Consider the following 57,671-nt stretch of genomic DNA (forward strand, 5'->3'; position numbering starts at 1 on the left):
TAAGTCAGCAATATCGTATCGACGATGACCACCAGCCGTCCGAGAAGATCGTATGAGAGCCGTTGAGTTCCCATCGATGCAACGTGCAAGACCGTCACACCTAGTAGAGTAGCTGCTTCTTGGGGAGTTAAACTAGACATTCCTGTATTATATCATAAAAAATGTCTAGTTATGTCAATGATTGTCTAGATATTTACGGACTGTTAGTTAACCCCAACTGAATTTAAATAGGGGGGTGACACCCCTCACCCCCAAAATGCTATACTGTGTTACGTAGATGCACCCTGATAATCGAGAGAGCCAATCGTAGGCTCTTTTTTTTTCTCTTCTTCAAGATTAATTGGTCAACTCGGCAACGTAAATAGGGGTGAGACCCCTCAACTAAACGGTCATCCATCCAATTAAGTAGGCTGGTGGAAATAAACCCAACACGATTAATTTCTGCAAATAGACCTTAAACCCTGACGAATGACGTAGCTTGCTTCTCGCGATAGCGAGTATGACGAAAGACGAATGACGATCAGAGCCGTTAACTATAATTGTCCCAACCTACTTACCATGACTTTACCTGAATCCAGCCGATTGCAATTGACCCCAGATTTGAACATCTGTCGCATCCTAAATGGCTTATGGCAAATATCTGGCGCTCATGGACGCATTGATCCCAAAAAAGCCATCCCCAGTATGTTTGATTATCTAGATGCTGGCTTTACCACCTGGGATCTCGCCGATCATTACGGACCGGCTGAAGATTTTATTGGCGAATTTAGGCGTCAACTGGTGGCGACTCGCGGTGAGGAGGCGTTAGCAAACATCCAAGCCTTTACCAAATGGGTACCCCGCCCGGGTCGGATGACTCGACAATGGGTAGAGAAAAATATCGATCGCTCTCGCCAACGGATGGGAATGGATTGCCTGGACTTGCTGCAATTCCACTGGTGGGACTACCGCGATCGCAACTATCTGGACGCCCTCAAGCAGATGGCACAACTGCAAAGGTCAGGGAAAATTAAGCACCTGGCGTTAACCAACTTTGATACCGAACACCTAAAAATTATCATCGACGCCGATATCAATATCCTCTCCAATCAAGTCCAGTATTCCCTGATTGACCGCCGTCCTCAAGTCAACATGGCACCATTTTGTCAAGACCATGACATTAAACTTTTCACCTATGGCACAGTCTGCGGTGGCTTGTTATCAGAAAAGTACTTAGGACAACCTGAACCGGGTGGGGCAGAACTGTCTACGGCTAGCTTGAGAAAATACAAGAACATGATCAATGGGTGGGGCGGATGGAGTTTATTTCAAGAATTGCTCACCGTACTCCAGGACATAGCCACTCGCCATAACGTGAGTATCCCCAACGTAGCCGTGCGGTATATCCTCGATCAGCCAGCCGTAGCTGGTGTGATTGTTGGGGCGAGGTTAGGCATATCGGAACATATAGACGATAATGCCAGAGTATTTACCATGACTCTCGATGCTAAGGATAAGGAGAAGATTGAAGCCGTATTAGTCAAGTCTTATGATTTGTATCAAATCATCGGCGATTGTGGCGACGAATATCGACGATAAGCCAGAAAAGACAGTCCTGAATCCCTGATCCGGGGGGAGTATATTCTAAACTCAAGAATAACCAGAAAAACAGCAGACCGATGGAACACTCTCCCGTTGACGCCCAACCTGATGCTCAATCGGTGTCATCGGCGTCTTCTCATTGGACGCCATTTGATCGCACGATGATGCAACGGTGCATCGAACTAGCCCGCCGTGCTCTCGGACGAACTAGCCCTAATCCTTTAGTGGGTGCTGTCATTGTCCGGGATGGAGCGATGGTGGGAGAGGGATTTCATCCAGGCGCAGGTCAACCCCACGCAGAAATTTTTGCTCTCCGTCAAGCGGGTGACAAGTCTCAGGGAGCGACTATTTATGTCAACCTAGAGCCTTGTAATCACTATGGACGAACACCCCCCTGCACAGAAGCCTTAATTGCCGCAGGAGTCGCTAAGGTTGTCGTCGGTATGGTTGATCCCAATCCTCTCGTGGCAGGTGGTGGGATTGAGCGGCTCAAAAAGGCTGGGATTGAGGTTGTCGTGGGTGTGGAAACGGAGGCTTGTCGCCAGCTTAATGAAGCCTTTATTCATCGCATCCTGCATAAGCGTCCTTGGGGAATGTTGAAATATGCCATGACACTAGACGGCAAAATTGCCACCGCCAGTGGTCACAGTGCTTGGGTGACGGGTCAAGAGGCGCGGCGGTATGTACATCAACTGCGGACGGCTTGTGATGCTGTTATTGTAGGCGGTAATACTGTGCGTCTGGATAACCCTCATCTCACCAGTCACGATACCGATACCCACAATCCGTTGCGAGTGGTGATGAGTCGCACCCTAGACTTGCCCATCGATGCCCGTTTATGGGAAACCGCTGATGCTCCCACGTTAGTTTTGACCGAGATCGGAGCCAATCCGGATTTACAGCACCAGCTAGTGAACAAGGGAGTAGAAGTGATTGAAATGACGCCTCTGACACCCGCCAAGGCAATGGCGTATCTGTACGACCGACAGCTTTCGACGGTGTTATGGGAATGTGGTGGCACTTTGGCAGCCAGAGCGATCGCGGATGGCACAGTCCAAAAAGTACTGGCATTTATTGCTCCGAAAATTGTCGGTGGTATAACAGCGCCCTCACCTGTTGGGGATTTAGGACTAGCAAGGATGACAGACGCCCTGACGCTTGAACAAGTCAGTTGGCGTCAGCTTGGATCAGATTATGTTGTGGAAGGTTATGTGTCATGAATTTATAAATGATGAATTATGAATTATGAATAACCGAAAAAGAGGTTTAAGTGTTACAGATTGTAAGAACGGGTTTCACGATTATCGTTTCTTGCCACCCAAATGCCGCTAAACCCGCCCTGACTCAGTGCTGGCTTGGAGAGAAGCGAGTATAACAAATGACAAATGACGAATGACGAATGACTAAAAAATGCTTGAAGTGACCATTTTCAGCGTGTTAGTCGGCAATCTGGGTTGGCAATCAGTGGTTGTCAGTACATGGCTGCGCTGGCGACAGATGATCGGGAGTCATCATTATCAGGAGGAGGAAGAGGAGATTGTGATGGGTTTTGAGGCAAAAGAAGACTCAGCGTTATTACAGCAGCGACAAGCTAACGGCACGATTGACCGTATGAGCCATCCAGAACAACCTTCAGTAGACCCGCAACTGGTTGGCTGGGAATTCAAAATTGTGCGATCGCACCGAGACTTATTTCATAAACCGGCTGTATTTCAACAATTGTGTGAAGAAGAAGCACTGGCGGGTTGGATCTTATTAGAAAAACTTGATGATCGACGAGTCCGATTTAAGCGATTGATTGCGTTACGGAATATCATTGATCCCCAGCAGCTACCCTTTGATCCCTACCGTTGCTATTATGGGTCATCATGGACTGCCCGAAGCTGGTTGGGTCTAGTCGCCGTACTGATCGCGATCGCAGTTCCTGCCTATCTGAGTTATAGCCTCGTTTCAAACCTGCTACACGACTCTCCAGAGGCTTCACCCCCGTCTCCTTATCGAGATATACCTGCCCAGGATTTCCCACCTGCACCGTGACGTGATTATCGTTAATCCTACTCTAACCCTTTAGCTTTAACTTAATAAAAATAAAGTGGATAAGCTGTCATGCATTTAAATTGGGTATTAGTAGCGAGCAAGATGCTCGCACTACAAGGCTTTCGCCGTTATTGATATTAAGGTTTAAATGCCGAACAGCTTACCGCGATCGCGGGAATGGTACTGGCTGTTCCTTTTGATCCAGTTCAGTAAATAGATGTTAATTTTATTGTCAAATAGCCTCAAATCGGTGCATGAATCTACAATTTGAGTGGGATGACCAAAAAGCGAGCCGGAATTTCCAAAAACACGGTATCAGTTTTGAAGAAGCTCAAGCCGTCTTCAATGATCCACTAGCTTACATTTTTGAGGATGAATGGCACTCTGTTGGTGAACGATGAGAAATTATCATTGGACACCAAAATAATCGACTTTTGTTGGTTTGCTTTACTGAGAGAAGGCGAAACATTATCCGTATTATCAGCGCACGTCTAGCGACTAAAAAGGAACGTAAGGATTATGAACAATTCACAGGCTTCTGAATTTCCTAACAATATAGATGACGAAATGCTTCCAGAATATGACTTTGACTATAGCAAAGCTAGCCCGAATCGTTTTGTTACTCAAACTGATGACTCTCCTGTAACAGTTACCTTGGCTCCAGATGTGGCTAAGGTTTTTAAGACATCGGAAGCCGTTAATCATGCCCTGAGAGCCTTACTTTCTGCAATGTCTGAGGTGACAAAATAATTGTTTTCAGATATTCTCCGAAATCCGTAACATCCTAAGGAACAAAGATATCTCGTAATCTGAGAAATACATTTGAACAGAGGGCGACCCGATCCGATTGAGTGGACTAGAGTTGTTCATTTATGGAAGCGGGTCGCCCTTTGCTTAATGGAGAATGAGACGTTCCGGCTTCACGTTTCTACCCGATTGTGCGAATTGCCCAAACCAGTGAAGCCTTATAATACAGGATAAAATACTGATTACTGGAGAGCCGTGGGTTAGGTTGGATAAGTCTCCACCAGTATTGACTTGGACTTTAGCAAAATAGTCTGGATTTTTTAAGGGAGTAAATATACCTGTAAATTCTATTATTTGACTAATATCAACTATGCCTTCAACGCCATCATCGAATCGTAGGTGGAGTTGATATCCTGCTAAAGGTTGAACATCGACAATAGTCTTAGAAGACCGTAGCACCAATGGCACCTTCCTGAACGAAAAACCAATCAATACCACTGTTCCCCTCCAGGATGGCGATACGATCCGCATCGGACTCTTTAGCCTACTACTATACGCCAAGAGACCTTGGAATTAGTGGATCGAGGCAATTATATCCGCCTCGACGCCCATCGCTTAGTCCGTCAGGTTAAAGATAAACAGGGGCAAACCAAAATATAATCCAACCTGGGACAACCTGAGACTTAACTGGGGTATCCTTTGTGTACATACCGTTGTTTATCTCGCGATCGCGCTTTGGTTACAGAAGCGTAAGGATATTCTTTGATACTCTCCCTGAGAGGGGTTTGGAGACCAAACCCCTACGTTGATCATTAATGTGATGCACCTCAATGAATTACACCTTGCCTTCAATTAAATATGAAGGGGTGGCTTCGTCACCTTCAACCCGGCTTCTTCTTGCACATATTCCTCAATGTCAATCGTGATCGGTTCAACCTGCCAGATATCTTGACAATACTCTCGGATTGTGCGGTCTGAGGAAAACTTCCCAGTGCGAGCTGTATTCAAAATGGACATGCGAATCCAATTCTCTTGGTCGCGATAGGCATGACTGACGCGATCTTGGCAATCGATGTACGATTGATAGTCGGCAAACAACAGGTACTCATCTTTGTAGAGGAGTGAATCCACAATTGGCTTAAACAAGTCCGGATGTTCAGGACAGAATTCACCCGAAGCAATGCGATCAATCACTTCTTTTAATTGAGCATTACTATGGTAGTAATCCATCGGATTGTAGCCCCGGGATTTCAAGTCATAAACCTCTTGTGCGGTTAAACCAAACAAGAAGAAGTTATCCGCTCCCACAGCTTCCCGAATCTCAATATTTGCTCCATCCAGAGTGCCAATCGTTAGCGATCCATTCAGGGCAAACTTCATATTGCCTGTGCCGGAAGCTTCCTTACCTGCCATGGAAATTTGCTCGGAAAGATTAGCCGCCGGGTAAATCTTCTGACCCAAGGAGACAGAAAATCCTTCCATAAACACCACTTTAATCCGACCAGCCACATCGGGGTCGTTGTTGACCACTTTAGCAACCGCATTAATCAACCGGATCACCAACTTCGCCATATAATAGCCCGGAGCTGCCTTGCCTGCAAAAATGAAGGTTCGGGGCAGAATTTCGATGCCTGGATTGCGCTTGATCCGGTTATAGAGGGTAATGATATACAAAACATCGAGTAACTGACGCTTGTATTCATGTAATCGCTTCACCTGGACATCAAACAAGGAATTGGGATCGACTTCTACGTCATTAAACAGTAGAATATAGTCCACCAACTCTTGCTTGTGCTGCTGCTTAATCGTGGCAAACCGTTGGCGAAATTCTGGATCATCGGCAAAGGCTTCCAGTTTTTGCAAGTCTTGCAGGTGAGTCACCCAACTATCACCAATTTTTTCCGTAATCAAGTTGGAAAGTTGGGGATTACTCAGCAATAGCCAGCGACGCGGGGTAATGCCATTGGTTTTGTTATTGAATCGTTCTGGGAACATTTCATAGAAGTCGTGTAGCACTCGTTCCTTGAGTAATTCTGTATGGAGTGCGGCTACACCGTTAATGCTATGGCTACCGACACAAGCGAGGTGTGCCATGCGGACAAATTTTTCCCCACCTTCCTCAATTAGGGACATGCGTTGCAACCGCTCCCCATCTCCAGGATATTTCACTTTGACCTGTTCCAGGAAGCGGTGGTTAATTTCGTAGATAATTTCCAGATGTCGCGGTAGTAAACGCTCGAATAAGCGGACGTGCCAACGCTCTAGGGCTTCGGATAGCAGGGTATGGTTGGTATAGCCGAAGGTGTGCTTGGTGATGTACCAGGCTCGGTTCCATCCCAATTTATATTTATCGATCAACAGCCGCATTAATTCAGCAATCCCAATTGAGGGATGGGTGTCATTGAGTTGGATAGCGACTTTTTCGTGGAACTGGTCAAAGTTCCGGTGTGTGCGGCGGTAGGTGTTGATGATGTCTTGGAGTGAACAGCTGACGAAGAAATACTGCTGTTCTAGGCGTAGTTGTTGACCTTGAGAGGTATTATCGTTAGGATACAGGACTTTGGAAATATTTTCAGAGAAAATTTTGTCTGTCACCGCGCCCGAATAGTCTCCACTGTCAAATACTTGGAAGTTGAACTCTTCGGAGGCTCCGGCTCGCCACAGACGTAGACTATTGACGGTGTTGTTATGGTATCCCGGTACGGGTGTATCGTAGGGGGTTCCTAAGACTTTGCGATCGGGAATCCAACGCACTCGATACTGACCCTTCTCATCATGATACCCTTCGGTATGTCCGCCCAACTTGACCGTAACGGTTAACTCGGGACGGCGGATTTCCCAGGGGTTGCCGAAACGCAGCCATTTATCCGGATGTTCGACTTGAGCGCCTTCTTCAATACGCTGATCGAAGATGCCAAATTCATAGCGAATTCCATAGCCAACGGCGGGAATTTCTAAGGTGGCGAGGGAATCCAAAAAACAGGCAGCTAAACGTCCTAACCCGCCATTTCCCAGTCCGGGTTCAGGTTCGAGTGCAATTAAGTCATCCAGCTTTAATCCGGATTCTTCTAGGGCTTGACAAACTCGGTCGTACATATTCAAGTTGAGCAAGTTATTGCTTAACTGACGACCCATTAAAAACTCTGCCGAGAGATAATAAACAGTCTTGACCTCTTTTTGCAGGTAGGTTGTCGCGGTATTAATCCACCGATGCAGCAAGCGATCGCGTACCGTATAAGCCAGAGCCATGTAGTAATCGTAGGGGGTGGCTAAGAACTCGTTCTTGCCCTGGATATAGTACAAGTTATCGGCAAAGGCACGTTTTAGCGTCTCCACCGTCATCCCGGTGCGATCGTCTTCTACTTTAATTTCCGGGAGGCAGACATTCGACTGGATGGGTTGATCGCTATTGGGTTCAAAAACTTGGTTATTCATAGACTGGTTGTTACTGATGACACGATTTAATATCGTTCCCCCTGCTACTCTAGTCTCTAAAATTGGCGATGCCAAGGTATCAGACGTTGGGGTTTGCTTTCGCTCTATCCGTCAGCTTAACCGCACCAGACCGCGATCCGGAACGTCTGTGTAAAAATCTGTTATGCCTTGGCGCGAAGTCGTTGATGCAGTCTTTTCCACTTCAGGTGCGATCGCTCGCCTAAACGCCTTGCTATAAACTCTCCTGACGAAAAATGATCTAACCCCCTTTTTGGCTGGGGTCTTTTTTCCTTCTACGCCTTCTTCTACCCCTTCTGCCCTAGAGCATTACTGAATTACTGTTCTCCCCGTTTTCTGTCTTGGGATAGATGAAGGATCACCCTTTGGAGACTTTTACTAGCGCCGCTGCCTACCCAACTTCTATTATGAAATCAGGAGATAGGCAATTATGGGAGTCAAAACTTGTCTTTGTTGTGGTCATCCCCTCTTACGCCACGTAAGACGGCAAGGTATTTATTGGTTTTGCACAGTTTGCCATCAGGAGATGATTCCCCTGAAGCCAAGCCAGTCACCTATTCGTATCGATACTCTCAAGCTTATGCCAAACAGTCAGATTTTGCGATCGCGTCCCCTAGAAACCGTTCAATCTTAGCCTATCTTATGCCTTATAAGCTGTTCGGCATTTAAACCTTAATATCAATAATGGCGCAATCCTTGCCGTAGTGCGTTAAGCGAAGCCATGCCGTAGGCTTTGCATCTTGCTCGCTACTAATACCCAATTTAAATGCATGACAGCTTATTCTGAGTTTTCACAGTATATGGCATCTCTGTAGGGGCGGGTTTCACTACTATCTTTTCGGTTGTACCCAGATGTAACTAAACCCGCCCAGACGTTGCATGCAACGTCTCTACCCAGGTTTCTTAACGGACTAATCAACGGCTCACCTTTTTCTTTTTGGTTAGCCATAATCCTGTCGCGAATGCCATCAGTCCAGCTAAACTTCTAGGTTCGGGTACGGACACTGGATCACTTGGACTATCGTCACCAATACTATCATCTGGGTTATCAGGAATCTCGTCATCTGGAGTATTGTCGATTGGATCATCGGCAATATCATCATCACTCGGTAAGTTTTCATCAATGTCATCCCCTGGATCGTTTACAACAGGAGGCGTAGGTACTGGATTGTCTACAACAGGAGGCGTTGGAGGCTGCCAACGGGTTAGAATATCGTCGATCCAATTCGTGTAAGATGACGCACGGGTATCAAAGGAAAACTCGCCGAAGGAAGAATTGAGGGCATCGTCAATATCAGAGGAAATACCATCAAGGTAATAAACTCGTAACATAAAGGAAGTCACTCCTGCGATCGCGCCATCGATGAATGTGGGACTTCCGGAATCCCCTGATGCTGCACTTACTTCATTTAGCCCTAACCCTAAGTCAGCATAATCATCGCCAAACCAATAGCCAAATGCATCATTCGCTGCCAGTCCGTTATCAAAGTCGTAAGCTAATAAGGAGTCACTGAAGTTATCGGATAATAGTTGATTAAACAAATCTCCGGAAGCGTCATAACGATTCTGACCGGAACGCTTTAACCCATCCCAAAATACATCACCAACGTTACCATTTCCAGACCCACCATAACCTACTTTTTTGCCAATTTTACCCACTTCGTTCTTATTTCGATAAATATCATAGCGATCGACTGTATCTGGGGCAATATCGGTTAGCTCTAAAATGGCAATATCATAGCCATTCTCTAAACCCCCCGTCCAATCATCATGAACAAAAATATTAGCGATTGATAGGTTAACATCACCTGTGGTCAACTCAAATGTAGCTGTTCCATTCGAGATATTTAAATTCCCAAAATCATCAGTAAGACAATGAGCAGCCGTGAGAATATGAGCGCCCGTTCCTAATAGCCCACCTGTACAAGAACTTCCCCAAAAACCACCTAGAGAAAGTTGAGCGACGCCATCATAGCCAGTTCCGGGAGATACAAGATAATCATCGGGATTGCCCGTTGTCGTATAGAGGGGCTGGACTTGTGTCTGAATTAAGTTGGTGTTGAAACTAGCGGCTTGAGCAGGTTCGGTGATAATTACGGGAGTGAGTAAACTTACTGCAGAGAGAAGAGTTATAGACTTTAAGTTAGACAAGGTGAAAGTCATGGTTACAGGAGAATGAAGGAGTCACGATTAAACGGTTCACTGTCATCTGTCTCTGAGGGATTGACCCTTATGCACTTTTTTCAGAGTTGTAACGTTTATTCATAACCGGGATGAAATTTTTACCAACGTGCATAAGTTCCCACTGCTGAGAGATATATACTAGAAAAGTATGGTTTGGGTTCAAATTGGTGATGACTCAAAGCTGGAAATATTGGTGGTGGACATTCGCCGGAATTGTTGGAATTGGCGGCGTTTTTGCGTTCTGGGATACGGCTGCTGTCGCTCAGATTACACCGGATACTACCCTGGGAACTGAAAATTCCGTGGTTACGCCAAATGTGGATATCCAAGGACTTCCGGCGGATTTAATTGAAGGCGGGGCGACACGCGGCGCGGCGTTGTTTCACAGTTTCTCAGAGTTTAATGTTGGCGAGGGATTGCGGGTTTATTTCGCGAATCCGGTGGGAATTGAAACGATTTTCAGTCGGGTGACGGGGAGTGATGTCTCGAATATTTTGGGCACGTTGGGGGTAGATGGGGGTGCGAGTTTATTTTTGTTGAATCCCAATGGGATTATTTTTGGAGAAAATGCGCGGTTAGATATCGCGGGTTCGTTTGTGGCGTCTACGGCGAATTCTGTGGTGTTTGAAAATGGGGTGGAGTTTAGCGCCACGAATCCTGAAGCACCACCGTTATTAACGATTAATCTAACGCCGGGATTGCAGTATGGGTCAAATTCAAACGGAAGGATTGCCAATGCTGGGAATTTAGGCGTGGGTGTCGGTGAAACCCTGAGTTTGTATGGCAATACTGTCACCAATACCGGGATACTGACAGCACCCGGAGGAACGGTACAGGTATTAGGCGATCGCGTGGGATTGTTCGAGAATGCTCAAATTGATGTCTCCAGCGATATGGGAGGCGGTACGGTATTGATTGGCATAGCTGAAGAAGCGAATAACCTATACATTCCATCAGTTACTCATGCTAATCGAACCTTTGTCAGTCCTGATACCATTATCAATGCCAATGGAATTGGCAATAGTGATGGCGGTAACGTATTAGTTTGGTCAGATGAAGTTACTCGTTTTTATGGCACGATTAGCGCCCGTGGGGGTGAAATATCTGGCAACGGTGGATTTGTGGAAGTTTCGGGGAAAGACGTTTTAGAGTTTGATGGATTAGTCGATACGACTGCCGCGAATGGAACAACGGGAACACTACTCCTTGATCCGACAACTATTGAAGTTGTACTTTTTGCAAATGAAACTGATAATTTAAATGATATTGATGGGTTTGCTGATCCAGATATTGGGGCTGATGGTGACACCAAAATTAATGCGACGGCGATTAACAATGCTGCGGCGGATGTCGTGCTTCAGGCGACCAATAATATTATTTTTAATGCCGCCGTTAGTATCCGACAATCTGGCATCGGACTTACCGCCCAAGCTGGCAACACGATTACCGTTAATCGACGCATTACCACGCCGGGTGGTGATATCCAATTAATCGGTGGCATAACCTCTAATAATGGTTCTATTTTTATCAACGACGATGTTCGCTCTCGTGGGGGAGATATCGTTCTCCAAGCTGGTGGTGATATCGTAGTCGAGGAGGCAATAGTCAATACCGCCTCGGGGTTTCTCGGAGACTCGGGAGACATGACGATTGAAACAGGGCGGTTAATTCTTCAGAATAAAGGACAGGTAGACACCAGTACATTTGGATTGGGTAACGCTGGGAATCTGGATGTCCGGGCGACTGAAATTGAAATGACTGAATCCGTGAACGCTTCATCTAATATTCTTACAGGTATTGGTGCAGCAACCCGTCGAGGTTCCACTGGCAATGCGGGTAAGATTACCATTGAAACCGAACGGTTAACCGCTCAAAATGGCGCACAAATAATCGCAACAACATCGGGTTCTGGAAATGCTGGAGAAATTATTGTCAGAGCGTCGGAAATTGAACTAATTGGCGACTTTCCATTAAATGGTTTTCCGAGTGGAATTTTGGTTAATAATCAACCAGGAAGCACAGGAGCCAGTGGCAAGATAACGATTGAAACCGAACGATTAATTGCCCGTGATGGTGCAGGCGTTTATGTTTCCACGTTTACGGGTGAAGAGGGTGGGGAGCTAACTGTTCAAGCCTCTGAGATTGAATTAACCGGAACGGGCAAGATTTACCCCAGCGCTTTGTCTGCTCAAGCGCATCCAGGCGCAACCGGAAATGCTGGGCAAGTAACGATTGAAACCGATCAGTTAATTGCTCGCAATGGGGGGACTATCACAACGGCGTCAACGGCTGGCAATGGTGGAAATCAGACAATTCAAGCCACCGATTTTATCGACCTAGCTAATGGCGGGTCTATAGTGGCTAACGCGGCGGCAGGATTTGGTGGTACTATCTCGATTGAAACGAAAAATTTGACTCTTGAAAATGGTGGGATTATTAACACTAGCACGACGGGTCAAGGCGATGCTGGCAGTATTGCCATTCGCCAATCCGAATCCGTTACGGTAGGCAAAGGGAGTGTGATCTCAAGTCTATCGTTTGGTTCAGGAATAGGGGGTAATCTTTTAATCGAAACGGGAACTCTTACGATTCGTGATGGTAGTGGTGTGGTCACCAGTACGGCGGGTCAAGGGAGTGCGGGGAACCTAACAGTACAAGCCAAAAACTCAGTTAATGTAATCCGTGATGGTCTATTATCAACAGGTACTCTCGGCACAGGAACTGGTGGAAACCTTTTAATCGAAACCCGAAGTTTAAATGTCCAAGACAAGGGTAAAGTTTTCAGTAGCAGTTTAGATGCCAGTACATTTGATTTGAGTAGTCTTGACCCGAACCTTTATTCACCTGATTTGATTGAACAAATTCGGAATAATGTTAATATAGCTGCTCAAGTAAATTTTACTCAAGGGGATTCAGGAAACCTGAATGTTATTGCCACAGATTCAGTAAATGTGGCAAATAATGGTGTGATTTCGACACAAGGTCGGGGTGAAGCATCCGGTGGCGATTTAACCATAAATACCCAAGAGTTAGCGGTTGATAACGCTGGTGCTATCGTCACGGATACCTTTGGTTCTGGCAATTCAGGAAACTTAACCATTAGTGCCAACGATACGGTCAATGTTATCGGTTTTGGCAGCGATATTACCACTCAAACTCGTCCAGACAGTATAGGAAACGGGGGAAGTCTTACCATTACCACCGGACAATTAAGAATAGAGGATGAAGCCGCCGTATCCTCTGGCACATTTGGTCAAGGATTGGGTGGAGACATTCAGTTGCAAGGGAATTCTCTGGAACTCGCCAATCGCGGACGTATCACCAGTCGCAGTGAAGGGTTGAACAATGCTGGCAATATTTTCATCCGTTTGAATGATGAGCTGCGATCGCGTCAAGGTCAAGTTGTGGCTACGTCCTTACAATTTGGTGGTGGTAATATCGATATCACGGCTCAAGATATCCTCCTACGTAACAGTAGTCTAGTTAGCACGAGTGTATTTGATAGTACAGGTGACGGTGGTAATATTCAGATAAATTCTAATAGTTTTGTGGCTCTGGAGGACAGTGATATTCTGGCAAATGCTGATGCTGGACCTGGAGGCGATATTATCATTAATTCCTCAGTATTTCTGGCTGATTTGTTTGTCAGCGATCGGGCGATTCCAGTCGGTCGTAATCCGGGTGACTTAGATCGGTTTCGCCGGAATGGTGAGGTCGATATTTCGGTGGACTTTGCTCAGTTTTCTGGTAATCAGCCAGTTAATGTCGTTGATCTTGTCGAGAATGTGAATCGATTTCGCATTAATGAGCGCGTTGATATCTCCGCCGACTCTCGAACAGGTCGCGATGGTTCAGTTATCACTCCTGTACCTTTCTTTGGTCAAGGGTTAACCGCGTTACCGACTAATTTTGTTGATGCAGAACGCCTGATTGATCGTTCCTGTAATGCGGGAGGTGCGGCGTTAGCCAGTAGCTTTATTTTCACAGGTCGCGGTGGTATTCCACCTAGTCCTCTGGATGTTCTGGAGAGTGACGTAATGGTCAGTGATTGGGTAAGTTTAGATGAGGAGACTCCAACCCAAACGCAACCAGAATCTGTAACTCCCAATTCAAGTCAACCTCGGCAGATTATTGAAGCACAAGGGTGGGTAAGATTAGCGAATGGGCAGATAATATTAGTAGCAGAATCGCCCACAGTCACACCTCAAGTGAATTGGCAAAATACCACAGGCTGTGAAATGCCTGAATCAAAGTAGTGATAAAGGTCGAGGTTATGATGACTAAACTCTGGAAATATGGGTTATTGTGCTGGCTCAGTGGTATTATTTCCTTGTCAGGAACAGCGGCTGTGGCTCAGATTCAAGTCGATGATACTCTGGGGGCAGAACGCTCAATCGTTACACCGCTTGATGGGTTGGGTTTGCCCATTGACCTGATTGACCAAGGCGCACAACGAGGGACAAATCTATTCCATAGTTTCTTAGAACTTAATGTTGATGCTAACCGAGGTGTCTATTTTTCGAGTCCCGATGGGATTGAGAATATTTTGGCGCGAGTAACCGGGATGAATCCCTCTCAAATCCTGGGTACATTAGGTACGTTTGGGGCGGGAAGTCCTAATCTATTTTTGATTAATCCCAATGGAATTATCTTTGGGCAAAATGCCAAGCTGGATGTGGCAGGTTCCTTTGTGGCGACGACAGCAAATGGCGTGGGGTTAGGGGATACTGGACGATTTAGCGCCTCGAAACCAGAAACCAGTACGTTACTCAGCATTAATCCTGATGTTTTCTTTTTTAACCAACTCTCCAATGAGGCAGAAATTGCTAACCGTTCAACCGCAATATTTCCGGTGTTGGGGTTTTCTTTCAATAATGTCCCGCCAGCAAGTGGACTTCAGGTTCTCGATGGCAAGAGTTTGTTGCTACTTGGCGGTAATGTCAGCTTAGAAGCGGGAGGGCGATTAAATGCGCTAGGAGGTCGTATTGAATTAGGTGGCTTAGGGGAACCCGGAACAGTAGGATTAGCGATCAATGGTGATAGTCTGAGTTTAAATTTTGCCCCGGATAGTCGGCTATCTGATGTCAGATTAGCCAATGATGCGCGTGCGAGTGCGCGGGGTACAGGTGGCGGAGATATTGTTGTTAATGCCAATAATTTTACAGCGACAGATGGCGGACGCTTAGCCACTGGGACGGAAGGTGCAGGCGATGGGGGAGATATTATTGTTAATGCCAATACCTTTAGTCTTTCTGGACAAGGGGCAAATACCGGAAGTGGTCTTTATAGTGAAGCGGGATTTGGTAGCTCTGGCAATCTTGGCAATATAAGAATCAATGCTAAAGCGATTAGCCTAATGGGTAACTCTGGCGAAGATGTAGGCTTGGCAACGGGTTTGCACAATCGGACTGTTGTTAATTCGTCCGGTAATGCAGGTGACATTTTTTTGAATACAGAATCTTTAAACGCTTCACTCAGCGCTGGTGTTAGTTCCGTGACTTTTGGTTTGGGCAATGCTGGTGATGTAGTCATTCAGGCTCAGGATATAAACCTCTCTAATTTGAGCTTCATTGAATCAGCAACTGTTCTAAGTCAGAGTAATGCTGGTAATGTGGCGATTAACACGGAAAAATTAGCCGTCCAAAATGGCTCAATTGTAAGCTCTTTAGCTTTTTCTGGAGGCTCAGCAGGAACATTGAGCGTGAACGCCTTAGAGTCTGTCGAATTAATTGGAGTAACGGCTGACGGAGTTCCGAGTAGCCTCCTGACTAGCACTAATGGTAGTACGAACGCTGGTGATATAGCGATTACGACGAAGCAGTTAGTTCTGCGAAATGGGGCGTTGGTATCTGCTAACACTTTTGACGAAAGCACCGCAGGTGATATCACGATAACTGCCTCGGAATCTGTCACTTTGAGTGGTACATCAACGGTTAATATCGGAACTTTATCATTTGAATCTGGCAGCGGAATATTAGCTTCGACTGAGGCTTCTGGTGATGCTGGGAATATCACGATTTCAACCGGGACTTTAACAGTGCAGGATGGTGGGAGCATCTCAGCGTCAACGAGTGATGGGAGTGGCGATGCCGGAAATTTAACTATTCGTGCAGCCAATGTAGAGGTGAGTGGAGAATCAGCACCAGGAACGTTTGATTCTAGTAGCAGCCGTTTATCTGTTCAGAGTAGCAGTAGTGGAAATGCAGGAGTTTTGACCGTTGAAACTGAACAGTTAATGATACGGGATGGAGGCAATATTTCTGCTTTAACGTTTGATGGGAGTGGCAATGGAGGTGTTATCAATATCCGTGCTAAAGACATTGAGTTAATTGGTACAACAGCAGATGGTGTAGATGCCAGTGGATTATCGGCTGGTGTGGGTGAAGAGGCTACAGGGAATGGTGGAACGATAACCGTTGAAACGGAACGGTTAACGGTACGAGATGGCGCTCAGATATCCTCCTCTACTTCTGGTAACGGCAATGCAGGTGCTGTGACTATTCAGGCTGAGGATATTGAACTGATTGGTGCGACAGCAAATGGTCCTAGCGGATTTTCGGCGAATGTTGGTAAAAATGCTACTGGTTCTGGGGGAAATGTAGTTGTTGAAACTGGGGGCTTAATCCTTCGGGATGGTGCTAAGATATCCTCCTCTACTGAAGGGCAAGGTGATGCTGGTTCTGTGAATGTTCGTGCCTCGCAAATTGATCTAATTGGCATCGGTTTTCTTCCCAGTGGATTGTCAGCGGATGTATTGGTAGAAGCGACAGGGAATGGCGGAACTGTAACCGTTGACACTGAGACATTCAGGGTGCGTGATGGCGCCGAGATATCAACAGCAACTTCCGGTAGCGGTAATTCTGGTTCTGTATCTATTCGTGCCCAGGATATTGAATTAATTGGCATCTCCCAAAATAACTTGTTTCCAAGTCGCCTGTCGGCTGAAGCTACTGAAACGGCTACAGGGAATGGGGGAAGTGTCACCGTTGAAACTGAGCAATTAACGCTTCGCGATCGCGCTCAAATCAATGTCAGCAATCAAGGCATCGGAAATGCAGGTATACTCAATATTACCGCGAACAATCTGAATCTGGACAACCAAGGCACACTCACAGCAGAAACCAATGCAGGTGAGGGAGGTGACATTACCCTGCAAGTCCCGGAATTATTAATGATGCGCCGCAATAGCCTGATTTCGGCGGAGGCTCGTGGCGAAGGGAATAGCGGTAATATTGGGATCAATACTCAATTCGTGATTGCTATCCCAGAAGAAAATAGCGATATCATCGCTAGTGCTTTTCGAGGTGGTAATATTGAAATCACCGCTCAAGGTATCTTTGGTACAGAATTCCGAGAACGTCTCACCCCTTTAAGCGATATTACCGCTACTGGGACTGTCACCTTTAATTTACCTGATGTTGATCCCAATCGCGGCTTATTACAATTACCCACAGGATTAGTTGACCAGACGAAACTGATTGACCGTTCCTGTAATGCAGGAGGTGCAGCGTTAGCCAGTAGCTTTATTTTCACAGGTCGCGGCGGTATTCCACCCAGTCCCTTGGATGTTCTGGAGAGTGACGCGATTGTCAATGATTGGGTGACACTAGATGAAGATACTCCACTCCAAACCTATCCAGAATCTGTCACGCCCAATTCAAGTCAACCTCGGCAAATTATTGAAGCGCAAGGGTGGGTGAAACTGGCAAATGGGCAGATAATTTTGGTGGCGGAATCGCCCACAGTCACACCTCAGGTGAATTGGCAAAATCCCACAGGCTGTGAAAGTCCTGAATAACAGTAGTGATAAAGGTCGAGTTTATGATGACTAAATAAACTCCTACACTGCCCTTTCCAGCACCCCGCTAAAATTTCCTTTAAATGCACCCTGTTTAAATCCTTCTTTTAGCCTCTCGATGATACAAAATATAGCAACCGCCATGGCTGTTAGGACACATCATTTATGTTCCAGACGCGCCATGGCGCGTCTCTACAATGGTGCCGAACGTCCTAATCGATGTGTCTATTGCTATATTTTCGTTTTTTTTAAAATTTAGTGGGCTGGAGATTGACGCCATCAAGATAAGCATGGCTGATATCAACTTGACTCAGATTAGCGTCACTCAGATTAACATCACTCAGATTAGCATCACTCAAATCTGCCCCCCTCAAATCTGCCCCGCTTAAGTTAGCACCACTTAAATTAGCATCGGTAAAATCAGTATTTCTCAGATTAGCCCCACTCAAATCAGCATTACTTAAATCCGCATTATTGAAGTCAGCATAACTCAGATTAGCCCCACTCAGATCAGCGTCACTTAGGATAGTATCCATCAAATCGGCTTGACTCAGATCCGTTCTACTCAAGTTAGCATGACTTAAATCCGCCCGACTCAAGTCCGCCCCCTTTAAATTAGCACCAATAAGATTAGCATTGCTCAGGTTAGCATCAATCAGATCCGCACCTTTCAGGTTAACTTCACTCAGATCCGCATGACTCAGATCGGTGGCAATCAAGCAAGCACCAGAGAGTTTCGCAGCATTCAGTTTCGCTTTATGAAGTTTCGCTTTATCCAGGTGACTGTTACTCAGATCAGCGGTAATTAAATTGACTTCTTGTAAGTTAGCTTCATAGAGAAACGCTTTCGGTAAGTTGATACGTTGTAAATTTGTTCCCGGAATATTGAGTCCTCTCAAACTCACACCATCTTCATTCAAATCTTGCAGGGCTTGAACCCGGGCATAGCTAGTTTGTCGTCCATGGGCAGCGTCTATTGTGCGCCAAGCTTGGTAATAGAATTGTTTCTTTCGATTCGGCGTTTCTTTTAAAAATAAAACAACCGCCGCAAAAATACTGATAGCTTCAACATTGTTCAGAATTTTAGAGAGTTGAGAGTTCTCATCCGTAATCAGGATCACGCCGATAACCAGAACAGTCGCTCCGACAACAACTGACCAAGTGGGTAACTTCCAGAAATAAGCGACGAAATGAACTGAAAATTTTCGTACCCAAAAGATTAATCGCTTAAGTTTTGTCTTCACTGAATCACTATTTAACCTCCTAATACATCTTTTATAGGATGCCCATCTATTATAAATCCCCCGAACTTTATTCGAGGGATTAGGCTTAAGTCTTTAATTTCAGTGACGCCAATAGGTTTAAGCGGGATTGGTTTGAGTTCGCTTCTCTAGGAGACTAACAATTGATGCCTTTTCCAACAGCCCAACCAGGACTCCATTTTCGCGCACCACAGGCAATTGAGTAAATTTGCCTTGTTCCAGCAGCGTAATCACTTCTAACAGAGACTGATCAGATTTGACGATCGCATCCAAATCCACAGGCTGGATCAGTTCACTGACTGGAGTCGTTGTCCAGTTTGAGGTGGGGATAGTTTTGAGATCATCAACCGCGATCGCACCAATCAATTGTCCTTGTTCATCAGTCACCAAGAACTTGCGCCATTCTTTTTTACCGATAATGTAGTTGTTGGCAAAGTCCCGCAGCGACAGATCAGCCGAGATAATTGGACTCTCTGGAATTACCGCATCTTCAGCTTTCAGATCCTGGAGTTTTTCTTGCAGGGTGGCTGATTGCGCCGACATACCCGCATTTTGCAGCAGGAATACCCCAATTAATAGCGTCCAGATACTACCAAAGTTACTCAGTCCCAAGACAGAAAGGATACCGATGCTGATTCCCATCCATCCGACAACCTGACCAACCCGGCTGGCAAAAACAACACCTCGATAGGGATTCCCGGTAATTTTCCAAACCACGGACTTGAGGATATTGCCACCATCTAACGGTAAGCCAGGAATCAGGTTAAACAGGGCTAAGACTAAATTGATCGAAGCCAGTAAACTGAGAATGGCTGCCAAGGGACCAGAGACGCCGCTGCTCACGCCGATACCCGTAAATAGGACAAAAAGGGCTAAGCTAACTAAAGGACCCGCGATCGCCACCCAGAATGCGTCGGCTGGCGTTTGAGATTCCTTCTCCAAGCTGGCTAGACCCCCAAAGAGAAACAGGGTAATCGATTTCACCTCAATGCCCTGGCGAATGGCGACTAAACTATGCCCCAATTCATGGGCTAAAACCGAAGCAAATAGCAACAGCGCACCCACGAATCCCAGCACCCAGGGTAAAATACCCGTCAATCCGGCAAACCCGCCGAGATACCCGCCAAACTCAAAGGTGACCAAAGCTAGAACTAAAAACCAGGAGGGATTTACATAAAAGGGAATCCCCAATAAATTACCAACCCGAATACTACCGTTCATACGAATTACCTCAAATCTACTGTCAAAGAAAACGTTTTTATAGTTGTTATAGTGTCCTCCTTGGGGTCTGAATCTATCGTAACGAAATGTAAAACTTCCGTTCCACTATTATTTTTCGTAAAATCCGACCCTAGGGGTTCGGTTGTGAACATCAGCAGGTCTGTGCTGTCTGTCTAGGTGTCGTTGATAATAATAGAGGAAGGACAACCTCACTGTGCCACTATTTGTTGTTTTCATCTTCAGCCCACTCATCCTCTTAATTTAGGTCATGTCTGTTTCTGAATCCACTACTATCCAGTCTTATCACCAAGAAGAACTCCAGCAAATCCTGAATCTCGCGATCGTCCGTCAAGCCAATGGCGGTGAGTTTTCCCGGACGCAGCTTGTGGAAATTGCGGCTGAATTGGGAATCTCGCCAGCGAACCTCCAACTAGCGGAACAGGAATGGCGGCTTCAGCAACAACAGCAGCACAAGCGCCAGGAGTTTGAACAGTATCGGCGCAGCCAACTTAAGCAGCGGTTGGGCAAATATATTATCGTTAATGGCTTTTTGGTTGTAATTAATCTGCTCAGTGCGGGTCAGCTTTCCTGGGCATTGTATATTCTCTTGTTTTGGGGAGCAGGATTGGGTTTGAAGACGTGGAATACTTATCAACTTCAAGGAGACGCTTATGAAAAAGCGTTTCAAAAGTGGTATCGCCAGCAACAGTTTAATCAGTTGACTCAATCCATTTTTACCCGGCTGAACAATTGGATTAAAGCAACGGGGTGATAGGGGGCACCACTGAGGTCAACATCACGGTCATTTCTGTTTCTGAACATAGTAATATCCAATTGTAAGGATTCAGGTCTATGTTTGGCTCATATAGCAGTAGACACATCGATTAGGACTTTCGGCACCATTGTAGAGACGTTGCATGCAACGTCTCTACATAAATGATGTGTCCTAACAGCTATGGCGGTTGCTATACATATCTCTGGCAAAACTCCAACGCTACAGCGACATCACTGGTTTGCTGTGGATACGTTACCACCGGACGATCAATGACAATTAATGGAATTCCCAACTGCGCCGCTACTTGTCGCTTCGTCGCCTCTCCCCCAGCTACCCCAGACGCCTTAGTCACTACCCGTGAAATATCCCAGTGACGCCAGAGTGCCATTTCCAATTCAAAAGGTACAGGGGGGCGTAGTGCAATAATGCGATCGCGACTAAATCCGGCTGCGATAGCCGCCTCTAGAGACGTAACGGCGGGAAGAATCCGGGCAAATAAAGTCGATCGCGCTTGCCAGTCTTGAAATAAGGATAAAACTTGATAACCAACGGTTAACAGTACCCGTTGCTGGTTCAAATAATCACCAGTCACCAACGTTTCAAAGCTGTCTAAGGTAATTACAGAGGGTTCATTCTGCGTCTGTAGGGGCGGGTTGAGGATATTGGGTTTCGCTGTTGATGATAACCTTTGTTCAAAACCCGCCTTGACTGTAGAGACGCGCCATGGCGCGTCTCTACACCTGTCCCCATCTCCCTCGTTTCCCTTAACCAGAGGACGTTCAAAACGCAGGTAGGGAATTTGGTAACGTTGTGCAGTCGCGATCGCAATTCGGGAAATTTCTACTGCATAGGGATGAGATGCATCAAGTATGGCTGTAATCTGCTGCTGTTGACAAAGCTGCTCAATCTGCTTCCCATTCAAGCGCCCCACTTGTATCTGTAAGCTGGGTGTTTGAGGATAAAGTGACTTGGCGGCGGCTGTTGTCACCGTAACCAGACAAAGTAAATTGAGAGACGCGATCGCCTCGGCTAACTGTACACTCTCACTGGTTCCACCAATCAGCCACAGACGCCTTTGACTCGCAGGCATTACCTACCGACCTTTCAGCGCTCTGTTAAAGTTTTTCCGATAAGACTTATTAGCCACAATCAAAGCGGGCCACAACAGAGACAAATAAATCCGGTTAGGTAAGCTACGAGAGAAGTTTGTCCGATTGAACCCCGTCCAGAACTTCCAAGCGCCGTAGCCATAAATCCCTAACATCAGAAGCAAAACTAATACTTTCATCCAAATTAACCCCCAAGAAACCGAATCAAAGACTGTTTTACACCGACTATCCAGCTTCAGCCCAGCCAAAGCGAGCCTGCTAATTCACTCATTTTAGACCAACTCCCCCAAAACGTCTCAGGTGCCCTTTGGAGGAATACAAATCATTGAATCAACTGTGATATCTAGCTTTCCGCTTTTGGGCGGCACTATTTCAGTCCTAAGTAGAATTGATCCCGGATACAAGTCAAAGTAGCATATAGGTTCAGTTCCAGTCTATTTATCCATCTATGTGTCAGTTGTAGCGTGACCTTGCTAGCTCAGCTTTTCTCATCAGGAACGGTTGAACGAGACAATAAGTAGAAAACTATACGGTTCCAACACCGTGAAGCCAAAAATTTTTAGGAGGACTTATGCGAGCAGTGCTGATGGCAGGCGGTTCGGGAACACGTCTGAGACCACTAACCTGTGATCTGCCCAAACCCATGGTGCCGGTACTCAATCGACCGATCGCCGAACACATTATCAACCTACTCAAACGCCATAACATTACCGAAGTCATTGCTACACTTTACTACCTCCCCGATGTGATGCGGGATTATTTCCAAGATGGCAGTGACTTTGGCGTGCAAATGACGTATGCGGTCGAAGAAGAGCAGCCCCTCGGTACTGCCGGTTGCGTAAAAAATATTGCCGAACTACTCGATGATACCTTCATTGTGATCAGTGGTGACAGCATCACCGACTTCGATTTGCAAGCCGCCATTGAATTCCACAAAAGTCGTAAGTCGAAAGCCACCATTGTTCTCTACCGCGTCCCCAATCCTGTGGAATTTGGGGTGGTAATTACCGATGAACAAATGCGGATTCGCCGCTTTTTAGAAAAACCCTCAACCAGTGAGATTTTCTCAGATACGGTAAATACAGGCACTTACATCTTAGAACCCTCTGTCCTGGATTACCTGCCCGAAAACACAGAATCTGACTTTTCTAAAGACCTGTTTCCCCTACTTTTAGACAAAGGGGAACCTATGTATGGCTTTGTCGCGGATGGATATTGGTGTGATGTGGGACACCTGGATGCTTACCGCGAATCCCATTACGATGCCTTAGATAGAAAAGTAGAGATTGACTTTGCCTACGAAGAACAGAGATCAGGACTATGGGTGGGACAAAATACCTCGATTGATCCTACGGCTAAAATCGAAACCCCAGCCCTAATTGGCAGTAATTGTCGCATTGGTCCAGGGGTGAATATTGAAGCCGGAACCGTCATTGGGGATAATGTCACCGTTGGGGCTTACGCTGACCTGAAGCGTCCGATTCTCTGGAATGGTTCAATTATTGGTGATGAAGTCCATCTGCGGGCTTGTGTCATTTCCCGAGGAACCCGGGTAGATCGTCGCGCCCATGTCTTAGAAGGTGCGGTTGTCGGTTCTCTGTCAACTGTGGGAGAAGAAGCGCAAATTAGCCCCAGTGTGCGGGTTTGGCCCAGCAAGAAAATTGAATCGGGTGCCAGGTTAAACATGAACCTGATTTGGGGGAGTACAGCGCAACGGAATCTTTTTGGTCAGCGTGGCGTTCAAGGCTTGGCGAATATCGATATTACGCCAGAGTTTGCGGTCAAATTGGGCGCGGCTTACGGATCAACCTTGAAACCGGGGTCTCAAATCACCGTCTCTCGCGATCAACGCAGTATCTCCCGCATGGTATCGCGATCGCTAATTGCGGGCTTGATGTCGGTGGGGGTTCATGTCCAGAACTTAGAAGCCACAGCCATCCCCATCGCTCGTCTGGTTGTACCCACCCTAGCCGTTACCGGAGGGATTCACGTCCGGGTACACCCCGATCGCCCCGACTATATTCTGCTCGAAATTTTTGATTCTCACGGCATCAATATCTCTAAGGCGAAGGAGAAGAAAATTGAAGGGGCTTACTTTAAAGAGGACTTGCGCCGATCCCCGATTCCAGACATCGGCAATGTCAACTACCCCAGCCAGTTACTCGATCTCTATAGTGTCGGCTTTGAGCGGCATTTAAATGTGCAAGCGATTCGCAATAGTGGCGCGAAATTAGTGATTGACTATGCTTATGCAGTTTCTGGGGCAGTTCTCCCCGTCTTGTTGGCGAAATTTGGCTGTGATGCGGTTGTCCTAAATGCCAGCTTAAATCAAATGTCCCTATCTGCCGATGAACGAGAAGGATTGCTCACCCAACTCGGTCAAGTGGTGGAAGCCTTAAAAGCCAATTTTGGCGTGCAGGTGTCCGCGAATGGGGAACAATTGATCTTGGTGGATGAATCCGGAATGCCTGTACGTGGGGAAACCCTAACCGCGCTGATGGTTAGCGTGATGCTGACGGCTAATCCGCGCAGTAGCGTAGTAGTTCCGGTACATACCTCCAGTGCTGTGGAACAAATCGCTCGTCGTCATGATGGTCGAGTGATTCGTACTAAAGCGAATCCAGGGGCGTTGATGGAAGCCTCTCAAACTAATCCTAATGTGGTGTTGGGTGGTTCTGAGGAAATGGGCTTTATTTTCCCGCAACTCCATCCCGGATTTGATGCCATGTTCTGCATCGCCAAGTTAATTGAGATGCTAACCATTCAAGAGCGATCCTTAGGTCAGATCAAGAGCGAATTGCCTCGGGTGTGCCATAAAACCTATACTATGCGTTGTCCTTGGACGGTGAAAGGCGCATTAATGCGCCACTTAGTCGAAACCCACGCCAATGAGGATTTAGAACTCATCGATGGGGTCAAGATAGTGGATCGGCACACAGACAGTTGGGTGTTGATTTTGCCCGATGCTGGAGAACCGCTAGTCCATGTCTTTGCCAACAGCGATGACCGGAATTGGGTTGATGAAAATCTGAGAAAATATCGCACGTATGTGCAAGAGTTCATCGAACAAGAGCAAGGGTTAGAACTGCCCAAAGCTGAATCGACTGTCTAAGAGGTGTAGAGACGTAGCCTGCTACGTCTCTACCGTCAGGGCTGGTTTCGTACTTTCTGTCTACTCCCTCCTGACAATATAGTACTTTTGTTCTAAATTAAAGAAGGAAGCCGTTGAGTTATAGCAACGGACTCCTTTTTCGTTGGTCAACATAAGTCTGCCTAGGTAAGGAGTCAATAGCTCCTATCAGAGTGATGATAGAATGGGCGAATATGGTTTTTTAAACGACCAATTGTCCCAAACATAAGCGCGACTCAACTAGCAGTCATGGTCAATCAGTGACTAGACCAATTACCCAAAGCGCCAGGAGATATTAACGATGAATAGCTGCGTCTTGATGGCACAAATTGTTCAAGATCCAGAACTGCGTTACACCTCAGATAATCAAACCCCGATTGCCCAAATGCTGGTGCAGTTTCCCAGTGTGCGTTCTGATGATCCACCTTCAACACTTAAAGTAGTCGGTTGGGGCAATTTGGCTCAAGAAATCAAGGAAAACTATGGGGTTGGTGATCTTGTAGTCCTGGAAGGGCGTCTGAGTATGAATACGATTGAGCGCCCCGAAGGATTTAAAGAAAAACGGGCTGAATTAACTACTTATCGAGTTCATAAACTGGGTGCAGATACGGACATGGGGCTACAAACGGCTACCGTTTCCCCAACGATGCAGGCGACAACAATCCCATCATCACCCAAGAAATCAGAGAATGTGGTTCCCATGCGATCGCGTCCCGCCCCTCCAACCCCGACACCTGTATCTGCACCCAGAGATCAGGACTATGATTATTCATCGCCGATTGAGCCGCCGACTTATGAACCGACTACAGTGCCAAACGTTCCCCCGGTTCCTGATACCCAGAAAGATTTAGATGATATTCCGTTTTAAAGATAATTGGCACACCTTTAGCGTCTTTCACCCCCCTACTGATCGACTGCAATAAGCCGCAACTTGGTAAGATATTTAACTGCCAATGTTGCGGTACTGATGATCGAATCTGGCAAAATTTGCTATAATTTCCAAAACTAATCTGAATGATTAGTTTTAATAATAGTGTTGGTTAATTTGTCAGATAGGATAGAATTGTGTTTCAAGTTCTCTACCCCCTCATTCAGGCGATTCAGCCTTTACTCATACCCTTGTGCTTTTGTCTAGCGTGGACAATAGTAATCATGAGCCTAGTAACAGTCGGGTTGGCGATTAAAGACGGTGTGGCAAATGCTAAGCGTATGCATCAAATCCCTTGTAGCCACTGTCAATTTTTTACCAACGATTATCGTCTCAAATGTACCATTCATCCGTCTGTTGCCAATTCGGAACAAGCGATTAATTGTCGAGACTATTGTGCAGCTAATCAGAGTATAACGCTGAATTAGCCCAAGGTTGTGGACGTGCCTATAATAAAATAATTCTAAAATGCTGTAATCCTTGTTAGTATTGGATTACGGCAAATACTTAAGGTTATCCCCTCAGATTGAGATTCAACCGAGGGGTGGTTTTTATGAAAAATATTGTGACAAAATGAGCATTATTCACACTCACCAGATCGTTTGTTTAGAATACGCAACACGCCACTTATACGCTGAAGTGATTGAAGTCGTTGAATGGCGGCAGATTTGCTGGTTGCGCCCTTTGATGCTAGCTGTAACCCCAAGTGAGAATGAAGATATAACCTCGGTTCTGCCTCAATCTCTCAGATTGTATGATTTGCGTCAAGGACCTGACATACTTTGGCCCACAAAGTTTTTACGACTGGTTTGGGATACGGAGGTCATTCCTCTATTAGCACAACTGGAAGACTTACATTGCCACCCAAAAGATAATTCTGATACTCGCCATCAACTTGCTGATTTCATTGCTGAAGTTTGGCAAACCTATCCTCAGGAGTTTGAGTCATCCATGAAATCAACTCTATAGGGTAATCTAAAACTGGCTTTTGGCACTTACAAAAATTTCCCGTCTAGCTGGTGATAATTAACGTAACGCTCTAAACACTAGGAACTAAGCGGATTCTGCCCGCATCCATCTCAGCCATTAATAATTCAAGGGCTTCGTAATCAGCATCGGAAATATATCCTAGGCGAGTTAATTCGTAGTTAATTTCATTCTCTATATCAGGAGTTAGTTGCCTGATATAAAGCGCTCTTTCGACTAAATGGCGGATAACGTAGGTGGTTTTCACTCTCTTATTACACAGAATTCCATACTAGATCAATTCTCTGAGGAATTGCTAGGCGAGAGCGTGATTCTAATCTTTTTTTTTGGTGATCTATATCACTGTTATTTGGCAAGAAGTCGTATAATGAATTGATTCGATAACTAAGCCAACAGTTTGCTTAAGCCGCTGAAAAAGGAGCAATTATAACAGTTTATAGCAGATCAGTCCTTCTTGGGTAATCGATTAGCGTATTTGATTATACGAAAAATTGTTAAGAAGGTAAAATAAATGCTAAAACATGATTCATTTTATTCTCTACCTGAAGGAAGATGCCACAGATAGGCTATTAATTATAGATATAAAGCAACTGGTATTAAGGATCAACATTTCGTGCAGCAGGAATTGTGGGATATGACTTTGGGCTAAGTGTTCATTATTCAGTATATTAGGCGACAAAACTTAATCTTTTTTTACGGAACACTAAAAACCGAAAGAAGGAAAATCCCCGACGAAGGAAACCTTAACCCGTTGTTAATGAACACTTGTAGCAGATTGGAGAATTGACGCGCTATCTTTAGGTGGATTCTCTAATCCAATGTCTTAACCTATACAACTCTGAGGAGTGAGCTATGGCAATCGCAACTTTAAACTCCAAATTATCAATCGTTAGACCAACGGGTCAGGTTAATGCCTCTAATGCGGTTGAATTGGATCGGCAACTGAAATCAGCTATTTTGTCGGAACGCTATTCGACGGTGCTGGTGGATATGCAGCAGGTAGAAACCCTTGACAGTGCTGGCTTGGGTGTATTGGTATCAGCATTGCGTTTAGCGCAACAGCGAAACCAGCGCTTTAGCCTTTGCAGTGTGGGGGATTCGGTTCGGATGATTTTTGAGCTAACTCAACTGGATCAAGCTATGGAAATCTTTGAAAGCTATGATGCGTTCTTGGCAACCTTGGCAGCTCAAGAAGACAGCCCAAGACGGACAATGGCGTATGCTTAATCCTTTGGCATTAGCTAGCTCAAACGCTCAGTAGTGTTCCCTGATTAACTCTGTCAAGCAGATGTCCCTGATATCGAGAAAGTAGAACAATATCATAAAGTAGGTGAATTGTACACTCCCTGAGCGAATTCATTTTTTCTTTTGGGAGACAGTTACAGGACTATTGTCTAGTGACTATTGGGCATTATTGCTAGTCTTCTGTAAGATAGATGAGTTGTAAGGGTTAACCGCACTCGATTCAGAGGGGCAAGGTTGTCATGACGATCGCACCAGAGAAACTACTGACCAAAGACATCATCAAACCAGCCCGCTACCTGGGAAACGAGTTAGGCGCTGTTCATAAACCCTGGGACACGGCTAAGGTGCGCTGGGTATTAACCTACCCAGAAGTCTATGAAGTGGGTGCATCTAATTTAGGACATATTATTCTCTACAACATCCTAAACACTCAACCTCGACAACTTTGCGATCGCGCTTACTTACCTGCGCCGGATTTAGCCGCGAAATTGCGGGACACTCAGACACCTTTGTTTACAGTCGAAAATCGGCGATCGCTCACGGATTTTGATATCCTGGGATTCAGCCTCAGCTACGAACTTGGGGCGACAAATATCCTAGAAATGCTCTCCTTAGCCCAAATTCCTCTCACTTGGCAAGAACGGGCAAATCACAGCATTACAGAAATTCCCCTCATTTTTGCTGGCGGACAAACCGCGACATCCAACCCAGAACCCTACGCCGACTTTTTAGACGTTGTGGCGCTAGGGGATGGGGAAGAATTACTCCCCGAAATTGGTTTAGTTATTGAAGAAGGCAAAGCCGCCGGATTAACTCGCACTGAATTACTCTTAGACTTGGCGCAGATTCCGGGGGTTTATGTGCCACAATTCTACGACATGGCAGAGGATGGTTCAGTTCATCCCAATCGCCCCGATGTGCCAGCGCGGATTTTGCGGCGAGTCGCTACACCAATACCAGAATATTCTATTGGACTCGTTCCCTATATCGAAACCGTTCATGATCGGCTGACGATTGAAGTTCGGCGTGGCTGCACCAGAGGATGCCGTTTTTGTCAACCGGGAATGCTAACCCGCCCCGCCAGAGATGTGGAACCCGAGAAAGTCGTGGATGCGATCGCAAAGGGAATGGGGGCGACGGGATATAATGAGTTTTCCCTGCTTTCCCTTTCCTGTTCCGATTACCTGTCCCTACCCGCCGTGGGATTGGAAGTAAAGAATCGTCTCAAAAATGAGAACATTTCCCTGTCTCTCCCCAGCCAACGGGTGGATCGGTTTGATGAGAATATTGCCAATATTATCGGTGGTACACGCAAAAGTGGGTTAACCTTCGCCCCAGAAGCCGGCACCCAGCGGATGCGGGATATTGTGAATAAGGGATTGACGAACGAAGAATTGCTGCGGGGTGTGAAGACAGCGTTTGAGCAAGGGTGGGATAAAGTTAAACTCTACTTTATGATTGGCTTGCCCGGTGAAACCGATGCCGATGTGATCGGGATTGCTGAAACCGTGAGGTGGTTGCAGCAAGAATGTCGGGCATCAGGGCGTAAGCGGTTTGGCTTTAATATCACGATTTCTAACTTTACTCCCAAGCCACATACACCATTTCAGTGGCATTCGGTGTCTACGTCTGAGTTTATCCGTAAACAGGAATTATTACGCGATGCTTTTCGTCGGATTAAGGGTGTTAAGGTGAACTACACCGACGTGCGAATTTCGGCAATGGAAGACTTTGTGGGGCGCGGTGACAGACGCTTAGGGGCGGTGGTGCGTCGCGCCTGGGAATTGGGTGCGGGAATGGATGCCTGGTGGGAAAGTTTAGATAAAGCGTTTGCCGCTTGGGAAGGTGCGATCGCCGAATCTGATCTTACCTGGAAATATCGCCAAATCGAAAACGGCGAATGGAATGTGTTTGATGGTGCAACCCTCTCGCACTCAGACGGGGCGGGTTTAGTTGCATCTGGGTATAAAGCAAAGGATAGTTGTGAAACCCGCCCCTACACCCTTTCCCCCTTACCCTGGGATCATTTGGATACCGGGATTGATAAAAACTGGCTAATCGAAGACTTACAACGCGCCTTAGATGCGGCAACTGTACCGGATTGTGCCTTTGAGGGTTGTTCTCACTGTGGGATCTGTGGCACGGATTTCGGTCATAATATTGTCTTTGAACCGCCGCAAATTCCCGAATTTACAGGTCATTTTAAGCCAAATCAACACAAAGCGCAGCGGTTGCGGGTGTGGTACGGTAAGGTGGGCGAAATGACATTAGTCAGTCATTTGGATTTAGTCCGGTTATTTGACCGCGCCGTGAGACGGGCATCGTTACCGATTACCTTTACTGGCGGATATCATCCTGGACCTCGGATTATGATCGCGAATGCGTTGTCATTAGGGATGTCGAGTAGTGGCGAGATAGCCGACTTTGAGTTAACCGAGTCGATGGATGTGGCGGAGTTTCAGCAACGGCTTGCGGATCAGCTTCCGTCAGATATCCCAGTTTATCAGGTTGAAGAAGCGGATTTAAAAGTGCCAGCGACAACCCGACTCTTAGAGAAAGCGGAGTATCGGCTTGAGGTGGTAAGCGAAGCGGGATCAGCATCGCCGCAACAGTGGCAAGATTGGGTTAATCAGGTAAATCAGGCTGAGGCGATTTGGCTAGAGAAGCGCACCAAGTCGGGGAAGAAGAAGTCGGTGAATTTGCGCGATCGCTTATTTGAGTTAGAACTGATAGAGGTGAAAACAGACACCCCATCTCAATCGGCTGTGCTACGGTATGTTGGCAGTTGTCGGAATGATGGCACGCTGTTACGACCTGAAGATATCATTTATATGGTAGAGCAGGTAGGGCAACAGGAATTTCAGTTATTGCACAGTCATCGACAACGGCTCATTTTAGGTGAGGCGATTTAACCTAGGATTAATAGCACTGACTTAAAGCCCCGACACCCGCCCGGAGTTCAAACTCCGGGCTAAAAGCTCAAGTCCACTAAAGTGGACTAAAACTTTTAATCCGAATGGTAAGCTGTTCGGCATTTAAACCTTAATGTCAATAATGGCGAAAGCCTTGTAGTGCGTTTAGCGAAGCCATGCCGCAGGCTTTGCATCTTGCTCGCTACTAATACCCAATTTAAATGCATGACAGCTTACTAACTTAAAGCTGATAGATATTCGGCATTTAGATTGGCATACCTCAGAAGGCAACGGGCAAAAGGAAACAGGGAATATTGGCTATTTTTCTGAGAAAATGATACTTAATTTATCATTTTCTCCCTTGGATTTCATGCCGATAAAGATGAAAATTGATCTAGAACAATATACAGACAATTTTCAATCTGGATTCCTATGATACTTACAACAGAACAACACCTTGCCGCCAAAGTTCGGGCTGACTTCCCGATTTTGCAAGATAAAATAAACGGTAAACCTTTAGTTTACCTGGATAATGCCTCAACCTCCCAAAAACCTTTACAAGTTCTTAAGACTTGGCAGAACTACTATGAGCATACTAACGCCAACGCTCACCGAGGCATTCATACCCTGAGTTCCAAAGCCACCGAAGCCTACGAAAACGCACGGCAGAAAATTGCTACATTTGTTAATGCCACATCTGCCCAAGAAATCATCTATACGCGCAATGCTACAGAAGGAATTAATTTAGTCGCCTCCACTTGGGGAGGGAAAAACTTACAGCCTGGGGATGAAATCATTCTCTCAGTCATGGAACACCACAGCAATCTGATCCCGTGGCAACAGATTGCCCAACGCACAGGTGCTGTGTTAAGATTTGTCGAATTAACCGACACTCAAGAATTTAACGTAGACCAGTTTAAAACTCTACTCTCCAATCGCACGAAACTGGTATCCATTGTTCATGTATCTAACACGTTAGGCTGTATTAACCCAATCCAAGACATTACCGCACTAGCGCATCACTATGGCGCAAAAGTATTAATTGATGCTTGTCAAAGTACACCCCACCTAAAACTTGACGTACAAGCGATTGATTGCGATTGGTTAGCAGCATCGGGACACAAAATGTGCGCTCCCACAGGGATTGGTTTCCTGTATGGGAAATTAGACGTTCTCAAAGAAATGCCGCCATTTTTAGGGGGCGGGAAGATGATAGCTGAGGTTTTTCTGGATCATGCCACCTATGCCGATATTCCCTACCGTTTTGAAGCCGGAACTCCCGCCACGGGGGAAGCGATCGCACTGGGTGCAGCCGTGGATTACCTCACCGCTATTGGTATGGACAAAATCCAGGCGTATGAACATGAACTGACTGCCTATTTGTTTGAGCAATTAAACACGATTCCCAGTATCACAATTTATGGTTCTAAACCCAACGCTGACGGCAGTGGTAGAGCGGCGTTAGCCTCATTTACCTGCGGAACAATTAACCCTTATCAGTTAGCTCAAGTTTTGGATCAGGCGGGTATTGCGATTCGGGCGGGTCAATATTGTACCCAACCCTTGCATCGGATTCTCGGTGTTCCTTGCACGGCTCGCGTGAGTCCCTATTTCTACAACACCCGCGAGGAGATTGATACATTTATCAGTGCTTTTAAAGAGGCGATTCCCTTTGTAATAGCGCTCCAATGTCCTAACGTATCCTCTTAGTGCTATAACAACAAAGATTCTGGAGTTCGGCTCAGGGAAGATTAATTTTGGTCGCCTGCTGACTTTCTCAGATCGGGTGCAGATTTTGGGGTTTGGTTCAATTGCTGTAAGATGCTCTCCAATTCTTGTTGGTATTGACCGTATTTTTGCCAATTGCCTTGACGCATGGCTTCCTGTGCTTTTTGATAGGTTTCCAAGGCGGATTGGGCGAGTTTGGAAACTCCTTCTTTTGGTGGAGCAGATGGTAGAGTCGGAGTAGTTTGTTGCACGTCTGCTTGGGTTTCGCCAAAGATAGTTGCTAAAGCTTCCTCTAAGGTTTCTTCCATAACCACTTCTTTCGCATAAGCAACAATGACCCGCTTCAATTCTGGAAGTTCACCTTGTTCAGCCCGCAGATAAACGGGTTCGACATACAGTAATGATTGGTCAATGGGAATCACTAATAAATCGCCGCGAATTACTCGCGATCCTTCCTGACTCCATAGAGTTAATTGTTGGGAAATTTGCGGATTTTGGTCAATGCGAGCTTCAATTTGCGAAGGACCATAAACGAGTTCTTGTTTCGGGAATTCGTACAGGAGTAATTTGCCATAGTTTTCCCCATCAGAACGCGCTGCCATCCACGCAACCATATTATCTTTATTGACGGGGGTAAACGGCAGAATCAAAATAAATTCGTGACTTGATGTTTCGGGTAAGCGCATAATCACATAATAAGGCAGCACGATCTGCTCATTCCCTTCATAAATTTCTGTGGGAAAACGCCACAAATCCTCCCGGTTATAAAATACTTGGGGATTATCCATGTGGTAAGACAGATACATTTGCGCCTGAATGGTGAATAGATCCAGGGGATAGCGGAAATGGGCTTTTACATCGGCTATAATCTCGTCTTGGGCGGTAAATAAGGTGGGGAATATTTTGCGATAGGTTTGCAGTACTGGGTCATCTTCATCAACAACCACAAACTGCATTGTCCCATTAAAGGCATCCACGACGACTTTAACTGAGTTGCGAATATAATTAATATCCCCTTGAGACATTTGGGCAATATCCCCATCTTGAGTGATCGCGCTAGCATTATTACTTTGGGAAACAGGTTCAGAATAGGGATAGCGATCGCTTATCGTATAGGCATCAATAATCCACTGTAATCTACCATCAATTAAGGTAATATAAGGGTCTTGATCAAACCGTAAAAAAGGTGCAACTTGGCTCACCCGTTCCTGAATCTGGCGATGGTAATGAATGCGGGAGGTGTTGGCAAAGTAATTAGAGATTAAAATTTTCAGATCGCCCAAATCATACGCATAAGCTAATCGTTGCCACAGTGAAGGAATCGGTACACCTCCATTTCCTTCGTAATTTGTGAATGCATTTGCATCGCCACGGGGATAGTCAAATTCTTGAGTTGTTGTCCCGGTAAAGATATAGGTATCGGTTTCTTCGCCGTAGTAAATGGCGGATTCATCGACTTGCAGATCGACTTTAGAAATTGGCGGAATATCTTGGATAAACAGTTCCGGTAAGCCATCCTCAGTCACAATATTTACCGGACTCATAACCAAACCATAACCATGGGTATATTTTAGCCGCTCGTTGACCCAAGTCTTAGCGCGATCGGGGACTTGGGCATAGACTAATTCCCGTGGTGAAAGCATCACCTGTCGGTAATTATCGTCAATCGTATAGCGATCAACATCGACATCATTAAATCGATAGTAAAGACGAATTTCTTGCAGTTGACGATAGGTACTTAATAACGGTCGATAATCCCACAAACGAATATTACGAATCGTGAATTGGTTGTCTTGCAACCCTTGGCGACTTAGCTGTCCTTCTGCTGGATAGTCTTGGGTAGGAACTTTGTCTAAATCGTAAGCTTTGCGCGTATAGGCGATATTATGTTCAATGTAGGGCTTTTCTTTTTCTAATTCATTCGGTTCAACAATAAAGCGTTGTTGAAACCAGGGAAAAAGACCAATAAAAACCAGAAAAGCAATCATATAAATCCCGATGCCATAGGTAGGTAAGGCAATATTGTTTTGCCAAATGGCTAGGATAAACGATAAGCCGAGCAGAAGGGAGATAACGCTCATAATCCAGAAGGCTAGACGTTGAGCATGAGCATCGGTGTACCCTGCACCATAGACGACACCATCAGCATTGTAGAGTAATTCGTAGCGTTCTAACCAAAAGCCGATCGCAATCACTAAAGCAATCCCAGCTAACAGTAAACTGAGATGGGTTTTTACATCTTTAGTCAGGAAATGTTGCCAGTATTGGTCTAACCGTATTGTGCCTTTCAATACATAAACCGCGATGGATAAAATCAAGCTCCACCCCAAGAGAGTCAACACCCAATTCTTCAACCCCTCATAGAATGGAAGCTGAAACAAGTAAAACCCAATATCATGTTGATAAATGGGATCGGTCAGATTAAAATCGGTGGCATTCAAATACTTTAATATCGTCTCCCAAGCCGATGCACTGGTTGTGGCGGCGGCTAAACTGATCAGGAAGATCACCACTAAGACAGCGGAATTGGCGATCGTATCGGTATAGTGGGCTAAATCACTGGCGTCTAGGAAACGAAACGCGCGATCGCGAGTTAGACGCTGTGCCATCCAATAGTTAAACCACAAGAATAGTCCGTAAATAATAAACGTTCCCACCCAAGCCATAATTTTCCAGGTGATCCGCGTCCAGAATACATCTGAGAAGTTAACCGAATTAAACCACCAGGCTTCTGTGAGAATGTGAACCAATGTTTGAGAGAAAGGTAAGCCGAAGATGACGACTAATAGAAAGCCGATAATAAATTTATTGGCTGATTTCATAATTGTTTACTGAATCCGTAAGCCATATTTTAACCCTAACACGAATGTTACGGACTAACCTAAGTTGAATGTCGCTGACTTAAGCGGGGTTCGTAGTAGGCACGAAGCGTGCCATAAGCGAGTCGAGCGCTTACTACAAACTCTAAAGTTAGTGCCATTCAACCTAAGTTCGTCGTTGCACTTCAGCGCTAAAAATCCTAGCATCGCCCACGACAAACCCATACGTCAGTGCTATTCTGCTGCAACATCAGGTTTCCAACTCACTGTTAAGGTATCAGCGCTCCTAATTATAGGAAAGAGACATCATTTTTCCCTCTAACAAACGGTAGAAAAATATTGGTATAGTGATTTTTTTGTCACATCACTACAGAGGGCGAGTTCTATAAAAGATATGAATTGACAAATGAACTATCAATATAAATTATCAATTGTACATAAAGATTGAGAGCTTTTATCAATAAACAACCACTTTTTAATTTTGATTAAGAACGACTAATAATTACTGACTTAAACCAAGTGCTTGAGATTAATCCCAACTACGCCCAAGCCTATTATCATCGGGGACTTACCCATGTTCAACTCGGTAATGAAGAAGAAGCGATCGCGGATTTCCAAAAGGCGGCAGATTTATCTAGACAACAGGGTGACATGACAATTTACCAAAATGCCCTTGACCAAATTCAACAGATTCAGCCGTAAAGAAGTATAGCGCTACGCGCTAGGCTTTCTTGCAATAGGCAATGGGCAATAGTGAAGAAAAACACTGACTCATCAAGGGATTGACCCTTCGACTTCGCTCAGAGTCAAGCGATTTAAATTTTTCTTTTTTTGTTCTAACGTGTGTGCGTAGTGCTATATATAGCAACCGCCATAGCGGTTAGGACACATCATTTATGTAGAGACGCGCCATGGCGCGTCTCTACAATGGTGCCGAAAGTCCTAATCGATGTGTCTACTGCTATACATCAGGTAAGGGTACGGCAATGCCGTACCCCTACGAGTGATAATTGATTCATACATAATGGAGATTGATCTCGCTGGTTGATACACCCTCCCTCAAGGAGTATGCTTCGCTAAACACACTACAAGGATTTCATCATTGTTGACATTAAGGGTTGAATACCGAACAGCTTAGTCCTCACCCAACTATCTGCAAACATCCTTTGCTGACAGGACTTACGCAGCTACACCACTTATGGGGGCAAAGGTGCCTTACGCTACGCTCTCCCCACCCTACACATAGAGGCTTTGTGTAAGTCCTAGCTGATTTAACCATAAATTTTTCGGTAGTAATCTTTATACTCCTTCGACAGCAACGGTTCCCACCAATCCCGATGGGTCAAATACCATTCAACGGTACTACGTAATCCTCCTTCAATGGTTTCTTGAGGCGTCCAACCCAGTTTTGCCTTAATTTTGCGAGCATCAATTCCGTATCGGCGATCGTGTCCCGGTCGATCTTTGACAAAAGAAATTAACTTTTTACTGGGAGAAACAGGCAAATCCGAGGCTAATTCATCCATAAGCTGGCAAACCATCTGAACTAAATCCAGGTTCTTGATTTGGTTATTACCACCAATGTTATAGGTTTCGCCGGGAGTTCCTTGGTGCAGAACTAAATCGATCGCCTGACAGTGATCGTTGACATACAACCAATCCCGCACATGCTGTCCATCCCCATAAACAGGTAAGGGTTGACCCAGCATGATGTTAATGCACATCAGAGGAATCAGCTTTTCCGGAAACTGATAGGGACCATAGTTATTTGAGCAATTGGTAATTAATGTGGGGACGCCGTAGGTATGATGATAGGCACGGACAATGTGATCACTACCCGCTTTAGACGCCGCGTAGGGACTGTTAGGCTGATAGGGTGTCGTTTCACTAAACAACGGGTCATTCGGACTCAAACTGCCGTATACTTCATCCGTAGAAACATGAAGGAAGCGATCGCTCCCTCGATCTCCCCGCTTTTTCCAATGCTGGCGAAAGGCTTCCAAGAGAGTGGACGTACCCAGAACATTTGTTCTCACAAATGCTTCAGGTCCCAAAATTGAGCGGTCAACATGGGATTCTGCTGCAAAGTGGGCAACGGTATCAATCGTCTCACTGCGAAGTAAAGCATCAACGAGAGTGCGATCGCAAATATCTCCCGCTACAAATCGAAAATTTTCTCGTCCCTCGACTGACTCTAGATTACGGCGATTGCCGGCGTAACTGAGCAAATCGAGAACAACAACTCGATCATCTGGGTAGCGATCGCACCAGTGATGGACGAAGTTGGAGCCAATAAACCCCGCTCCACCTGTTATGAGTATGCGGCGAGGTTCTCGTGAAGGCATAATGACTTGGGTTCCTTTTCGCGGTAATCTTAGAGCATATAATTCTAACCGTCGATCATCTTAACATCTGCTTGGAGCTCAAGGATGAGACGGGTCAAAAATTGATAGCGCCAGCCCGTCTGAGGCTAAAGTGTGGGTACAACTACGTCAGGTGGGTTGGAGGCTTCAGGGCTTTCCTCTGCTGGATTCGCTGATTCTTCAGGCTGGTCTTTTGGAGCCTCGGACTCTGAGGTTGTCTCTGATGGCGATTGTTCTCCAGAATTGACCGGATCACGATCAGACCTTTGCTGATTGGAAGAGGGAGAATTATTAGAATTGGATTCCTCAGACGCCTCCGGATTCTCAGGTTGGGGCGTTGGGGAATTAGAACCCTCAGGATTCTGATTCGAGGGTTCGGGAGGTGTTGGCTTCGGACAAACCTTGTCTTGACCGGAAAACTGCACAGAGACTTGGTATTCCTGTGGCTGATCAGTTCGTTCAAAACGCTGAGTGTTAACTCGTTCCTGTGCTTGTTGATCAAGAATCGAGTCGCCCGCCCCTTGAAGCAGTTGTAAATTCGTCGGTTTGCCATCAGTATTAACCGTAACGTTGTAAATGGCTGTACCGTTAAGCTGCTTCTGGCAAGCGGCTTTGGGAAACTCAGCAATCAATGTTCTTTGTTGGGGGGGCGAAATTTCTGCTTGATTGTCTGGATCATCAGAAGTACGACGTGCTATTTGATCGGGGGGGGTATTGGCATCGTCTGGTTTTAAGTTGGGTTCTTGCTGGGGGGGGTTGGTTGATGAGAGTTCCCCCTCTGGCGAAGTTTCTGCTTCTGTTGATTCAGGATTAGGTTCCCCCATAGCAACAGTTGGGTTCTTTTTCGGTTGGAAATCCTCTGGGGGTAGTTTGTTTATTTCACTTGCCAACTTATCTACTGTTGTACGACTATTGGGGTTTGAGGCTGAGGAACCATCATTCGGGTTGTTCGGATCGGGAATGGTCGGATTTAGTGGAGAAGCCGCCGCGACTTTCTTCACTAGATCCCGAAGTTCTTTTGCGCTCATGCGTTCTAGTCGATGTGGGGAAAATTTCGGATTCGATTCACCCGGAAGCACCGTTTGTCCTATCCGTTTCCGAGTCGAAGACGATGACGGACGTTGTGACTCTTGTGAAGGGGGCGTTGTCGAGGTTGTACCATTAAGGCGAAGAGAATCTTGGCGAGACAGAGGTGGCAGGGGTGGGAATGGCGATGTTAACGGTGTCTGCTGATAAATATAGGGGGGAACCGTTGGCACCGATAAATCGGGTAGGCGACTCAAATCGGCTTCGCTTAATTCCAACATTTGTACAGTTCGCCGTGTCGGTGGCGCTTCATTGGAAAAAACGGGGACATAAGAGGGTAAGGTTAGCCCCAAGATGACATGAATACCCACCGATGCTATTACCGCGATTCCAGTTGGCTGATTGAGTTTCTCGGAAACCGTTCTAAATAAGAGATTCGACATAACCGTTATCATTCTCTCCGTTGCGGGGTTGTCGGGAATTCTATTCGTTGTGAACTACTCAGGCTTACTTCGTTGAAGCCTGAGCTTCTGGTTTCGCTGGGGATTGCGTCAGCTTAGACTTACGCCCAAGCTTCGGTCTCACATCCCCTCCACCATCAGCAGTCCCAGTCCCTGAGACCGATAAATGTTGTTGAGCCTGTCGAAGCATTCTGACACCTTCCGCTCTAATATTTGCTGAGGCATTACCATCTCTATCATGATGAGTGCCACAGCTCGGACAAGTCCAACTCCTAACCTCCAAGGGCATCTCGTCTACCTGATAATGACAGTTTGAGCAGAGTTTTGAACTAGGAAACCATCGGTCAATCTCTACCAGTACCTTACCCTCTTTTTCGAGTTTGTACGATAGAAAATTGACAAACATTCCCCAGCCTACATCAGAAATTGCTTTAGCTAGTTTGTGGTTCCGAACCATGCCTTTAGTATTTAGACTTTCGACTACGATAACTTGGTTTTCGTCAACAAGCTTTCTCGATAGCTTATGTAAGTAGTCTTGACGGACATTACTAACTCGTTCGTGAACCCTAGCCACCAGTTTCCTGGCTTGATCTCGTGACTTGCTTCCTTTCTCCTTTCTGTCTAATTTCTGTTGCTTCCGCTTGAGGTTACGCTCATGCTTGGCTAAATGTTTGGGGTTATCAAACTTAGAGGTTTTAACCCCATCGTTAACAATGGCAAAATCCTTTAATCCCAAGTCAATCCCGGCAATTTTACCTTCACTTCGACTTGCGAGAGTGCTGACAGGAGGATTATCCCCTTCTACCTCGGTTAATACAGATGCAAAATACTTACCCGATGGCGTCATGCTAACCGTTACTGTCTTGATAGTTCCTTCAATTGGTCGGTGTATTTTAGTTTTGACTACGCCAACACGACCGGGAAACTTGAGGCAACCATCAACAACTTTAACCGACTGAGGATACTGAATGGATTGCTTATTCCTTTTAGCCTTGAACCTTGGGTATCTAGCTCTACCCTCGAAAAAGTTTTTGTAGGCAGCTACCAGGTTTAGTGTGGTAGCTTGCAAAACTTGAGAATAGCATTCAGATAACCATTCGGTTTCCTCCTGTTTCTTGAGCTTAGGCAAAAATGCGTTTAATGCTGAACGTGTCAAGCCTTTACCCGTTAACTGGTAAGTTTCAATGCACAAATTGAGTGCATAATTCCACCACCAGCGACTACAGCCAAAGTGTTGAGCTAGTATCACTTGTTGTTCAGTTGTCGGATATAGCCTAACTTTGATGGCTTGATGTCGCATCGCTTTCACCTCCTCTTACCACTATATACCATTTAAGGTAAGCAAGTCCTGAAGATGGGAAATTTCGTTCCTCAATTTCCCGCTGTCCATCCTCACCCTACTTCGCCCTTGGGTGAGGACTTCCGCGACGCCGTTAATAAAAATAATCTAGAGTCTAATTGAACTCAGGGATTGAGTAACATTGACAATCATGATCGAAAAGTAGGGTAATTTCAGCGTTGGGCGATCGCGTAAATCGTGATAAATCACTTGATCTGGTAGGGTAGCACGTTCGACTACCCAGGCGGTGTCCAATAATTGGCGGCGATGCAACACTTGCCATACCTGTTCATACACTGAACTCACTTTCATCAGGACTACGACATCCGCCCACTCTAAAATTGTTTCCAGTTCCTTTACATTATAGAGAGCTGGCAGCACCACCAAGCGATCGCGCTGTACCGTTAGCGGTAATCCTAACACTGAGGCGGCTGCCATGGGTGAACAAACGCCAGGAATCATTTGCACGACGGCGGTGGGTTGCTGCTGTTGTAGGGTTTGCGCCAAATAGGTAAACGTGCTGTAAAAACTGATATCCCCTTCACAAACAAACGCCACATCTTGTCCAATGTTTAGATAATGCCACACCTGTTCGGCAGCTTCTATCCACGCTTGGGTAAGAATGTCAAGGTCTTGCACGTAAGGAAATGTTAAGGGCAGTTGAACTTGTTGAGTGTCTAACCATTGCCCGACAATTTGTTGAGCCATACCCAATTTTCCCCTTACTCCCGCCGGAAACGCCACTACGGGTGCTTGTTTGAGGATACGTAGGGCTTTAAGCGTAATTAATTCGCGATCGCCTGGACCCACACTCAGACCGTAAAGCGTGCCAACTTGCCCCATGATTATTTGTTACGTTTGATTAAAAAGCTTTACAATCCAAAATGCCACTACCGACTGTTATTCTACCGGGTTTTTTTGCCGGGGCAACTGAATATCGAGGATTAGAAACCGCGTTAAATCAATTCGGGTTTCCCACCGTTACTGTACCGCTACGACAAGGCGATTGGATTCCCACCATAGGCGGTCGCTCAGTTGTACCAATTTTACGCCAACTCGACCAAACCGTGAAACAGGTTATGGCAGATTACAACGCCAATCAGGTTAATCTGATTGGTCATTCCGCCGGAGGCTGGATTGCCCGAATCTACCTGGGCGAAAAACCCTACGATATTCATGGCAATGTAACATCCTCAGTCCCCGGATTTTGGAATGCTCATCCTGCTATTGCCACATTGGTAACATTAGGGACACCTCATACTAGCCAAGAGCGCTGGACAAAACGCAATCTGGATTTTGTGGCAATCAACTATCCGGGAGCGTTTTATCCCCAGGTTAAATATATCTGTGTCGCGGGTAAAGCTATCTATGGTCAACGGCGCTTGGGTCAATGGTTAGCCTATAACAGTTATCAGCAAACCTGTGGAGTCGGCAATTGTTGGGGAGATGGGATTACTCCCATTGAAGCAGCTCATTTAGAGGGGGCGGTGAATCTCACCTTAGAAGGAGTGCTGCATTCACCGCGAAGACAGGGACTTTGGTATGGTTCGCCAGAACCAATGAAATCGTGGGTTCCCTATTTAAGGTAAAAATCTTAGGGGCGAAAGGCTTGCGCCCTTTATTCAGTGAGCGATTCCTCTGAATCATTAGACAGTATTGAAATGTTATCGCTACCCCCACTAAGGAAGCGTCTAAACCATTGGTGTCAACTTAAGCTCAACCCCTCACCCCCAGCCCCTCTCCCACGCCGGGGAGAGGGGAGCAAGAGCATCCGATCCCCCTTCTCCCCACGGTGGGAGAAGGGTCAAAACTGTTTCATCCTTCAACCTTCGCCTCTTTTTCACCCTTCGGTTTATTGGCAATTTCTTTCACCGCTTTCTCTTCCACAGGCTCAGAAATCGGAATCTCCTCAACCTCTGGCAACTTTTCTACCGCCAGCCGAGAGGACGAACTGCCACCGGATAAGCGTTTCAAGAGTTTAGGTCTGGGATCATGCAGCAGATAAATAATTTGATCGTCAGCCTGCCAAGTTTCATTCGCGCTAGCTACTTGTAAAGTCCCTTGGCGTTCGATTAATAAGGGAACCAGTTCCCCCGCCCGAATCAACGCTTGTAAATGCGCTCGCTGAAAGGCTAATCCCGACTCTTTTAACGTGGTTGTACCTAACTTGACTTGCCCCTCGACAATATATTTGTTCCACGTCTTAATCGGTAGTTGAGAAACAAAGGCTTGATTGACTTTTGTTTTATTATTCGTCGTATTGGCTTGGGGATCACGCGGAAATACGGCAACCACTCGTGGCGGCGCAAACTCTTCCACGGCGCGTTGGGCTAAGACTAGGTTCACTTCCCCATTATTGGTCATTGCCAGAAATGTACCCACTGATTCAATCCCAGCTTCTTCTAAAACCTCAACATCTAAACCACTGCTTTGGAACACCCGCAGATTTTCCTCCTCGGCTTTTTGGCAGGCTTCGGGATCAGTGTCGATGAGGACAACCTCTTCTTCCTGTTCTTGAAACAAACGCGCAATCAGACGACTCAAAGGATTACAGCCCACAATCACCGCACCCGTTGCCTTTTCCTGGGGATTCAGTTGTAGCCATTGGGCAACCCAACGCGCCGTTAACCCTTGTAAAAATACCGTCAGCATAATCGTTAGGAAGACCAGGGCTTTAATCGAGTCTCCCCCATTAATCCCGCGTTCGGTGAGAAGAATCGCAAATAAGGAGGCGACGGAAGCACTGACAATTCCTTTGGGCGCAATCCAGGATAAAAAGATTTTTTGTCGCCAATTTAAGCCGCTATTCCAGGTACATAAGCTGACACTCACCGGGCGCACTAGGGTCATTAATGCCAAAACCGTGAATACACTGCCCCACCCTAAAGCAAACACACTGTCAATGGACAAATCGGCGGAGAGGAGAACGAAGAGTACGGAAACCCCCAGCACTGTTAATTGTCCTTTAAACCGTCGCAACAGGCGCTCTTCTGGTAGAGAAGACGCACCGACAACGATTCCGGCGACGACGGTTGCCATTAATCCGGATTCGGAGCGAATCGTTTGTGCCAAGCCAAATAAGCCTAACATCCCGGCTAACACCACCAGGTTTTTCAGGTCTTCTGAAAGAAAATCGGCTCGTTTGAGAAATAAACCCAGCAGCCAGCCACCGATACCACCAATCACACCACCAATACCCAGGCGTAACCCTAGACCGACAATTGCAGCCGAGGCTCCTGCATCGCTGTTGAGAATGGTATCGAGGACAACAACGGATAGAATCGCCCCCACGGGGTCAATTAATACCCCTTCTCCTTCTAAAAGGGCGGCAACTCGTCGATCAACTTTTACTTGTTTAAGCAGTGGACCAATAACCGTCGGACCGGTCACAACTACGAGAGCCGCATAGAGAAAGGCAATCGACCAGGGAAATTCTCCTAACCAATGGGCAGCCATCCCACCGCCTAGCAGTGTAATCAGCGTTCCCAGGGTGACGAGGTTTCTCAGAGAACCTGATACTTTGCCTAAATCGCGCAGGTTGAGGTTAAGTCCTCCCTCAAAAAGAATTACGGCGACGGATAAGGCAACAATGACTTCTAAACCCACTCCCAGTTCTTGGGGGTGTAATAAACCCAAACCATCGGAGCCGAGGGAAACACCGAAGATGAGCAGAAAGACGATGCTGGGGACTTTTAGGTACTCGGCAATCACCTGAGCGCTGATTCCAGCACAGACAGCGATGACCATTTGTAGGGTTAATTCAAAAGATCCTTCCATAGGTATGCTTGTCGCAGGTGATCGACTGAGGTCTAGATGCCTGATGATTGGCTCTATTTAACAAAATGAGCAAGTTGAGTTGATAAAGCCTAACTATATTACTGTGAATAAGCGGCAGGAGTGATTCGGTTAACCCGTCGGGTGTGACGCTAACGTTGATCCTAACGCGGCTACGTCTATCTATCTATAGCACTACGCACTCTAGTTATTCCTAAAGTTACGCTGATCGGGGTAGTCAGAGTTTTTTATTTTTAACTGAAAAGTCATAATTGAAAAGTCACCGTTTGATTAGGTCGCGCCACGGGTTGAGTCACGGTGAAGGCAATGGCAACCTGTTGGATGGCAGCAAGGTGAACGACTGGCGACCAGCAGCACTCTAACTTGTTCGTTTAAAGATGAATCGTCAAACATTTATTTCGGGACGCTCAGAGAGTCGAATTCGCAAAACTCAACGTTGGATTGAGCGGATGTGGATGTTCGGCTTACTCTTAGCCGCTTTGCTCTTATTTTGCCTAAATCTGGATAGCCCACCTCTCTTAAATGGGGGTGAACAAACGATCAATCAGGTCGCTGGTGAATTAACTACCACGCCTTTGGCATCTTGGCAATGGTTTTATCCAACGTTTGGGGACAAATCCTATGTTGAAGATCCACCCTTACTGTATTGGCTAATTGCTTTGGCTTATAAGACAGGGAATGATAATACCTTGATCACACGCTTACCGACTGCCCTTCTGAGCGCTCTGTCTGTTCCCCTTTTCTATGGAATCGGTCGAGAAATTTTCCCATCTCGTCAAAATGCGCTTTTTTCGAGCTTCATTTATTTAACTGTATTACCTGTGGTGCAGTATGGACGTCTCGCGATCGCGGATAGTGCGGTGTTATGCTTTGTCATGCTAATGATGGTGTGTCTGTTGCGATCGCGTCGTGATTTGCGTTGGTCATTGGTAGCCGGTATTGGATTCGCTTTAATTTGTCTGACTCAGGGAATTGGATTCGGATTGCTTTTGCTGGCAATCGGTTTGATTTTTATTGCCTGGGATACGCCGAGACTGCTCAGATCTGGCTATTGGTGGTTGGGTTGGATATTAGGTATCATCCCCGGATTGGTTTGGTATACTCTACCCTGGCTTGAGGGTCAAGCATTTCTCACTGCCAATCTGATCCAAGAATCATTACAACCCTTTTGGCATTCTGTCAAGATTCCCAGGACTCTTACTGGCTATTACGATTACCTATTGGAGTTCTTAAAATTCTCGGTTCCCTGGTTACTCTTTGCGTCTTATGGATTAGGGTTGGCGTGGACTCATCGCAATTGGGGTTGGGCAAAATTCGTATTGGTTTGGACGGGTGTTTATGGAGGAGCCGTTTGTCTAATTGGGTCTCCCTTATCGGCGTATAGTTTACCAATTTATCCCGCTTTAGCCCTAGCGGGTGGCGCTCAACTTGCCGCCGTGTGGAATTCGCCCCGCTCTCAATCCTATCCGCGTTTCTGGGTTTTTGGATTGAGTCTCATGTCTTTAGGGGCAATCGCCGCTACTGTTTATTTCCTACTAGAAGCCTCTGGAAAGCTTTTACCTGTCGTTTCTAGCTCCGTCGCCCTAACCTTCGCGATCGCGGCTATCCTCGTGGCTCGACGCGACATACAATTTATTTTCATTTTGTTTTGGGGAATGTATGTGTCTCTGGTATTGTTGATGACTTCTCCCCATTGGATTGTATCTTAGCCATTTCAATGAATAGCACGATATATCCCCCGCTAAATCTTCTGGATTATAACGGGGGTCTTTTTTGCCAACTCCAATAAAAATCCTATCGCCCAACCATCAGGTTGGAACGCGGACTTATCCGTTGTTGCTACTATGACTCAAGCCAATTGAAATGCTGGTAAACAGTCAGCCTCTTTAGGCGTTTAGCTTTTCCTTAGCCATCGCCTGAGTCTTACGCATCAATTTCCTCTTCTGCGCCAAGTTGCTTGAGATGAATGTGCTTACGACCTAAGGTGATTTCAAATTCATCCCCAGGTTGTAAACCCATCTGTTTCGTATAAGCAGAACCAATAAGCAGATTACCGTTAGATTGCACAGAGATGCGATAGCTCGCACTCCTACCCCCGCGTCCATTGCCATTGGCTTTGCTATCTAATTCAATACCCTCAGCGTCAATCAGCGCATTCAGGAATTTCATCATATTAACGCGCTCTACATCGTTTTTAGTTACGGTGTAGTAGCCACAGGCTCTAGCTTTTTCTTCTTTGCTGAGGTTACCTAGCTCTCTAACTTTCTCAAGCAGTGCTTGACCCTCTAAGGGTTCCATCTTGGACTCCATTTTTTTCTTTTTAGCCATCAACTTGAATCTAAACCTAAACAGTGAGGTCTCAGGTAGCGATTTCGCTATACTGATACATAACCAAGATAACAAAATCTTGGTCTTATATCATCCTCTATAGAACTATATTACACGGATACTGTCAACTTGGTTGCTTATATTTGTTGAATTTATCTTTTTAACAAATCAACCGCCGACTGGAGAACGTGTCAGCAATGGATACGGAGCGATAAGGTGGGGCGTTTCCAGTTGATCGAGTCAGCAACAAAAACCAATGATGTGCAAAACTCAGGATTGATGGGAGGCGTTATCAGGCTTCAGGAAAAACCCACCTGGTTATAGTTGACAGTACAACCATCCGGGGACGTCAATAAAAAAAAACCCGTTCAACTCTTAACCCTGTACAACCCAACCTGAAACTGGCTGAATTAGACTCCAGCTTCAAACCAACTCCAAGCTAGGAGAGATTACAATCCCTATGAAGTTGACAACTCGCGGACATTATAGTGTCAAAGCGCTCCTTGATCTCAGCCTACAGCCCGGTTATGGACCAACATCCGTTAAAATGATTGCCCAGCGCCAAGATCTACCCGCACCCTATTTAGAGAAACTACTGATTGAAATGCGTCGTGCTAATTTAGTGAATTCAGTACGGGGTTCTCAAGGTGGCTATCAATTAGCTCGCGAACCTTCAAAAATTTCTCTGGGTCAGATTTTAGCAGCCGTTGGTGAAACAATCGAACCATTACACCACCACCAGGCAGATGCCACTCAAGCCGAAGACTGGGTAACTTTAACCTTGTGGCATCGACTTCATGAAAAACTCAAAGATGCCCTATATAGCATAACCCTTGCCGATCTTTACTATGATGCTCGAAGTTGGCAAGCGGCTCAAGGCGAACAAACCAGTTTTGTGATTTAATAGAGGCTTTGATCTCGAATGACCATAATGAATCAACTGATTACCTATCAAGGGGGCTGTCACTGTGGTTCTGTCCGTTTCAGTGTGACAGTTGACCAGCACGAGGCAATCGATTGCAATTGTTCAATTTGTCGCAAAAAAGGCTTCATCCACCTAATTGTACCCCCGGAACGGTTTACTCTATTGAGTGGGGCTGAGGTTTTAACAACATATACGTTTAATACCCATACCGCTAAACATACATTCTGCCGTATTTGTGGGATTCACCCCTTTTATCGCCCCCGTTCTCATCCCCAGTCGATTGATGTTAACCTGCGTTGTCTCGATGATGATGTCCTGTCTCGATTTGCCAGAGTGCCGTTTGATGGTGCTAATTGGGAAGATAATATAGATACGCTCAAAGGCAACAAGATTGACTAGAAGTGTCATTGTTTTGTTACTTGCCGCCAGTCTAGATTACTGGATAGGTGATCCTTGGGGTTGGCTTCATCCCGTCCAAGTCATGGGTTGGCTGATTTCTCACTTTAGCCAATGGATAATTCACAATCTTTATCGTCCCTGGGAACGCCGCCTCGCCGGAATTGGATTGGGGTTAGGATTAATTATCGGTAGTGGTATGGCAGGCTGGTTCATCGTGTTGGCAGCAAACTGGCTTCATCCTTGGGTAGGGATTGGGGTTGAAAGTATTCTGCTAGCAAGCTGTTTTGCGGGTCGCAGTTTACGAAACGCGGCTGATGATGTGGTACAACCGCTAACTGATGAAGAGTTAGAGCAAGCGCGTTCTCGTTTGCGTCAATATGTGGGTCGAGATACAGAAAAATTGACAGCACCTGAAATGTTTCGGGCGGTTCTAGAGACTATCGCCGAAAATGCTACGGATGGTGTTACAGCGCCCTTATTTTATGCTATTATTGGCGCGTTTTTTCCGATAGTGGGTAGCTCTCCCTTGGCTTTAGCCTATAAAGCGGCTAGCACTCTCGATTCAATGATTGGTTATCGACGCGAACCTTATACAGATTTAGGGTGGTTCAGTGCTAAACTTGAGGATTACTTAACCTGGCTACCCTGTCGGCTCACGGTAATAACCTTAGCGCTTTTGTCAGGAAAACCTCAAAAAGTGTGGAGTTTATGCTGCCGAGATGCAACCAGCGATCCTAGCCCCAATTCCGGTTGGAGTGAATGCGCTTATGCTGCTATTCTGGGCGTACAACTTGGGGGAACCAACTGGTATCAGGGAGTTGCCAAATATAAACCCCTTTTAGGTGATCCGGTTGAGCCAATTACACCGACCAAAATTGACCAAGGGTTACAGTTGACCCGATACTGCTGTTTGATTTGGCTGGTTATCGCGATCGCAATACTGGAGTCTTCTCATTTATTCCCATCCTTATATATATGGCATCAAAACTCGATTCTCCACTAGCGAAACAAAGGGTCATACCTCAAAACCCCAAACTTAAACAAAGGGCGGGTTTTGCAACCAAATTAGGAAAGGCAATTTATATTAGTCCCTCAACCCGCCCCTACTCCAAACTATATGCCACTCCCTCTAGACAATATCCCTAATTCTCTCCCCTAGTCCTATCCCATCCGCCATCAAACCAGCAACGAGAATGCCAACTCAAACTATTGAAATTCTCTCCCCTGAAGAACTGCGCCGCACTGTCACTCGTTTGGCATCTGAGGTGATTGAACGCGCCGGAGATGTGTCTAAACTTGTGCTTTTAGGCATTTATACTCGCGGAGTTCCCCTCGCCAAGCTGCTAGGACGGCAAATTGAAATGTTAGAACAGGAATCAGTAGCCGTGGGCGCGATTGATATTACCTTCTACCGCGATGATTTGGATCAGATTGGCGTCCGTACTCCAGCGAAAACCGAGATTTCCTGTGATCTTTCGGGCAAAATTGTGGTATTGGTCGATGATGTTATCTTTAGTGGGCGCACGATTCGCGCTGCTTTAAATGCGGTGAATGAATACGGTAGACCCCAGGTGATTCAGTTATTAGTTCTGGTCGATCGCGGACATCGTGAGTTACCGATATGTCCCGACTTTACAGGCAAACAGCTACCCACCTCTAGAGACGAACAAGTTAAAGTTTACCTGCAAGATTTTGATGGACGAGATGCTGTGGAGTTAATCAAAGTCTTTTAGTATATCGTTGGCTGAACCCTGCTGCAAACTCTCCTACCCTCCCACCCTGTTCTCATTTTCCAGCACGATGACAGAAACCCAAACGCGCAAAGCCGATCACATCAGAATTTGTCTCAATGAAGATGTGCAGTTTAATCAAATCACCAATGGATTAGAACGCTATCGGTTTACCCACTGTTGTTTACCGGAAATCAACCGCGATGAAATTGATATCTCTACCGGGTTTCTGGGTAAAACCTTAGGCGCACCCTTACTCATATCCTCTATGACTGGAGGAACCCAACAGGCGCAAACGATTAATTTTCGCCTTGCTGAAGTCGCCCAAACGTATCAATTAGCCATGGGTGTGGGTTCCCAGCGAGTCGCGGTGGAGAATCCTCAAGTGGCGGATACCTTTGCCGTGCGATCGCTTGCACCGGATATCTTGTTATTGGCGAATTTGGGTGCGGTTCAACTGAACTACAGTTACGGCTTGGATGAATGCTTGCGCGTGGTGGAACTGTTAGCCGCCGATGCCTTAATTTTGCACCTCAATCCTTTACAGGAATGTATTCAAACGAACGGAGATACAAATTTTCGCGGTTTACTTGACAAAATACACAAATTGTGCTACAAGTTGCCTGTACCTGTGATTGCCAAAGAAGTCGGCAATGGCATCTCAGCCGCCATGACACAGAAACTACTTGACGCAGGTGTTAGCGCCATTGATGTCGCGGGTGCTGGGGGAACGTCTTGGGCAAAAGTTGAAAGTGAACGGGCATTAAATCTCAAGCAACGTCGCTTAGGACAAACCTTTGCCGACTGGGGATTACCCACAGCCGATTGTATCACCAGTATTCGAGACATTGCCCCGGATGTTCCCCTAATCGCTTCCGGTGGATTACGCAATGGGTTAGAGGTTGCCAAAGCGATCGCGCTGGGTGCAGATTTAGCCGGATTAGCCTTTCCCTTTCTCCAAGCCGCATCAGAGTCTACAGAGGCGGTGGATGAACTCGTAGAGTTATTAATCGCGGAAATAACCACGGTACTCTTTTGTACAGGAAATGCCAATCTGTCTCAATTTAAACAATCGGACGCCTTGCAAAAGCTAAGATGAATGTTTGTAGTAGGCACGAAGCGTGCCTACTACAAACTCTCAATTCAGTGACATTCAAGTTAGGATGAATGTTGCTGATTTAAGCCTTTTTGGATCACCGTAACCCTTGATATACCGTAGGGTGGGTTGAGCGAAGTCGAAACCCACCAGCCTTAATTCATTACCATTCAAGTTAGTATAGAAGCAGTTGTGCGTCAGGATAGCTATAGTTTCCTAGTCTGACACTCAGCGCTGGTTAAAACAAGTCCATACAGGAAAGCCTATAACGGAGCAACCCATTAATCAACTCAATCCACGAACTAGGAAACTTGACTCTCTGTTCAACTCTTATCATAAATCCATTGGAAACGCTTCAGACAACAACTAAACATAAACAACAGATAACGAATAACTCATAACGGATAACCCGAAAATGCGTAAATTTATTACACAAACTCTTGCCAGTATGTTGGGTAGCCTACTTGGTTTTACCTTATTTTTCGGTATTGGCACTGTTGGACTGGTTAGTTTAATTATCACCGCCGCATCCAGAGATACTGGACCCCAAGTTAAAGATAAATCGGTACTGGTTTTTGACTTATCCTTAACCGTTCGGGATACCGATCCCACATCCAGCACCAGTCGAGCGATTGAAGAAGCACTATCTGGAGAAGAAACCGACACGATTACATTACGCACCGTTGTCGATACCTTAAATGCAGCAGCTGAGGATTCCCGGATTGTTGCCCTGTACCTCGATGGATCACAGACAAGCACCAGTAGTGGTACCGGATTTGCCACGCTGAAAGAAGTGCGAGAAGCATTAGAACGGTTCAAAGAAAGCGGCAAGAAAATTATCGCCTACGATGTCGATTCTGGGGAGGGAGAATATTATCTGAGTTCAATCGCAGATACAATTGTCCTCAATCCCATGGGTAGCCTGGAAATGAATGGTTTTAGTTCTCAACCCATGTTTTTCACCGGGGCTTTAGAAAAATTTGGCATTGGGATTCAGGTGATTCGGGTAGGCAAATATAAGTCAGCGGTGGAACCCTTTGTTCTGACCGAATTGAGTCCAGAAAACCGACAGCAGATGCAAGCGTTACTCGAAGATCTGTGGACAGAATTTCGGACAACGGTGGGGAAAAGCCGTCAAGTAACGCCCCAAGAAATACAAGCGATCGCGGATAATCAAGGTATTGTCTTAGCCTCGGATGCGATCGGACGCCGCTTAGTCGATAAAGTGGGCTATTACGATGAAGTTATTGCCCAACTTCAGGAACTCACGGGTGAAAGTGAAACAGAGAAATCCTTTCGTCAGGTTCACCTGTCCACCTATGCTGATATCGCCGATAAACCTGAACATCAACGCGCTTCTAAAAATAAAATTGCTGTCCTTTATGCCAGTGGTGAAATTGTTGATGGTGAAGGAAGTGTCCAAGAGGTGGGAGGGGAATCCTTTGCCGCACAAATGCGAAAATTGCGCCTTGATGATTCAGTAAAAGCTGTTGTCTTACGAGTGAATAGTCCGGGAGGTAGTGCTACCGCATCTGAGATTATTCAACGGGAAGTCAAACTTACTCGCGACTCCAAACCTGTCATTATTTCCATGGGAGATGTAGCTGCATCTGGGGGATATTGGATTTCCACCTATGGTAACCGGATTTTTGCCGAACCCAATACTGTAACGGGTTCAATTGGCGTGTTTGGATTATTGATGAATGTCCAGCAAATTGCCAACGAGAATGGAATTACGTGGGATGTCGTGAAAACGGGACGTTTTGCGGATACCCAAACCGTTTCTCGTCCCAAAACCACTCAAGAGTTAGCCCTGATTCAAAAAATAGTTGACCAAGTTTACTCTAAATTCTTGGACAAAGTGGCTGAGTCCCGTAAGTTACCCAAAGATAAAGTTGCTCAAATTGCTCAAGGGCGAGTGTGGTCAGGTATTGATGCGAAACAGTTGGGATTAGTCGATGAAATTGGTGGACTCGATGATGCAATTGAGTATGCGGTTAAAGAGGCAAATTTAGGTGAGGATTGGAAATTAGAAGAATATCCTCGTTTCCAAACCTTGGAAGAGCGTTTGATTGAAGAGTTTGTCGGGAATGATAGTAATACTACGCGACAGCCTGATCCCTTAATGGCAGAGTTCATGAAATTGAAAGAGGATTTGGCAATGTTACAGGCGCTGAATGATCCGAAAGGGATTTATGCGCGTCTACCGTTTAATTGGCGGTTCGATTGAGGAAAGTAGGCGATAAAATCGCTACACAAACTAAGTCCGCCTGCGCGGACTGGATTATAAAAGGAGTCGTTAAGTAAACGGAATAACTATGACAACTCAAATTACCATAACTTTGTCAGATGACATATACCAAAAAGCTGAATATTTTGCCCAAATGACTAACCGCAATGTGGCTGATGTCTTGGCGCAAGTCATTGACCTTTCTTTCTCTCCGCTTACGCCCAAAGCGGCATGGACTGAGAATAGAGAAAGTTTATCAGTTGCTACGCTTTCTAATCAGGAGGTTATCGCTTTAACTGAATCGCAGATGACACCTGAACAAGACCAACGCTTAAGCGAATTGCTCTATAATCAACAGGCGGGAACGCTGACAGATGCTGAACGTTCTCAACTGTGGGCTTTGATGCAAGTTTATCAAGAGAAACTATTACTTAAAGCTCAGGCATTACGTGAGGCAGTTCAGCGAGGCTTGCGAGAACCTTTAAATACATGAACACAGGCTGGATATCTGAAACAGTGCGGGACAAAATTCGCACCCAAGCTGGTAATTAATGCGGTTACTGTCGTAGTTTACAGAAATATGTTTTGGGAGTTTTGGAAATTGAACATATTATTCCTAAAGCAAAAGGAGGTACAGATGAGGAAGATAATTTATGGTTAGCTTGTCGTCTATGTAACAGTTATAAGGGGATACAAAGCGATGCAGAAGACCCACTAACTGGTAAAAGAGTGAAGCTATTTAATCCGAGAAAGCAAAAATGGTCAAGACATTTTGCATGGAGCGAGGATGGCACTCAAATTCTGGGACGTACTGCCTGCGGTCGAGCCACCGTTATAGCCCTACAACTGAACAATATCGTATCAGTTACAGTTAGACAACAATGGGTCATAGCCGGTTGGCATCCTCCCACATCAAACTGAGTTTAACCCAACATGATAATATACAGCAGTTTGCTCTGCTATGCGGTACCTTGTCGATCCCCCTAAATCCCCCTTAAAAAGGGGGACTTTGATCTACTGTACTTTATTACAGCGCTTTGCGCTGTAAGATCTCCCCCACCTCAAATATCACTGGTAAGAACTAACAGCCGAATCCATCACCTGTGGTGAGAAATCTCATGCAACTAAAGGCGGAAAAAAGCACATTATATTCAGAAAATCTGTAGGGTGCGTTAGCGTAGCGTAACGCACCATTGCCACTATGATATGAGTATTGCTAAAACAACAAATGAATTGATACTTATTGCAGAAGTATCTTTAGATACAGAACATCAATGCCAAATCATTTATCTACCCATTTGAATTTTTAGAAATATTTTCGTTAAAAGTATTTTTCAAGTCCAAAGCCTGCTCCATATTAGTCAAAGAATCATCGTTTAAACTTTCTGCAGAGGATGTGGTCGGTATGCGTAGATTAAAAGCGATTACTATTTGATTATTCTCCATACTAATATTACTGATATTAACTACGCTCTTTTCCGGCAACAAATCACTGACAGCTAAGTCAGCAGGTGACTGAACTTTATAGCCAGCCTCCTCAAGCCATTCTGTAACATTTCTCCAATTTTCTATTTTTTTATTACATTTGTTGACCAAGCTTTTAACATATCGATACAAAGTGGCACAGAGATCGGTTTCCACTCCCTTAACATTCTTACCAAGCTTCTCTGCTATTTCCGTCGGACTATAACCGCAAAGCAAACCCCGCAAATGTAACTTCTCAACGGGTGTCAGACGCTTGCCTTTAGCCGACGCGAGGTCTGTATACAGTGTTTCCAAGTCCCAGTGGTTTGACGCCTGGTTAAACTGCTCATCTGTGGATGCCATAGTAGAAGCCCTCTAAATTCCTGATGTAATCCTAGCGTAATTACTGACGTTTATCAGTTAATTACTAAGTATAAGTAGTTTATAGTAAGTAAAAACGCCTAATTTCTTGGGTTAAACAGTAATTATACTCAGAGTTCTCAAGAAAAACTAAGCGATCGCTAGCCAATAGCAACTAGGAGATAGGAGTATGTCAGTTTTCGACCAGCGTGGTCAAAAGGTAACTTATCAGTACAACGCTGCTGGCAACATAAACTTAAGTGCTGTTGAAAACCGCGCTGATCTTGTTTGTGAATTAGAGAAGATTAAGGATGAGGTAGCAAAAGCAAGAGATGCCGAGGTTATCGATGCTGAACTAGCTACAGATGTCAATTACCACATTACGAAGGTTGTTCAGCAAGCCAACAAGCCTGAACCCAGTAAAACCACTATATTGAACCATATCAATACGGCAAAGAATCTGATACAGGGAGTAGCTGGAGCGGGTGGTCTTGTCACAGCTTTAATGAAAGTTGCTGAACTGGTTCAAACCTTCTTCTAAGAAGCAAACAATCTTTTTGTAACTAGATTGTGGCTAAGGATTATGACAAACTATGACCAGCGAAATCAGTGGGTTGATACGCAGTTTAACCTAAATATTCAAAGCCCTTCTGAGCCTGATCCAACGATGCTGTTGAATCGGGGGATTGAGTTGCTGGAAGCAAACGCCTATCAGGAGGCGATCAAGGCGCTTAGATCTGCTATTGAAACAGGTCATGCAAGCAGTGATGCCTACTATTACCTAGCAATAGCACTTTTGAAAGGTAAGCGACCAAAGCTTTTAAACCGTAGTGAAGTGGAAGAAATCGATCAACTGCTCAACACCGCGACTGTGATGGGAGACTCAGATGGTACTGTTCTGTGGTTTCGCGCTCTTGTTCGAGATGACTATTTCAATGGTAATGGAATAACTAATTATCCACCACCATCTGTTAATGATATTATCACGACTGCTCTCTCTTGCAACACGAATATAAATAGGTTGATTGCCTTATTACAAAGATTGCCAATGTTTGACAACCCATTGTATGCACTACTTGTTCAAGAGCTTGTTTAAAGGGAGATAATAGCGATGGATGCATTTCAAAATAGTTCAGAAGATGATAAAAGGAAACGAATTAAAAATTATTTTGCCAAGCCTAAGTTAAAGTGGCCCATCATACTGATTGTAATTGGCTTAATTATATCAACACAATCTACCATAGGATTAATTTTGGTGCTGGCGGGAGGATTATGGTTATTTATAGAAGTCAAACCCCTGTTTGATGCGCCGGGTGATCAGACTATTGATGCTTGGTTAATCAATGATATTGAATCTCTTAAAAAACGCTCACTTCAACGTCTCAATATAGATGAATCTGAATTAATCAGAGAGTCTATTTCTATTAGAGGTCCTATTCTATGGGAAACCAATGGGATTGACACTAAAGAGTTAGCTTGCAAGAAGGGTAAAGATGGTCGTATTCGATTTAGTATCAATGCGATTACAGTAGTACATTTAACAGAGCATAGACTTAGTTCTTATCAGTGCCATTATAACTTTATCAGAGGCGTTCCTCTAAATGAACAAGATGATGAATTTCACTACAGAGATGTTGTAGCTGTTTCTACCCGTGATGAATCGACTAACTATACTTTGCCAAACGGAAATTTAATGAAGCAAGCCCAGCTTTTTAAGTTAACTGTATCCAGTGGTGATAGTATTGCAGTGATTGTCAATTCTGGCGATATCATTAAGTATGCAGGTGGCACTGGCACTATTGTTGAAACAGGACTAGATAATGCTATCAAGGCTCTACGTAAGGTTTTGAGCGAGAAAAAGCTTTAAGTTTTATTGATTGTAATTTAAGTTGAACCATAAAATTTATAATCAGGGAGTGACGAATGAAATTATTAGGAATACTTCTCAATATTGTTCTACCTGGAGTAGGCACTTTAATTGTAGGAAAAGTAGTACAAGGAATAATCCAGATCGTACTGGCAATCTTTGCTATTGCACTTTGTTTTACAGTATTTGGAGCTATTATTGGTATTCCAATCTATTTAATTGTATGGATTTGGGCAATTGCCAGTGCCGCAACTGTAGTTGATAGAAACCAAAGGAATCGTTAAATTATATTCAGTAACCTCTCTTTTTTGCCCTGACGATTGGAACTTGCGAAACTATAAAAAAAAATGCCGACACGGACTAAATTATAAA

Annotated in this window: 47 protein-coding genes and 4 pseudogenes; 34 read left to right on the forward strand and 17 right to left on the reverse strand. The window is 45.5% G+C overall.

Features of this window, described 5'->3' with window-relative positions; translation table 11 throughout:
• A pseudogene (locus RH949_RS20100) lies at positions 1–140 on the reverse strand (MerR family DNA-binding transcriptional regulator); the annotation flags it as partial.
• A gap of 418 nt (positions 141–558) precedes the next feature.
• On the opposite strand from RH949_RS20100, the gene RH949_RS20105 reads away from it, so the two are divergent.
• The 5 genes and pseudogenes from RH949_RS20105 (at position 559) to RH949_RS20125 (ending at position 4,368) form a co-directional block, all read left to right on the forward strand.
• Complete coding sequence (locus RH949_RS20105) at positions 559–1,578, forward strand: aldo/keto reductase (protein WP_446355701.1); 1,020 nt, start codon at positions 559–561, stop codon at positions 1,576–1,578.
• A gap of 80 nt (positions 1,579–1,658) precedes the next feature.
• A complete protein-coding gene (gene ribD / locus RH949_RS20110) occupies positions 1,659–2,801 on the forward strand; it encodes a bifunctional diaminohydroxyphosphoribosylaminopyrimidine deaminase/5-amino-6-(5-phosphoribosylamino)uracil reductase RibD (RefSeq protein WP_006098965.1) in 1,143 nt (380 codons plus the stop codon).
• A 190-nt stretch (positions 2,802–2,991) separates the two neighbouring features.
• On the forward strand, positions 2,992–3,618 hold the full coding sequence (locus RH949_RS20115) for a hypothetical protein (RefSeq protein WP_446355639.1): 627 nt from the start codon (positions 2,992–2,994) through the stop codon (positions 3,616–3,618).
• 254 nt (positions 3,619–3,872) lie between these two features.
• A pseudogene (locus tag RH949_RS20120) lies at positions 3,873–4,160 on the forward strand (BrnT family toxin).
• Positions 4,138–4,368 (forward strand): hypothetical protein, encoded by a 231-nt coding sequence (locus RH949_RS20125; RefSeq protein ID WP_446355641.1) that lies wholly within the window; start codon positions 4,138–4,140, stop codon positions 4,366–4,368. The pseudogene RH949_RS20120 and the gene RH949_RS20125 overlap by 23 nt, the downstream one beginning before the upstream one ends.
• A gap of 144 nt (positions 4,369–4,512) precedes the next feature.
• Here RH949_RS20125 and RH949_RS20130 read toward each other — a convergent pair whose 3' ends face one another.
• Positions 4,513–4,824, reverse strand: a complete 312-nt coding sequence (locus RH949_RS20130) for a DUF2442 domain-containing protein (protein ID WP_446355643.1) — start codon at positions 4,822–4,824, stop codon at positions 4,513–4,515.
• 13 nt (positions 4,825–4,837) lie between these two features.
• Between RH949_RS20130 and RH949_RS20135 the strand changes: the two genes are divergently transcribed.
• Positions 4,838–4,942: a hypothetical protein gene (locus tag RH949_RS20135; protein WP_446355703.1), complete on the forward strand. Its 105-nt coding sequence runs from the start codon at positions 4,838–4,840 to the stop codon at positions 4,940–4,942.
• Positions 4,943–5,020: 78 nt separating this feature from the next.
• A pseudogene (locus tag RH949_RS20140) lies at positions 5,021–5,131 on the forward strand (ABC transporter permease); the annotation flags it as partial.
• 86 nt (positions 5,132–5,217) lie between these two features.
• On the opposite strand, the gene RH949_RS20145 reads toward RH949_RS20140, so the two are convergent.
• Positions 5,218–7,800, reverse strand: coding sequence for a glycogen/starch/alpha-glucan phosphorylase (locus RH949_RS20145; RefSeq protein WP_446355645.1), 2,583 nt, complete (start codon positions 7,798–7,800; stop codon positions 5,218–5,220).
• Positions 7,801–7,868: 68 nt separating this feature from the next.
• Between RH949_RS20145 and RH949_RS20150 the strand changes: the two genes are divergently transcribed.
• Together RH949_RS20150 and RH949_RS20155 are read left to right on the forward strand one after the other, a co-directional pair.
• Complete coding sequence (locus RH949_RS20150) at positions 7,869–8,024, forward strand: hypothetical protein (RefSeq protein WP_006098959.1); 156 nt, start codon at positions 7,869–7,871, stop codon at positions 8,022–8,024.
• Positions 8,025–8,268: 244 nt separating this feature from the next.
• Positions 8,269–8,487, forward strand: coding sequence for a hypothetical protein (locus RH949_RS20155; RefSeq protein WP_446355647.1), 219 nt, complete (start codon positions 8,269–8,271; stop codon positions 8,485–8,487).
• 246 nt (positions 8,488–8,733) lie between these two features.
• Here the strand turns inward: RH949_RS20155 and RH949_RS20160 are convergent, their stop codons facing one another.
• Positions 8,734–9,981: a trypsin-like serine protease gene (locus RH949_RS20160; protein ID WP_446355649.1), complete on the reverse strand. Its 1,248-nt coding sequence runs from the start codon at positions 9,979–9,981 to the stop codon at positions 8,734–8,736.
• A 191-nt stretch (positions 9,982–10,172) separates the two neighbouring features.
• Here RH949_RS20160 and RH949_RS20165 point away from each other — a divergent pair, with 191 nt between their 5' ends.
• A complete protein-coding gene (locus RH949_RS20165; RefSeq protein ID WP_446355651.1) occupies positions 10,173–14,258 on the forward strand; it encodes a two-partner secretion domain-containing protein in 4,086 nt (1,361 codons plus the stop codon).
• Positions 14,259–14,275: 17 nt separating this feature from the next.
• Entirely contained in the window at positions 14,276–17,800 is a 3,525-nt protein-coding gene (locus RH949_RS20170; protein WP_446355653.1) for a two-partner secretion domain-containing protein, read from the forward strand.
• A gap of 248 nt (positions 17,801–18,048) precedes the next feature.
• Here the strand turns inward: RH949_RS20170 and RH949_RS20175 are convergent, their stop codons facing one another.
• Both RH949_RS20175 and RH949_RS20180 read right to left on the reverse strand, forming a co-directional pair.
• On the reverse strand, positions 18,049–19,044 hold the full coding sequence (locus RH949_RS20175) for a pentapeptide repeat-containing protein (RefSeq protein WP_006098923.1): 996 nt from the start codon (positions 19,042–19,044) through the stop codon (positions 18,049–18,051).
• Positions 19,045–19,161: 117 nt separating this feature from the next.
• Positions 19,162–20,283: a site-2 protease family protein gene (locus tag RH949_RS20180; protein ID WP_446355656.1), complete on the reverse strand. Its 1,122-nt coding sequence runs from the start codon at positions 20,281–20,283 to the stop codon at positions 19,162–19,164.
• A 268-nt stretch (positions 20,284–20,551) separates the two neighbouring features.
• Here RH949_RS20180 and RH949_RS20185 point away from each other — a divergent pair, with 268 nt between their 5' ends.
• Positions 20,552–21,055 carry a 2TM domain-containing protein gene (locus tag RH949_RS20185; protein WP_006099016.1) on the forward strand — a complete coding sequence of 168 codons (504 nt, stop codon included), beginning with the start codon at positions 20,552–20,554 and terminating at the stop codon, positions 21,053–21,055.
• Positions 21,056–21,248: 193 nt separating this feature from the next.
• On the opposite strand, the gene RH949_RS20190 is transcribed toward RH949_RS20185, so the two are convergent.
• On the reverse strand, positions 21,249–22,148 hold the full coding sequence (locus RH949_RS20190; RefSeq protein WP_446355658.1) for a precorrin-6A/cobalt-precorrin-6A reductase: 900 nt from the start codon (positions 22,146–22,148) through the stop codon (positions 21,249–21,251).
• A gap of 3 nt (positions 22,149–22,151) precedes the next feature.
• A complete protein-coding gene (locus RH949_RS20195) occupies positions 22,152–22,346 on the reverse strand; it encodes a hypothetical protein (RefSeq protein ID WP_006098881.1) in 195 nt (64 codons plus the stop codon).
• A gap of 392 nt (positions 22,347–22,738) precedes the next feature.
• Between RH949_RS20195 and RH949_RS20200 the strand changes: the two genes are divergently transcribed.
• The 4 genes from RH949_RS20200 to RH949_RS20215 all read left to right on the forward strand — a co-directional run bounded on the left by RH949_RS20200 (position 22,739) and on the right by RH949_RS20215 (position 27,194).
• Positions 22,739–25,279, forward strand: a complete 2,541-nt coding sequence (locus RH949_RS20200) for a mannose-1-phosphate guanyltransferase (RefSeq protein ID WP_006098803.1) — start codon at positions 22,739–22,741, stop codon at positions 25,277–25,279.
• A gap of 319 nt (positions 25,280–25,598) precedes the next feature.
• Positions 25,599–26,165, forward strand: a complete 567-nt coding sequence (locus tag RH949_RS20205; protein WP_006098844.1) for a single-stranded DNA-binding protein — start codon at positions 25,599–25,601, stop codon at positions 26,163–26,165.
• Between the two features lie 284 nt (positions 26,166–26,449).
• Positions 26,450–26,653, forward strand: a complete 204-nt coding sequence (locus RH949_RS20210) for a hypothetical protein (protein WP_006098999.1) — start codon at positions 26,450–26,452, stop codon at positions 26,651–26,653.
• Positions 26,654–26,798: 145 nt separating this feature from the next.
• Positions 26,799–27,194, forward strand: coding sequence for a hypothetical protein (locus RH949_RS20215; protein ID WP_044205201.1), 396 nt, complete (start codon positions 26,799–26,801; stop codon positions 27,192–27,194).
• Positions 27,195–27,264: 70 nt separating this feature from the next.
• On the opposite strand, the gene RH949_RS20220 is transcribed toward RH949_RS20215, so the two are convergent.
• A complete protein-coding gene (locus RH949_RS20220; RefSeq protein ID WP_006098826.1) occupies positions 27,265–27,459 on the reverse strand; it encodes a hypothetical protein in 195 nt (64 codons plus the stop codon).
• Positions 27,460–28,064: 605 nt separating this feature from the next.
• On the opposite strand from RH949_RS20220, the gene RH949_RS20225 reads away from it, so the two are divergent.
• From RH949_RS20225 to RH949_RS20235, 3 genes are all read left to right on the forward strand, one after another.
• On the forward strand, positions 28,065–28,439 hold the full coding sequence (locus tag RH949_RS20225; protein WP_006098962.1) for an STAS domain-containing protein: 375 nt from the start codon (positions 28,065–28,067) through the stop codon (positions 28,437–28,439).
• Between the two features lie 257 nt (positions 28,440–28,696).
• Positions 28,697–31,369, forward strand: a complete 2,673-nt coding sequence (locus tag RH949_RS20230; protein WP_006098932.1) for a TIGR03960 family B12-binding radical SAM protein — start codon at positions 28,697–28,699, stop codon at positions 31,367–31,369.
• Between the two features lie 432 nt (positions 31,370–31,801).
• A complete protein-coding gene (locus tag RH949_RS20235; RefSeq protein ID WP_446355663.1) occupies positions 31,802–33,079 on the forward strand; it encodes a SufS family cysteine desulfurase in 1,278 nt (425 codons plus the stop codon).
• A 41-nt stretch (positions 33,080–33,120) separates the two neighbouring features.
• On the opposite strand, the gene RH949_RS20240 is transcribed toward RH949_RS20235, so the two are convergent.
• Positions 33,121–35,919 (reverse strand): UPF0182 family membrane protein, encoded by a 2,799-nt coding sequence (locus RH949_RS20240; RefSeq protein ID WP_446355665.1) that lies wholly within the window; start codon positions 35,917–35,919, stop codon positions 33,121–33,123.
• 498 nt (positions 35,920–36,417) lie between these two features.
• On the opposite strand from RH949_RS20240, the gene RH949_RS20245 reads away from it, so the two are divergent.
• Positions 36,418–36,618 (forward strand): tetratricopeptide repeat protein, encoded by a 201-nt coding sequence (locus RH949_RS20245; protein WP_446355705.1) that lies wholly within the window; start codon positions 36,418–36,420, stop codon positions 36,616–36,618.
• 569 nt (positions 36,619–37,187) lie between these two features.
• On the opposite strand, the gene rfbB is transcribed toward RH949_RS20245, so the two are convergent.
• The 4 genes from rfbB to RH949_RS20265 form a co-directional block, all read right to left on the reverse strand.
• Positions 37,188–38,261 carry a dTDP-glucose 4,6-dehydratase gene (gene rfbB / locus RH949_RS20250; protein ID WP_006099073.1) on the reverse strand — a complete coding sequence of 358 codons (1,074 nt, stop codon included), beginning with the start codon at positions 38,259–38,261 and terminating at the stop codon, positions 37,188–37,190.
• Positions 38,262–38,386: 125 nt separating this feature from the next.
• Positions 38,387–39,748, reverse strand: a complete 1,362-nt coding sequence (locus tag RH949_RS20255) for a TonB family protein (protein ID WP_446355667.1) — start codon at positions 39,746–39,748, stop codon at positions 38,387–38,389.
• 64 nt (positions 39,749–39,812) lie between these two features.
• The gene (locus tag RH949_RS20260) at positions 39,813–41,066 is read right to left on the reverse strand and encodes an RNA-guided endonuclease InsQ/TnpB family protein (RefSeq protein ID WP_446355669.1); all 1,254 of its coding nucleotides are present in this window, start codon (positions 41,064–41,066) and stop codon (positions 39,813–39,815) included.
• 147 nt (positions 41,067–41,213) lie between these two features.
• On the reverse strand, positions 41,214–41,948 hold the full coding sequence (locus tag RH949_RS20265) for a precorrin-2 C(20)-methyltransferase (protein WP_446355671.1): 735 nt from the start codon (positions 41,946–41,948) through the stop codon (positions 41,214–41,216).
• A 41-nt stretch (positions 41,949–41,989) separates the two neighbouring features.
• Between RH949_RS20265 and RH949_RS20270 the strand changes: the two genes are divergently transcribed.
• Positions 41,990–42,694 carry an esterase/lipase family protein gene (locus RH949_RS20270; RefSeq protein WP_006098925.1) on the forward strand — a complete coding sequence of 235 codons (705 nt, stop codon included), beginning with the start codon at positions 41,990–41,992 and terminating at the stop codon, positions 42,692–42,694.
• Between the two features lie 226 nt (positions 42,695–42,920).
• On the opposite strand, the gene RH949_RS20275 is transcribed toward RH949_RS20270, so the two are convergent.
• Positions 42,921–44,882, reverse strand: coding sequence for a cation:proton antiporter (locus RH949_RS20275; RefSeq protein ID WP_446355673.1), 1,962 nt, complete (start codon positions 44,880–44,882; stop codon positions 42,921–42,923).
• A 395-nt stretch (positions 44,883–45,277) separates the two neighbouring features.
• Here RH949_RS20275 and RH949_RS20280 point away from each other — a divergent pair, with 395 nt between their 5' ends.
• Positions 45,278–46,609 (forward strand): ArnT family glycosyltransferase, encoded by a 1,332-nt coding sequence (locus RH949_RS20280; protein ID WP_446355675.1) that lies wholly within the window; start codon positions 45,278–45,280, stop codon positions 46,607–46,609.
• A gap of 214 nt (positions 46,610–46,823) precedes the next feature.
• Here the strand turns inward: RH949_RS20280 and RH949_RS20285 are convergent, their stop codons facing one another.
• Positions 46,824–47,228 carry an AbrB family transcriptional regulator gene (locus RH949_RS20285; protein ID WP_446355677.1) on the reverse strand — a complete coding sequence of 135 codons (405 nt, stop codon included), beginning with the start codon at positions 47,226–47,228 and terminating at the stop codon, positions 46,824–46,826.
• 460 nt (positions 47,229–47,688) lie between these two features.
• On the opposite strand from RH949_RS20285, the gene RH949_RS20290 reads away from it, so the two are divergent.
• The 8 genes and pseudogenes from RH949_RS20290 (at position 47,689) to RH949_RS20325 (ending at position 54,529) form a co-directional block, all read left to right on the forward strand.
• Positions 47,689–48,132: an Rrf2 family transcriptional regulator gene (locus tag RH949_RS20290; RefSeq protein ID WP_006099125.1), complete on the forward strand. Its 444-nt coding sequence runs from the start codon at positions 47,689–47,691 to the stop codon at positions 48,130–48,132.
• A gap of 27 nt (positions 48,133–48,159) precedes the next feature.
• Positions 48,160–48,552: a GFA family protein gene (locus tag RH949_RS20295; RefSeq protein WP_006099053.1), complete on the forward strand. Its 393-nt coding sequence runs from the start codon at positions 48,160–48,162 to the stop codon at positions 48,550–48,552.
• Positions 48,545–49,555: an adenosylcobinamide-phosphate synthase CbiB gene (gene cbiB / locus RH949_RS20300; RefSeq protein WP_044205207.1), complete on the forward strand. Its 1,011-nt coding sequence runs from the start codon at positions 48,545–48,547 to the stop codon at positions 49,553–49,555. The genes RH949_RS20295 and cbiB overlap by 8 nt, the downstream gene beginning before the upstream one ends.
• Positions 49,556–49,745: 190 nt before the next feature.
• Positions 49,746–50,285, forward strand: coding sequence for a bifunctional pyr operon transcriptional regulator/uracil phosphoribosyltransferase PyrR (pyrR, locus tag RH949_RS20305; protein WP_006098953.1), 540 nt, complete (start codon positions 49,746–49,748; stop codon positions 50,283–50,285).
• 67 nt (positions 50,286–50,352) lie between these two features.
• Complete coding sequence (gene fni, locus RH949_RS20310; RefSeq protein WP_446355681.1) at positions 50,353–51,381, forward strand: type 2 isopentenyl-diphosphate Delta-isomerase; 1,029 nt, start codon at positions 50,353–50,355, stop codon at positions 51,379–51,381.
• A 412-nt stretch (positions 51,382–51,793) separates the two neighbouring features.
• The gene (sppA, locus tag RH949_RS20315; RefSeq protein WP_446355683.1) at positions 51,794–53,608 is read left to right on the forward strand and encodes a signal peptide peptidase SppA; all 1,815 of its coding nucleotides are present in this window, start codon (positions 51,794–51,796) and stop codon (positions 53,606–53,608) included.
• 88 nt (positions 53,609–53,696) lie between these two features.
• Positions 53,697–54,101 (forward strand): hypothetical protein, encoded by a 405-nt coding sequence (locus RH949_RS20320; protein ID WP_006098790.1) that lies wholly within the window; start codon positions 53,697–53,699, stop codon positions 54,099–54,101.
• Positions 54,098–54,529 (forward strand): annotated as a pseudogene (locus tag RH949_RS20325) (HNH endonuclease). Before RH949_RS20320 ends, RH949_RS20325 begins: the two are co-directional and overlap by 4 nt.
• 369 nt (positions 54,530–54,898) lie before the next feature.
• Here RH949_RS20325 and RH949_RS20330 read toward each other — a convergent pair.
• Positions 54,899–55,435, reverse strand: a complete 537-nt coding sequence (locus tag RH949_RS20330) for a helix-turn-helix transcriptional regulator (RefSeq protein ID WP_446355685.1) — start codon at positions 55,433–55,435, stop codon at positions 54,899–54,901.
• A 187-nt stretch (positions 55,436–55,622) separates the two neighbouring features.
• Between RH949_RS20330 and RH949_RS20335 the strand changes: the two genes are divergently transcribed.
• Genes RH949_RS20335 through RH949_RS20350 form a run of 4 tightly spaced genes read left to right on the forward strand, consistent with a single transcriptional unit; the run spans position 55,623 to position 57,583 of the window.
• Positions 55,623–55,973: a hypothetical protein gene (locus tag RH949_RS20335; protein WP_446355687.1), complete on the forward strand. Its 351-nt coding sequence runs from the start codon at positions 55,623–55,625 to the stop codon at positions 55,971–55,973.
• A 42-nt stretch (positions 55,974–56,015) separates the two neighbouring features.
• The gene (locus tag RH949_RS20340) at positions 56,016–56,528 is read left to right on the forward strand and encodes a hypothetical protein (RefSeq protein WP_446355689.1); all 513 of its coding nucleotides are present in this window, start codon (positions 56,016–56,018) and stop codon (positions 56,526–56,528) included.
• Between the two features lie 15 nt (positions 56,529–56,543).
• A complete protein-coding gene (locus RH949_RS20345; protein ID WP_446355691.1) occupies positions 56,544–57,299 on the forward strand; it encodes a hypothetical protein in 756 nt (251 codons plus the stop codon).
• A gap of 56 nt (positions 57,300–57,355) precedes the next feature.
• Positions 57,356–57,583, forward strand: coding sequence for a hypothetical protein (locus RH949_RS20350; RefSeq protein WP_446355693.1), 228 nt, complete (start codon positions 57,356–57,358; stop codon positions 57,581–57,583).
• Positions 57,584–57,671: the final 88 nt, after the last annotated feature.

It is taken from the genome of Coleofasciculus sp. A1-SPW-01 (genome assembly GCF_040217205.1).
GTDB lineage: Bacteria > Cyanobacteriota > Cyanobacteriia > Cyanobacteriales > Coleofasciculaceae > Coleofasciculus > Coleofasciculus chthonoplastes_A.

Coding starts and splice junctions, on each gene's coding strand:
- RH949_RS20105 (WP_446355701.1), top strand. CDS start 559: ATGACTTTACCTGAATCCAGCCGATTGCAATTGACCCCAGATTTGAAC.
- ribD (WP_006098965.1), top strand. CDS start 1,659: ATGGAACACTCTCCCGTTGACGCCCAACCTGATGCTCAATCGGTGTCA.
- RH949_RS20115 (WP_446355639.1), top strand. CDS start 2,992: ATGCTTGAAGTGACCATTTTCAGCGTGTTAGTCGGCAATCTGGGTTGG.
- RH949_RS20125 (WP_446355641.1), top strand. CDS start 4,138: ATGAACAATTCACAGGCTTCTGAATTTCCTAACAATATAGATGACGAA.
- RH949_RS20145 (WP_446355645.1), bottom strand. CDS start 7,800: ATGAATAACCAAGTTTTTGAACCCAATAGCGATCAACCCATCCAGTCG.
- RH949_RS20150 (WP_006098959.1), top strand. CDS start 7,869: ATGCCAAGGTATCAGACGTTGGGGTTTGCTTTCGCTCTATCCGTCAGC.
- RH949_RS20160 (WP_446355649.1), bottom strand. CDS start 9,981: ATGACTTTCACCTTGTCTAACTTAAAGTCTATAACTCTTCTCTCTGCA.
- RH949_RS20165 (WP_446355651.1), top strand. CDS start 10,173: ATGACTCAAAGCTGGAAATATTGGTGGTGGACATTCGCCGGAATTGTT.
- RH949_RS20170 (WP_446355653.1), top strand. CDS start 14,276: ATGATGACTAAACTCTGGAAATATGGGTTATTGTGCTGGCTCAGTGGT.
- RH949_RS20180 (WP_446355656.1), bottom strand. CDS start 20,283: ATGAACGGTAGTATTCGGGTTGGTAATTTATTGGGGATTCCCTTTTAT.
- RH949_RS20185 (WP_006099016.1), top strand. CDS start 20,552: ATGTCTGTTTCTGAATCCACTACTATCCAGTCTTATCACCAAGAAGAA.
- RH949_RS20190 (WP_446355658.1), bottom strand. CDS start 22,148: ATGCCTGCGAGTCAAAGGCGTCTGTGGCTGATTGGTGGAACCAGTGAG.
- RH949_RS20195 (WP_006098881.1), bottom strand. CDS start 22,346: ATGAAAGTATTAGTTTTGCTTCTGATGTTAGGGATTTATGGCTACGGC.
- RH949_RS20200 (WP_006098803.1), top strand. CDS start 22,739: ATGCGAGCAGTGCTGATGGCAGGCGGTTCGGGAACACGTCTGAGACCA.
- RH949_RS20205 (WP_006098844.1), top strand. CDS start 25,599: ATGAATAGCTGCGTCTTGATGGCACAAATTGTTCAAGATCCAGAACTG.
- RH949_RS20210 (WP_006098999.1), top strand. CDS start 26,450: ATGAGCCTAGTAACAGTCGGGTTGGCGATTAAAGACGGTGTGGCAAAT.
- RH949_RS20215 (WP_044205201.1), top strand. CDS start 26,799: ATGAGCATTATTCACACTCACCAGATCGTTTGTTTAGAATACGCAACA.
- RH949_RS20225 (WP_006098962.1), top strand. CDS start 28,065: ATGGCAATCGCAACTTTAAACTCCAAATTATCAATCGTTAGACCAACG.
- RH949_RS20230 (WP_006098932.1), top strand. CDS start 28,697: ATGACGATCGCACCAGAGAAACTACTGACCAAAGACATCATCAAACCA.
- RH949_RS20235 (WP_446355663.1), top strand. CDS start 31,802: ATGATACTTACAACAGAACAACACCTTGCCGCCAAAGTTCGGGCTGAC.
- RH949_RS20240 (WP_446355665.1), bottom strand. CDS start 35,919: ATGAAATCAGCCAATAAATTTATTATCGGCTTTCTATTAGTCGTCATC.
- rfbB (WP_006099073.1), bottom strand. CDS start 38,261: ATGCCTTCACGAGAACCTCGCCGCATACTCATAACAGGTGGAGCGGGG.
- RH949_RS20255 (WP_446355667.1), bottom strand. CDS start 39,748: ATGTCGAATCTCTTATTTAGAACGGTTTCCGAGAAACTCAATCAGCCA.
- RH949_RS20260 (WP_446355669.1), bottom strand. CDS start 41,066: ATGCGACATCAAGCCATCAAAGTTAGGCTATATCCGACAACTGAACAA.
- RH949_RS20265 (WP_446355671.1), bottom strand. CDS start 41,948: ATGGGGCAAGTTGGCACGCTTTACGGTCTGAGTGTGGGTCCAGGCGAT.
- RH949_RS20270 (WP_006098925.1), top strand. CDS start 41,990: ATGCCACTACCGACTGTTATTCTACCGGGTTTTTTTGCCGGGGCAACT.
- RH949_RS20275 (WP_446355673.1), bottom strand. CDS start 44,882: ATGGAAGGATCTTTTGAATTAACCCTACAAATGGTCATCGCTGTCTGT.
- RH949_RS20280 (WP_446355675.1), top strand. CDS start 45,278: ATGAATCGTCAAACATTTATTTCGGGACGCTCAGAGAGTCGAATTCGC.
- RH949_RS20285 (WP_446355677.1), bottom strand. CDS start 47,228: ATGGCTAAAAAGAAAAAAATGGAGTCCAAGATGGAACCCTTAGAGGGT.
- RH949_RS20290 (WP_006099125.1), top strand. CDS start 47,689: ATGAAGTTGACAACTCGCGGACATTATAGTGTCAAAGCGCTCCTTGAT.
- RH949_RS20295 (WP_006099053.1), top strand. CDS start 48,160: ATGAATCAACTGATTACCTATCAAGGGGGCTGTCACTGTGGTTCTGTC.
- pyrR (WP_006098953.1), top strand. CDS start 49,746: ATGCCAACTCAAACTATTGAAATTCTCTCCCCTGAAGAACTGCGCCGC.
- fni (WP_446355681.1), top strand. CDS start 50,353: ATGACAGAAACCCAAACGCGCAAAGCCGATCACATCAGAATTTGTCTC.
- sppA (WP_446355683.1), top strand. CDS start 51,794: ATGCGTAAATTTATTACACAAACTCTTGCCAGTATGTTGGGTAGCCTA.
- RH949_RS20320 (WP_006098790.1), top strand. CDS start 53,697: ATGACAACTCAAATTACCATAACTTTGTCAGATGACATATACCAAAAA.
- RH949_RS20330 (WP_446355685.1), bottom strand. CDS start 55,435: ATGGCATCCACAGATGAGCAGTTTAACCAGGCGTCAAACCACTGGGAC.
- RH949_RS20335 (WP_446355687.1), top strand. CDS start 55,623: ATGTCAGTTTTCGACCAGCGTGGTCAAAAGGTAACTTATCAGTACAAC.
- RH949_RS20340 (WP_446355689.1), top strand. CDS start 56,016: ATGACAAACTATGACCAGCGAAATCAGTGGGTTGATACGCAGTTTAAC.
- RH949_RS20345 (WP_446355691.1), top strand. CDS start 56,544: ATGGATGCATTTCAAAATAGTTCAGAAGATGATAAAAGGAAACGAATT.
- RH949_RS20350 (WP_446355693.1), top strand. CDS start 57,356: ATGAAATTATTAGGAATACTTCTCAATATTGTTCTACCTGGAGTAGGC.